Annotated in this window: 49 protein-coding genes and 1 tRNA gene (1 of these 50 running past the window's edge); 23 read left to right on the top strand and 27 right to left on the bottom strand. The window is 62.3% G+C overall.

Going from position 1 to position 57,671, the window contains the following annotated elements; genetic code table 11:
* From E5162_RS04495 to E5162_RS04480, 4 genes are all read left to right on the top strand, one after another.
* Positions 1–123, top strand: partial view of a cupin domain-containing protein gene (locus E5162_RS04495; RefSeq protein ID WP_135943737.1) — the end only. It extends 522 nt beyond the left edge of the window; 123 of the gene's 645 nt are visible here — the last part of the coding sequence; its start codon lies beyond the left edge, outside the window; the stop codon is at positions 121–123.
* Positions 124–188: 65 nt separating this feature from the next.
* Positions 189–860, top strand: a complete 672-nt coding sequence (locus E5162_RS04490) for a DUF6134 family protein (protein ID WP_135943736.1) — start codon at positions 189–191, stop codon at positions 858–860.
* Positions 861–867: 7 nt separating this feature from the next.
* A complete protein-coding gene (locus E5162_RS04485; protein ID WP_135943735.1) occupies positions 868–2,403 on the top strand; it encodes a cryptochrome/photolyase family protein in 1,536 nt (511 codons plus the stop codon).
* Between the two features lie 32 nt (positions 2,404–2,435).
* On the top strand, positions 2,436–3,239 hold the full coding sequence (locus E5162_RS04480; RefSeq protein WP_135943734.1) for an SDR family NAD(P)-dependent oxidoreductase: 804 nt from the start codon (positions 2,436–2,438) through the stop codon (positions 3,237–3,239).
* Here the strand turns inward: E5162_RS04480 and E5162_RS04475 are convergent.
* The 4 genes from E5162_RS04475 to E5162_RS04460 are packed head-to-tail and all read right to left on the bottom strand — an operon-like array spanning position 3,236 to position 8,135.
* Complete coding sequence (locus E5162_RS04475) at positions 3,236–4,480, bottom strand: SAM-dependent methyltransferase (protein ID WP_135943733.1); 1,245 nt, start codon at positions 4,478–4,480, stop codon at positions 3,236–3,238. The genes E5162_RS04480 and E5162_RS04475 overlap by 4 nt on opposite strands.
* Before the next feature lie 45 nt (positions 4,481–4,525).
* Positions 4,526–5,326 (bottom strand): DUF1365 domain-containing protein, encoded by an 801-nt coding sequence (locus E5162_RS04470; RefSeq protein ID WP_135943732.1) that lies wholly within the window; start codon positions 5,324–5,326, stop codon positions 4,526–4,528.
* On the bottom strand, positions 5,323–6,687 hold the full coding sequence (locus tag E5162_RS04465; protein WP_135943731.1) for an NAD(P)/FAD-dependent oxidoreductase: 1,365 nt from the start codon (positions 6,685–6,687) through the stop codon (positions 5,323–5,325). Before E5162_RS04465 ends, E5162_RS04470 begins: the two co-directional genes overlap by 4 nt.
* Positions 6,684–8,135 (bottom strand): cryptochrome/photolyase family protein, encoded by a 1,452-nt coding sequence (locus tag E5162_RS04460; RefSeq protein ID WP_135943730.1) that lies wholly within the window; start codon positions 8,133–8,135, stop codon positions 6,684–6,686. The genes E5162_RS04465 and E5162_RS04460 overlap by 4 nt, the downstream gene beginning before the upstream one ends.
* Before the next feature lie 155 nt (positions 8,136–8,290).
* Here E5162_RS04460 and kdsA point away from each other — a divergent pair, with 155 nt between their 5' ends.
* Together kdsA and rfaE2 are read left to right on the top strand one after the other, a co-directional pair.
* Positions 8,291–9,157 (top strand): 3-deoxy-8-phosphooctulonate synthase, encoded by an 867-nt coding sequence (gene kdsA / locus E5162_RS04455; protein WP_135943729.1) that lies wholly within the window; start codon positions 8,291–8,293, stop codon positions 9,155–9,157.
* 14 nt (positions 9,158–9,171) lie between these two features.
* On the top strand, positions 9,172–10,641 hold the full coding sequence (gene rfaE2 / locus E5162_RS04450; RefSeq protein WP_135943728.1) for a D-glycero-beta-D-manno-heptose 1-phosphate adenylyltransferase: 1,470 nt from the start codon (positions 9,172–9,174) through the stop codon (positions 10,639–10,641).
* A gap of 8 nt (positions 10,642–10,649) precedes the next feature.
* Here rfaE2 and E5162_RS04445 read toward each other — a convergent pair whose 3' ends face one another.
* Positions 10,650–11,864, bottom strand: a complete 1,215-nt coding sequence (locus E5162_RS04445) for a DUF3089 domain-containing protein (RefSeq protein WP_135943727.1) — start codon at positions 11,862–11,864, stop codon at positions 10,650–10,652.
* A gap of 158 nt (positions 11,865–12,022) precedes the next feature.
* Between E5162_RS04445 and E5162_RS04440 the strand changes: the two genes are divergently transcribed.
* Positions 12,023–12,706, top strand: coding sequence for a DUF502 domain-containing protein (locus E5162_RS04440; protein WP_135943726.1), 684 nt, complete (start codon positions 12,023–12,025; stop codon positions 12,704–12,706).
* Between the two features lie 3 nt (positions 12,707–12,709).
* Here E5162_RS04440 and recG read toward each other — a convergent pair whose 3' ends face one another.
* The gene (recG, locus tag E5162_RS04435; protein ID WP_135943725.1) at positions 12,710–14,803 is read right to left on the bottom strand and encodes an ATP-dependent DNA helicase RecG; all 2,094 of its coding nucleotides are present in this window, start codon (positions 14,801–14,803) and stop codon (positions 12,710–12,712) included.
* Between the two features lie 221 nt (positions 14,804–15,024).
* Here recG and E5162_RS04430 point away from each other — a divergent pair, with 221 nt between their 5' ends.
* On the top strand, positions 15,025–15,348 hold the full coding sequence (locus E5162_RS04430) for a hypothetical protein (RefSeq protein WP_135943724.1): 324 nt from the start codon (positions 15,025–15,027) through the stop codon (positions 15,346–15,348).
* 141 nt (positions 15,349–15,489) lie between these two features.
* Complete coding sequence (locus E5162_RS04425; RefSeq protein WP_135943723.1) at positions 15,490–15,813, top strand: FAD assembly factor SdhE; 324 nt, start codon at positions 15,490–15,492, stop codon at positions 15,811–15,813.
* Positions 15,814–15,822: 9 nt separating this feature from the next.
* Here E5162_RS04425 and E5162_RS04420 read toward each other — a convergent pair whose 3' ends face one another.
* Positions 15,823–17,526, bottom strand: a complete 1,704-nt coding sequence (locus E5162_RS04420; RefSeq protein ID WP_135943722.1) for a hypothetical protein — start codon at positions 17,524–17,526, stop codon at positions 15,823–15,825.
* Between the two features lie 388 nt (positions 17,527–17,914).
* Here E5162_RS04420 and mfd point away from each other — a divergent pair, with 388 nt between their 5' ends.
* Complete coding sequence (gene mfd / locus E5162_RS04415; protein ID WP_135943721.1) at positions 17,915–21,418, top strand: transcription-repair coupling factor; 3,504 nt, start codon at positions 17,915–17,917, stop codon at positions 21,416–21,418.
* Here the strand turns inward: mfd and E5162_RS04410 are convergent.
* Positions 21,415–22,686, bottom strand: coding sequence for a diguanylate cyclase domain-containing protein (locus E5162_RS04410; RefSeq protein ID WP_158291192.1), 1,272 nt, complete (start codon positions 22,684–22,686; stop codon positions 21,415–21,417). The two genes, mfd and E5162_RS04410, sit on opposite strands and share 4 nt — an antisense overlap.
* A gap of 114 nt (positions 22,687–22,800) precedes the next feature.
* Here E5162_RS04410 and E5162_RS04405 point away from each other — a divergent pair, with 114 nt between their 5' ends.
* The 4 genes from E5162_RS04405 (at position 22,801) to E5162_RS04390 (ending at position 26,540) form a co-directional block, all read left to right on the top strand.
* Positions 22,801–23,958 (top strand): CaiB/BaiF CoA transferase family protein, encoded by a 1,158-nt coding sequence (locus E5162_RS04405; RefSeq protein ID WP_135943719.1) that lies wholly within the window; start codon positions 22,801–22,803, stop codon positions 23,956–23,958.
* A 209-nt stretch (positions 23,959–24,167) separates the two neighbouring features.
* A complete protein-coding gene (locus E5162_RS04400; RefSeq protein WP_135943718.1) occupies positions 24,168–25,082 on the top strand; it encodes a YihY/virulence factor BrkB family protein in 915 nt (304 codons plus the stop codon).
* A 99-nt stretch (positions 25,083–25,181) separates the two neighbouring features.
* Positions 25,182–25,874, top strand: a complete 693-nt coding sequence (locus tag E5162_RS04395) for a CoA transferase subunit A (protein WP_135943717.1) — start codon at positions 25,182–25,184, stop codon at positions 25,872–25,874.
* Between the two features lie 18 nt (positions 25,875–25,892).
* The gene (locus E5162_RS04390) at positions 25,893–26,540 is read left to right on the top strand and encodes a CoA transferase subunit B (RefSeq protein ID WP_135943716.1); all 648 of its coding nucleotides are present in this window, start codon (positions 25,893–25,895) and stop codon (positions 26,538–26,540) included.
* Between the two features lie 44 nt (positions 26,541–26,584).
* On the opposite strand, the gene E5162_RS04385 is transcribed toward E5162_RS04390, so the two are convergent.
* The 6 genes from E5162_RS04385 to E5162_RS04360 form a co-directional block, all read right to left on the bottom strand.
* Positions 26,585–27,028: a PACE efflux transporter gene (locus E5162_RS04385; RefSeq protein WP_135943715.1), complete on the bottom strand. Its 444-nt coding sequence runs from the start codon at positions 27,026–27,028 to the stop codon at positions 26,585–26,587.
* A 312-nt stretch (positions 27,029–27,340) separates the two neighbouring features.
* On the bottom strand, positions 27,341–28,723 hold the full coding sequence (locus E5162_RS04380; RefSeq protein WP_135943714.1) for an L-serine ammonia-lyase: 1,383 nt from the start codon (positions 28,721–28,723) through the stop codon (positions 27,341–27,343).
* A complete protein-coding gene (locus tag E5162_RS04375; protein WP_135943713.1) occupies positions 28,724–28,990 on the bottom strand; it encodes an Lrp/AsnC ligand binding domain-containing protein in 267 nt (88 codons plus the stop codon).
* Between the two features lie 13 nt (positions 28,991–29,003).
* Positions 29,004–29,852, bottom strand: coding sequence for a tryptophan 2,3-dioxygenase (locus E5162_RS04370; protein WP_135943712.1), 849 nt, complete (start codon positions 29,850–29,852; stop codon positions 29,004–29,006).
* Positions 29,853–29,983: 131 nt separating this feature from the next.
* Positions 29,984–31,810 carry a M2 family metallopeptidase gene (locus E5162_RS04365; protein ID WP_135943711.1) on the bottom strand — a complete coding sequence of 609 codons (1,827 nt, stop codon included), beginning with the start codon at positions 31,808–31,810 and terminating at the stop codon, positions 29,984–29,986.
* A gap of 92 nt (positions 31,811–31,902) precedes the next feature.
* A complete protein-coding gene (locus tag E5162_RS04360; RefSeq protein WP_135943710.1) occupies positions 31,903–32,577 on the bottom strand; it encodes a fumarylacetoacetate hydrolase family protein in 675 nt (224 codons plus the stop codon).
* A 135-nt stretch (positions 32,578–32,712) separates the two neighbouring features.
* On the opposite strand from E5162_RS04360, the gene E5162_RS04355 reads away from it, so the two are divergent.
* The gene (locus E5162_RS04355; RefSeq protein ID WP_135943709.1) at positions 32,713–33,372 is read left to right on the top strand and encodes a hypothetical protein; all 660 of its coding nucleotides are present in this window, start codon (positions 32,713–32,715) and stop codon (positions 33,370–33,372) included.
* 87 nt (positions 33,373–33,459) lie between these two features.
* Here E5162_RS04355 and E5162_RS04350 read toward each other — a convergent pair whose 3' ends face one another.
* The 6 genes from E5162_RS04350 to E5162_RS04325 all read right to left on the bottom strand — a co-directional run bounded on the left by E5162_RS04350 (position 33,460) and on the right by E5162_RS04325 (position 40,410).
* On the bottom strand, positions 33,460–34,296 hold the full coding sequence (locus E5162_RS04350; RefSeq protein ID WP_135943708.1) for a hypothetical protein: 837 nt from the start codon (positions 34,294–34,296) through the stop codon (positions 33,460–33,462).
* Positions 34,283–35,809 carry a peptidoglycan-binding protein gene (locus E5162_RS04345; protein WP_206751032.1) on the bottom strand — a complete coding sequence of 509 codons (1,527 nt, stop codon included), beginning with the start codon at positions 35,807–35,809 and terminating at the stop codon, positions 34,283–34,285. Before E5162_RS04345 ends, E5162_RS04350 begins: the two co-directional genes overlap by 14 nt.
* A 180-nt stretch (positions 35,810–35,989) precedes the next feature.
* Complete coding sequence (locus E5162_RS04340) at positions 35,990–36,451, bottom strand: hypothetical protein (RefSeq protein WP_135943707.1); 462 nt, start codon at positions 36,449–36,451, stop codon at positions 35,990–35,992.
* Positions 36,452–36,470: 19 nt separating this feature from the next.
* Positions 36,471–37,691, bottom strand: coding sequence for a permease (locus E5162_RS04335; protein ID WP_135943706.1), 1,221 nt, complete (start codon positions 37,689–37,691; stop codon positions 36,471–36,473).
* A 14-nt stretch (positions 37,692–37,705) separates the two neighbouring features.
* On the bottom strand, positions 37,706–38,485 hold the full coding sequence (locus tag E5162_RS04330) for a copper resistance protein B (protein ID WP_135943705.1): 780 nt from the start codon (positions 38,483–38,485) through the stop codon (positions 37,706–37,708).
* On the bottom strand, positions 38,485–40,410 hold the full coding sequence (locus E5162_RS04325) for a copper resistance system multicopper oxidase (protein WP_135943704.1): 1,926 nt from the start codon (positions 40,408–40,410) through the stop codon (positions 38,485–38,487). The genes E5162_RS04330 and E5162_RS04325 overlap by 1 nt, the downstream gene beginning before the upstream one ends.
* Before the next feature lie 559 nt (positions 40,411–40,969).
* On the opposite strand from E5162_RS04325, the gene E5162_RS04320 reads away from it, so the two are divergent.
* Positions 40,970–41,245, top strand: a complete 276-nt coding sequence (locus tag E5162_RS04320; RefSeq protein WP_135943703.1) for a metal-sensitive transcriptional regulator — start codon at positions 40,970–40,972, stop codon at positions 41,243–41,245.
* A 277-nt stretch (positions 41,246–41,522) separates the two neighbouring features.
* Here E5162_RS04320 and E5162_RS04315 read toward each other — a convergent pair.
* A tRNA-Ser gene (locus E5162_RS04315) sits at positions 41,523–41,610 on the bottom strand.
* Between the two features lie 73 nt (positions 41,611–41,683).
* Between E5162_RS04315 and E5162_RS04310 the strand changes: the two genes are divergently transcribed.
* From E5162_RS04310 to E5162_RS04285, 6 genes are all read left to right on the top strand, one after another.
* On the top strand, positions 41,684–42,247 hold the full coding sequence (locus E5162_RS04310; RefSeq protein ID WP_206751031.1) for a septal ring lytic transglycosylase RlpA family protein: 564 nt from the start codon (positions 41,684–41,686) through the stop codon (positions 42,245–42,247).
* Positions 42,248–42,342: 95 nt separating this feature from the next.
* Positions 42,343–43,491, top strand: coding sequence for a D-alanyl-D-alanine carboxypeptidase family protein (locus E5162_RS04305; RefSeq protein ID WP_135943701.1), 1,149 nt, complete (start codon positions 42,343–42,345; stop codon positions 43,489–43,491).
* Positions 43,491–44,123, top strand: coding sequence for a dTMP kinase (gene tmk, locus E5162_RS04300; protein ID WP_135943700.1), 633 nt, complete (start codon positions 43,491–43,493; stop codon positions 44,121–44,123). Before E5162_RS04305 ends, tmk begins: the two co-directional genes overlap by 1 nt.
* 2 nt (positions 44,124–44,125) lie before the next feature.
* Complete coding sequence (locus tag E5162_RS04295; RefSeq protein ID WP_135943699.1) at positions 44,126–45,172, top strand: DNA polymerase III subunit delta'; 1,047 nt, start codon at positions 44,126–44,128, stop codon at positions 45,170–45,172.
* Between the two features lie 18 nt (positions 45,173–45,190).
* The gene (locus tag E5162_RS04290) at positions 45,191–45,970 is read left to right on the top strand and encodes a TatD family hydrolase (protein ID WP_135943698.1); all 780 of its coding nucleotides are present in this window, start codon (positions 45,191–45,193) and stop codon (positions 45,968–45,970) included.
* A complete protein-coding gene (locus E5162_RS04285) occupies positions 45,967–46,821 on the top strand; it encodes an MBL fold metallo-hydrolase (RefSeq protein WP_135943697.1) in 855 nt (284 codons plus the stop codon). Before E5162_RS04290 ends, E5162_RS04285 begins: the two co-directional genes overlap by 4 nt.
* A gap of 217 nt (positions 46,822–47,038) precedes the next feature.
* On the opposite strand, the gene E5162_RS04280 is transcribed toward E5162_RS04285, so the two are convergent.
* On the bottom strand, positions 47,039–49,606 hold the full coding sequence (locus E5162_RS04280) for an EAL domain-containing protein (protein ID WP_135943696.1): 2,568 nt from the start codon (positions 49,604–49,606) through the stop codon (positions 47,039–47,041).
* A gap of 148 nt (positions 49,607–49,754) precedes the next feature.
* Positions 49,755–52,625: a S8 family peptidase gene (locus E5162_RS04275; RefSeq protein ID WP_135943695.1), complete on the bottom strand. Its 2,871-nt coding sequence runs from the start codon at positions 52,623–52,625 to the stop codon at positions 49,755–49,757.
* Positions 52,626–52,888: 263 nt separating this feature from the next.
* Here E5162_RS04275 and mazG point away from each other — a divergent pair, with 263 nt between their 5' ends.
* Positions 52,889–53,731, top strand: a complete 843-nt coding sequence (gene mazG, locus E5162_RS04270) for a nucleoside triphosphate pyrophosphohydrolase (RefSeq protein ID WP_135943694.1) — start codon at positions 52,889–52,891, stop codon at positions 53,729–53,731.
* A 4-nt stretch (positions 53,732–53,735) separates the two neighbouring features.
* Here the strand turns inward: mazG and hflX are convergent, their stop codons facing one another.
* From hflX to E5162_RS04250, 4 genes are all read right to left on the bottom strand, one after another.
* Positions 53,736–55,073 (bottom strand): GTPase HflX, encoded by a 1,338-nt coding sequence (gene hflX, locus E5162_RS04265; RefSeq protein ID WP_135943693.1) that lies wholly within the window; start codon positions 55,071–55,073, stop codon positions 53,736–53,738.
* A complete protein-coding gene (gene hfq / locus E5162_RS04260) occupies positions 55,070–55,324 on the bottom strand; it encodes an RNA chaperone Hfq (RefSeq protein ID WP_135943692.1) in 255 nt (84 codons plus the stop codon). The genes hflX and hfq overlap by 4 nt, the downstream gene beginning before the upstream one ends.
* Positions 55,325–55,419: 95 nt before the next feature.
* Positions 55,420–56,283: a D-amino-acid transaminase gene (locus E5162_RS04255; protein WP_135943691.1), complete on the bottom strand. Its 864-nt coding sequence runs from the start codon at positions 56,281–56,283 to the stop codon at positions 55,420–55,422.
* Positions 56,284–56,287: 4 nt separating this feature from the next.
* The gene (locus tag E5162_RS04250; RefSeq protein WP_158291191.1) at positions 56,288–57,664 is read right to left on the bottom strand and encodes a TrkH family potassium uptake protein; all 1,377 of its coding nucleotides are present in this window, start codon (positions 57,662–57,664) and stop codon (positions 56,288–56,290) included.
* Between the last annotated feature and the right edge of the window lie 7 nt (positions 57,665–57,671).

Here is a 57,671-nt window from a genome sequence, read left to right as displayed (position 1 = left end):
GTTCACCGGCCCGTTGTCGTCGGCGATGAACCGTGCGTCTGCTTTGCCGTCAATATGGGCAGGATGCGCTTCTCCAGTCCCTTGGTCGCCGCCTATGACCGTTTCCTGTCCCGCTATTTTTGACCTCGTCGCCCCCGCGGATCGCGAACGACGGGGTCTGTTCGCCGTGTTTCTAGATGGAGTGCTCAATGTTCAAGATTGTCTCCGCCGCCATTGCCGTTTCGCTCACCGGCCTCCCGGCGCTGGCTAATGCGCCGGACTATAGCCCGCAGGATGGTGAGGTTCTCGCCTTTGACGTCTACCGGGGCGACACCGAGTTCGGAACACACGAGATCGCGTTCCAGCGCGAAGGCGACGAGCTGCTCGTGGATGTCGATATCGCGCTGCGGGCCGGCTTCGGACCGGTCACGGTCTTTCGATACGAGCACGAATCCAGCGAGCGCTGGCGTTCGGGTACGCTGGTGGCGTTCAGCTCCCAAACTCTGAAGGACGGTGAAACCTATACGGTCCAGGCCGACCTCGAGAATGACGCGCTTGTCGTGCAGGGCGAAACCGAGGAGGGGGGCGACGTCACGAATAGCTTTGCGCCCTCCATCCTCCCGTCGTCTCATTGGCACGGTTATCCCGATGGTCTGGAACGGATCCTGAATACCGAATTCGGGACTCCGATGGAGGTCACCGTCGAATATCTCGGCGAAGAACGGATCGCCGCGGATGGGACCACCATCATGGCCCATCACTATCGTCTTGAAGGAACGCTCACTGTCGACTTGTGGTATGACGCCAATGGTCGCTGGGCAGGTTGTGCCTTCGAAGCGCGCGGCCAGTCGATCCGTTACGAACGCCGTTCGGCAGCCTAGCCGCGACATGGCTACCCTGCGCCTGGTGCTGGGCGACCAGTTGACGCGTTCGCTGGCGAGTCTGCGCGACGTCGACCACGAAAACGATCTCATACTTCTGGCAGAAGTCGGTCAGGAGGCGGGCTATGTCGATCATCACAAGAAGAAGATTGCCTTCATTTTCTCGGCCATGCGCCACTTTGCCCAAGCGCTGGAAGATGAGGGTCTTCCGGTTCGATACACGCGGATCGACGACCGCTCGAATGCCAACACCCTGCTAGGCGAGGTTCAGCGCGCCAATAATGATTGCGGGCCTTTCGAACGCCTGGTTCTCGTAGAGCCCGGTGAGTTCCGCCTCATGCAAGAGTTCAGGTCCTGGCGCGAGACGCTTGGTGTTGACGTCGAGATCCGACGTGACGACCGGTTTATCGCGACGCTGGACCGCTTCAACGATTGGGCTGCAGGACGCAAGCGCCTGACGATGGAGTATTTCTATCGCGAGATGCGCAAGGACACGGGCATCCTGATGGACGGCGACACGCCGTGTGGCGGGGAGTGGAATTTCGACAAGGAAAACCGCGAGACCCTGCCTGATGACGTCGCTCTGCCCGAACGCCTATGGGTGGAGCCTGACACGATCACGCGCGATGTGCTTGAGATCGTCGCCGAGCGGTTTGACGGACATTTCGGCGAGCTGGAGCCATTCGGCTATGCCGTCACAAGCCAGGACGCTGAACGTCAGCTGGACTGGTTCATCGAGACGGCGCTGCCCGACTTCGGCAGATATCAGGACGCGATGGCGGCCGGTGAAGCCTTTCTCTTCCACTCCCTGCTATCGCTCTACATGAATGCCGGGCTGCTTGACCCGCTGAAGGTGTGCAAGCGCGCGGAGCAGGCTTATCGGGCCGGCAATGCGCCGATCAATGCTGCGGAAGGGTTTGTGCGCCAGATCCTTGGATGGCGCGAATTCGTTCGCGGTATCTACTGGCGCTTCATGCCGGACTATCTCAAATCCAATCATTTGAACGCCTCGCGGGCGCTTCCAGATTTCTACTGGAGCGCGGATAGCGGCATGGCCTGCATCGACGACTGTGTGTCGACGACGCGCAAGCATGCCTACGCCCATCACATTCAACGCCTGATGGTCACCGGCAATTTCGCGCTTCTAGCCGGGATCGATCCCGGCGCCATCAATGCCTGGTATCTGGGCGTCTACGCTGATGCCTATGAATGGGTCGAAGCGCCCAATACACAGGGGATGGCCATTTTCGCCGACGGCGGGATAATGGCCACCAAGCCCTACGCAGCCAGTGGCAGCTACATCAACAAGATGAGCAATTACTGCAAGCGCTGCGCCTACAAGGTTTCAAAGAAGACCGGCGAGGGCGCCTGTCCATTCAACTATCTCTACTGGAACTTCCTGATCGAGAACCGCGAGCGGCTTCGCGGCAATCATCGCCTCGCCATGATCTACAAGACGCTCGATCGTATGGACGAGAACAAGATCGAGACCATTCAGAGCGACAGCCGGCGCTTTCTGAAGTCCATCGGTCTTGAACCCTGACCTCCTTCTGACCCCACCGCGGAGATTTCGACATGAAAGCACGGCCGGCGCGCAAGACCGACGGAGTTTGCTGGATCACGGGCGGCAGCTCGGGGATCGGCAAGGCGCTTGCCCTTCGTCTCGCCAGTAACGGATGGCATGTCGTGATCTCGGCACGCACGCGCGAGGATCTTCAGGCCGTGGCCGGGCAAGTGGATGGGCCAGGCAGGATTGACGTTGCGCCGCTCGACACCACCGACGCGGACGCAGTCGAACGCGTCGTGGCTCAAATCGAGTCCGAGCACGGTCCGATTGCCCTCGCGGTGCTCAACGCCGGCATCTATCTGCCGGTGCGCTCAGAATCCCCTGACTTTTCCGACTACGCCAAGACCTTCGCCGTGAACCTGAACGGCACGGCGGCGTGCGTGAGCGCACTCAGCCCGCGCATGGTGCGGCGCCGGTCCGGGCACATCGTCATTGTCTCTTCTGCGACAGCTTTCGGGGGCATGCCGACAGCGTCGGCCTATGGCGCCAGCAAAGCCGCGCTATTGAACATGGCAGAAGCCCTACGCATCGAGCTCGATCGCTACCAGGTCTTCGTCCAGGCGGTGACGCCAGGTTTCGTCGAGACGCCGGCTCAGGATGACAACGCATTTCCCAAGCCGTTCATGATCAGTCCGGAGAAGGCGGCCCGGCGCATGGCGGCGGGGTTCACCTCACGCCGCTTCCAGATCACATTTCCCCGGCGCTTCACCTGGGCGTTGAAGGCGCTCTACGCGCTGCCTGCGGACTGGTACATCCCGCTGGTACGAAAGCAGACCGGTTGGGACAAGCCGGACGACGCGCCGAAGTCTTAAGGTTTCTCGACCGCGAACTGGCCGACATCGATGCGGCCCGTGCGAAACCCGGCCTCGCAATAGGCCAGGTAGAATTCCCACATCCGCTTGAAGCGAACGTCAAAACCCATGGGCTGGATCTCGCCCCACGCGTCCTTGAACCGCTCCATCCAGCGATTGAGCGTCTCGGCATAGTCCCGCCGGAACATGTCGGCGCCGACCTGTTTCAGGCCGACGTTTTCGAACTGCTCCTGGAGCAGCGAGACGCTGGGCAGGATACCGCCCGGAAAGATGTAACGCTGGATGAAGTCCGCGCGTTTCCGATACACGTCGAACAAGTCGTCGCGGATCGTGATGATCTGAAGACCGGCCTTGCCGCCCGGTTTGAGTACGTCGGACACCTTGGAAAAGAAGCTCGGCCAGTACTCCTCGCCCACCGCTTCGAACATCTCGATCGAGGCCACGGCATCATAGCGCCCGGTCTCGTCCCGGTAATCCTGCAGCTTGATATCGACCTGGCCGATCAGCTGTTTGCGTTCCAGCCGTTCGATAGCGTAGTCGCGCTGCGACGGGGACAGCGTAAGGCAGGTCACCTTCGCGCCGATCTCGCCCGCCGCGTACTCGGCAAATCCGCCCCAGCCGCAGCCGATCTCGAGCACATGGTCGTCGCGCTTCAGATTGATCGAGCGCGCGAGCGCGGCGTATTTCTCCCGCTGAGCCGATTCCAGCGATTGCTCGGGCTCGTTGAAGCGCGCCGAGGAATACGTCATCGAGGCGTCGAGCCAGAGCTCATAAAAATCGTTTCCGAGATCATAGTGCGCTTCGATATTTTTACGCGCACCCGACTTCGTGTTCGGCCGGAGCCGATGGATCATCCAGTGCACGAAGCGGGTGACTGGTCCGCCCTCGGCGACACCATCCATCCGGTCGAGATTGGCTGAAAAGACTTCCAGCACGCCGGCCAGGTCCGGACTGGTCCAGAGTCCATCCATATAGGCTTCGCCAAACCCGACATCTCCCCCGGCCAGAACCTTGCGCACGATCGCGTAGTCCTGGACTTCGAGCCGACCATGCGGACCTGCTTCCTCGCCCTTGAAATGCAGGACACGCCCATCGGGCAGGGCCACATCCATGGTGCCGGTCTTGATCTTGAGAAGCTGGCGCAACCCCGTCTTGAACAGTCTCGGGACTTCGGACAGGCGCGAAATTGTTTCTGCGTTGGCAGAAATCTCACCCTTTGAGGATGTGGCCGCGTCGGTCATGGCAATTCCTGATATTTGTCGGACACAGTGCGATCGAGTGTAGAATCAATGCCGGTACTGGCCAAGACCGGGCGTGTCGGATTTGGACGTGCGCTGTCCCAGACTGGGCTTGCCTGGCGGCGTCGGTCGGCTGTGATAGCGCGCGCCTTTCAGCCAGAGGCGCAATGCCTCGAAATGGATCGCGCCGATGGTTTTTAACGTGGAGAAGGGCTGACTTGCGAACAGTCCAAGCAGGGCAGGTGAAGTCAGGGCGCGCGCCTTCAGGGCCATTGTCGCGAGAAAATCGGGACCGGATTCGGTCTGCTTTCTGATCACAAGCTTGAAGCGGTCATTCGGTTGGCGGAGCATGAAGTCGTAGCGGCCCGACACATCGAAGAACGGGGAGACGTGGAACACCTTGTCGGCAGAATGGCTCTCCCGGCGTCCTCCGCCCGCTGGCACTATGTAGGCGTGGCTGTCGCCGAACGTATTGTGCACCTGGTAGATGACCCCGTGAAGTCGACCGTCCTGTTCGGCAAAGTAGATTGAAATCGGATTGAACACGTAGCCGGCCACGCGTGGAGAGCAGAGCAGACGAATCCGCGCCGAGTGGGCATTGATGCCGGCCTGCTCGAACTGGCTGCGCGCCCAAGAGATGAGCGAGCTGCCGTCGCGCGGACCGTGATCGCGCTCGTGAAATCCGTAGAGATTGAACCGGTTGACGGAGAAGAGGCGCGCCTGTCTATCAGCCTCCTCCAGCCGCTCCAGGTCGATCATCATCAGGGCGACGCGATAGGCGAACCGGTGACGCGGCGTCCGGCGCTCGTGCACCGTGCGCCCAATGAAGAGCTCGGCCGCCTGCGTCATCCCGTAGCCGTTGCGGCAAGCGCGATCGCACTCTGCGGACGTGTGCCCCAGCGGCCTCCATCGATGTCGCCCTCGGCAAACTCCCAGGGAATCTGCCCGCCCAGGCGCAGGGCCACCCGAAGACCGGAGCGCAGCCCGTCCTCATGAAATCCGTATCCGAGCCAGGCCCCGGCAAACCAGGTCCGACGCACCCCCTGGATCCGGTTGAAGATCCTCTGTGCCGCGAGGGCAGGCGCGGTAAATTGGGGATGGTCGTAGTCGAACCGTCCAAACACCTTGGTCGGATCGGGTTCGCGTGTGGGATTAAGCGTCACGAGAAGCCGGTGGCGCGGCTGTAAATCCTGGAGCCGGTTCATGTCGTAGGTGACTGAAGCTGGCGCGCCATCCTCCTGCCGCGAATAGCACCACGCTGCCTGAGCGTTGTTGCGCGACGGCAGGAGCGACGTATCGCGATGGAGCACAGCGCGATTGGGCGCGTATCCGATTGCGCCGAGTAGTTCGCGTTCCTCGCCATCCGCATCGCCCAGGAGTTTCAAGATCTGATCTGAATGGCAGGCCAGGATAACCTCGTCAAATTGCTCCGTGCGACCGTCTGCATTGACGATGGTGACGCCGTGTTCGTGACGCAAAACCTGGCTGGCTGCGGTTTCGAAGCGGCATCCGGCTGACTCGAGTGCGCTTTGCATCCGGCTAACATATGTCCGGCTGCCACCTTTCACGGTCTCCCACTTGGGCCGGCGGGCATTGACGAGGCGGTGATTTCGGAAGAATCGGACAAAGGACTCGGCCGGATAGCGCTCCATCTCATCTTCCGTGGACGACCAGATCGCGGCTCCCATCGGCAGCAGATAGTTGCGGCGGAAGCGGCGGTTATAGCGCTCAAGATCGAGGTATTCGCCCAGGGACAGCCCGGAAAGGCTGCCAGCTTCGAGCGCGCGAATGGCGTCCTTGTTGAACCTGAGAATATCACCAAGCATGAGCAGAAAGCTGGGGCGGACCAGGTTTCGCTTCTGGGCGAAAAGTCCCGCCAGGCCGTTCGAGCTCCACTCGATGTCCTGGTCCAGGCTGAAGCCGAAGCTCATGTCGCTCTTGTGTGTCTCCACACCCAGGTGCCCGAAGAGGGCAGTCAGGTTGGGATAGTTGAGGCGGTTGAAGACGATGAACCCGGTATCGACCGCGACTTCTTCACCCTCGTAATCGACGGTCACCGTATTGGCGTGTCCGCCTAGCCTGTCGCGCGATTCAAACACGGTGACATCGTGAACGTCGCGCAAGGCCCAAGCCGCACCGAGCCCTGAAATGCCGGCGCCGATGACGGCGATCCTGGCGCGTTGCGGCACCGGTTTTGTATAGGAGTTCATGCGGCGTCCTTGATCTTGTTCCAGGCCTCAAGCGCGCGTTCTCGCGCCTTCTTGTGGTCCACAAGCGGATGGGGATAGGTCTCGCCAAGCGTGATCGACGCCTGACGCAGGGTGGACTTGTCGGCGGTCCATGGCGCGTGGATGACCGAATTGGGCAAATCGCGCAGCTCCGGCACCCAGCGGCGGACATACTCGCCTTTGGGGTCGAATCTCTCGCCTTGCGAGACCGGGTTGAAGATACGGAAATACGGTGCCGCGTCGGCGCCGCACCCGGCCACCCACTGCCAGCCGGCCGAGTTATTTGCGAGGTCGGCATCGACCAGCGTGTGCCAGAACCAGGCCTCGCCCCGCTTCCAGTGAACCATCAGGTCCTTGATGAGAAAGGACGCGGTGATCATGCGCACCCGATTATGCATCCAGCCTGTCTCCCACAGCTGGCGCATACCCGCGTCGACGATCGGGTATCCGGTGCATCCGGCCTTCCAGGCACCGAAGGCCTCTTCATTCTCCGCCCAAGGGAAGCCGTCGAACTTGTTCTGAAAGTTCTCGTCGGGAAATTTCGGAAAATGATACAACAGGTTGTGCGAAAACTCGCGCCATCCGATCTCACTGAGAAAGGAGTCCGCTCCTTCGCGCGTAGGCCCGTTCGAGACCCGGTCCTCGACGGCCTGCCAAATCTGGCGCGGCGAGATTTCGCCGAAGTGAAGATGAGGCGAGAGGCTGGACGTTCCGTCGATTGCAGGGCAATCGCGGTTTGACGCATACCCGGTCAGCGCCTTGTCCAGAAACCTGTTCAGACGCGAAGTCGCGCCCGCTTCGCCGGGCGACCAGGCATCGCGCAATCCACCGGCCCAATCTGGCCGGGTGGGACGCAGATTCCAGTCGTCGAGCGTATCGCTGGCTGGTGCACCGCCATACCCGTCAACCGAGGTCACGCGCGGAGCCGGCTCCTTTGGGGTGACTGTGGACTTCAGCGCCCGCCAGAATGGAGTGTAGACCTTGTAGGGCGTGTCCTGTTTGGTCGAGATTTCCCACGGCTCGGCTAAAAGCGCGCCGTTGAACGAACGCACTTCTACCCCGTCCTCTTTTAAATCGGTCTTTATCTGGCTGTCGCGGCGTATCGCGGCTGGTTCGTAGACGCGGTTCCAGTAGACCGCGCTGGCGCGAACCTCCCGGACGAGCTCAGCTAGAATCTTGTCGGCTCTGCCTCTCTTGAGCCAGAGCCGCGCCCCTGCGGCTTCGAGACTTCCAGCCAATGCGCTCAAGCTGTGGTGAAGCCACCAGAGCGAGGCAGGCCCCGGCGCCCACTCACCCTCTGTTTCGGTGTCGAGGATATAGATCGGCAGAATCGGCGCGCCGGAGTCGCGCGCAGCCAGCAAGGCGGGGTTATCGCTTAATCGCAAATCCTGGCGGAACCAGACGATCACAGGCTCTTTGGCAGCGGTCATACGAGGCAGTCGTCTCCAGGCACAGCAGCGACACCGCACAGGTGACGCGAAACTCGATGTGCAGTACTACGCGGTGGCTAGGGAAGCGGATCATCCCTAGCTGTAAGGCACAGCCTTGATCCAACGCGTTAGCCGACCGAAACGGAGCCAGCCCCGTGAGCACGCCCAACTCAATCGTAGAAATTCCGCGGTCTGTCGGTCCGGCCTATAGAATCGGTAACTCGCAAAAACTGAGTTTCATCGCGGGTCCCTGTGCGATGGAAAGCCGTGAACACGCGCTGGAGACAGCGCACGCTCTGAAAGAGATCGGTGAGCGTCTCGGCGCCAACATCATCTACAAGTCCAGCTTCGACAAAGCCAATCGTACCAGCGCGGGAAGCGCGCGCGGCATCGGGCTCGACAAGGCGCTGCCGATTTTCGAGGAAGTCCGGTTGAAAACCGGCCTGCCAGTGCTGACTGATGTGCACACGGCCGAACAATGCGCCGAGGTCGGCCAGGTAATCGACGTGCTCCAGATCCCCGCCTTCCTGTGCCGGCAGACCGATCTGCTGGTCGCGGCTGCGCAGACCGGGCGAGCGGTCAATGTGAAGAAGGGGCAATTCCTTGCGCCCTGGGACATGAAGAACGTTATCGCCAAGCTGACCGAGGCCGGCAACCCGAACGTATTTGCCTGCGAGCGCGGCGTCAGCTTCGGTTACAACACGCTCGTCTCGGACATGCGGGCACTCCCGATCATGTCCGATATCGGCTGCCCGATCGTTTTCGATGCCACTCATTCCGTTCAGCAGCCGGGTGGGCAGGGCGGACGCTCGGGCGGGCAACGGGAATTCGTGCCGCACCTGGCAAGAGCCGCAGTCTCGATCGGTGTGGCCATGGTGTTCATGGAGACTCACCCCGATCCCGACAATGCGCCCTCGGACGGACCGAACATGATCCCGATGCGCTATTTTGAAGCGTTGTGCGCCGATCTTCTGGAATTCGACGCCCTGGCCAAGGCGCGCCCTCCGATGACGTTCGATTAGACCCGGAGACGGCAATGCAACGCGCGACAGCGGCACGGCTTCTGGACCAGTTCGCGGGCCGGCGGGCCCTTTGCGTCGGCGACATCCTGTATGACAGCTTTGTCTACGGAGAGGTGCGCAGGGTCAGCCGCGAAGCGCCTGTCCCCATCCTGTCGGAAATCCGGCGCAGCGCGATGTTGGGCGGGGCGGGCAATCTCGCGCGTAATGTCGAGAGCCTGGGCGGACAGGCCATTCTTGTCGGTGTCGTCGGCAATGATGCCGAAGGCGATGCCGTCCGCGCTCTACTGACATCGAGCGCTCCCGATTCCGCAGCAGGCGTGCTGACTGACGTATCGCGGTGCACGCCGAGCAAGATACGCTACGTCGCGAACGGCCAGCAGATGTTCTGCGTTGATCGAGACCCCGAAGCACCGATCGGTTCTGATACTCAGGAGCGCGTTCTCGACGCCGTCCGCAGCCGGATCGACGGCGCCGATGTTGTGATCCTTTCAGACTACGGCAGAGGGCTCGTCAGCGGCGACTTTGCCCGATCGCTCATCGATCTGGCCCGCAAGTCGGGGGTCCCGGTTTGCGTCGACCCGCGCGGGCTCGACTATACGCGCTATGACGGCGCTTATGTCATCAAGCCGAATGCCGACGAACTCTCCGCGGAAACCGGATTACCGGTGACCGACGACCAAAGCGCTGAAAACGCGCTGAAAACGCTCAAATCCCGCTTGCCGGAAACCGATGCCCTGCTGGTTACACGTGGCGGGCAGGGGATGAGCTTGCTGGCAGGCAATGCGGCCGTCGCCCACCACCGCGCTCGTCCACGTTCGGTTTTTGACGTATCAGGCGCTGGCGATACCGCGTTGGCGGCCCTCTCCCTGGGTGTCGCCGCCGGCCTCACTTTGCCGGACTGCATGGCCCTGGCTGACCTCGCCGCGGGAACCGCGGTGGGCAAAGCTGGCACAGCGAGCGTCACCCCTGAAGAAGTCTTGCAGGACGCGGCAGGCGGTGAGAAGGCGCCTGATTGGAGGGTCATCACGCGCGACACGGCCGCCACGCTGGCCGATCAATGGCGCCGCGAGGGTCTCAAGATCGGCTTCACCAACGGGTGCTTCGATATTCTGCATCCGGGCCATCTGGCCGTGCTGCGCCACGCGAAATCGACCTGCGACAGGCTCATTGTCGGGCTGAACAGCGACGGGTCGGTGCAACGGCTCAAGGGCGAGGACCGGCCGGTCAATGACCAGGCCAGCCGTGCCCTCATGCTGGCATCGCTCGAAATGGTCGATCGGGTCGTGGTGTTTGAGGAAGACACGCCGCAGGCCCTCATCGAAGCCCTAACGCCGCACGTTCTGATCAAGGGAGCAGACTACACCGCCGACGAATTGCCGGGCGCACGTCACATAAAGGCGCATGGCGGAGAAGTCGTCCTGGCGCCGCTCGTTGAGGGTCTCTCCACAACCAACCTGGTCAACAAACTCGCCGGGCGCCGCTAGCGTCGACCCTATTGCGGATCGATCGGTTCGACCGGCGAGACCTCGATCTCCTCGATGGCCTCAAGCGGCGGTGCGTATCGCGCTTCTTCGGCCAGAATGGCCGAAAGGAGCGCGCCGCGCCGCGCGGCGTCCTCGCGAATGTCGACATAGAACAGGTTGAACGGCGGGACCCGGCGGTCCTCACCCAGCCTGTGGGGCCGCCGCAGAGCGCGCGATCGGGGTGTCTCGATCATCAGCACCCCGTTCTGGCATTGCGCCCCGGTCTGGGAGGCAAGCGGAGACGGTTCGTCGCCAGGCTCGAGCCCTTCGGCCGCGGCACCGCCCTGATGCAACCGGGCTGGCGCGAAATCCTCCGAATTCGTCCCCAGCAGGGGATTGACGCACAGTGTTCCGCGATCCTCGACGTAGGACAGCGAGCCGTCAGAGGTCCAGGACATGCCGCGGTCCAGCAAGGCATCCACACGGCTCTGCTCGTCGGGTTCGACACTGGCAAAGGCGATCACGCATCGGACCTGTTCGGGCGAGGCGCAGGGCGGAAGGCTGGCCAGTGGCCCTTCGAACAGGTCAAGCGGAACGATCGATTCCTGCAGATATGCGGCCGCCATGCGATGGCGAAATGCCTCGTCCGGCGCAATGTCGCGTAGGATGACCCCCAGGGCATGAAGTCCGCCCTGCTGGCCCAGCCCTGCAATGATGAAGGGCCGGTCCTCGCCGATTTCAGCCCTGAACCGGGCGAAGGCGCGACGGACATCCTCGAACGCCTGCAGACGGGCCGCCTGCGAGTCCTCCCGGTTGTTCATGAAAGCGTAGAGCGAGGCCTGCCTGTAATGAGGCACGAAGAGGAGGCCGTCGCCAGTGAGGGGCGCTGCGTAGTTGGGCAGGATGATCCCGGATAATTCCTCGGCCTCCTGTGGCCGGTCGAACGGTGCATTCCACTCGTCTCCGCCATCATACGTGGTGGGATGAACGAAGAAGACGGCCGGTCGCAACGGCTGGGACTCCAGTAGGGCGGGATCCGGGCGCCGAGCCCAGCTTTCAGCCCGCGTGTAATCGGGCGCGGGCGGAAGCTCGTAGGTCTGATAGGGCACGCCGGGATCGAGGAAGGTCTGGAATATCTGGTCGCGCAGGACCCAGCTCGCCAGAACGGCCAGGATCAGGAGGGCCCCAAGTCCGCCGATAATGACGGTGAACCACAAGGATCGGAACGGGGTGGCGCGGACCATACACTGACCTCCATGCGTGCCGCCGCGGTTCGGGCGGAACCTCCCGGATCACGGCGAATTTGCATTGTCGCTGCGCCTTCTTGCTGCCGCAAGGCCACGTATGGTGTCGCGCACACTCGTGCTAAGCCTGCTTGAGCGGGAAATCGGAGACTGGATTCGTGCTGCGCTGGCTTCGCAACTCTTTTTTGACCGGCATCGTGGTCGTCACCCCCGTGGCGGTGACGGTCTGGCTGATCGTGACATTCGTCAATTTCGTCGACTCGACGATCAAACCGCTCGTGCCGGCGCGGTATAATCCTGAAAGCTATCTGCCCTTCGCGTTGCCCGGCATGGGACTGATCATCGCCATCCTGGCGCTCACGTTTCTCGGCGCGCTCGCAGCCAATATCTTCGGGCGCACCTTGCTCGGATTTGGCGAGCGGATCGTGAATTCGGTGCCGCTGGTCCGCAATCTCTATGGCGGGTTGAAGCAGATTGTCGAAACAGTCTTCTCTGGCCAGCAGAACTCCTTCAAGGAGGTTGTGCTGGTGGAATACCCGATGAAGGGCAGCTATGCGGTCGCCTTCGTTTCGTCCTACGCCAAGGGTGAAATCCGTGCGGTCGTGGGCCAGGGCGAAGAAGTGATTGGCGTCTTCGTGCCGACGACCCCCAACCCGACCTCCGGTTTCCTGCTCTTCGTTCCCCGATCCAAGGTGATCGAGCTGTCGCTGTCCGTCGAGGAGGCGGCCAAGCTGATCATCTCGTTCGGCCTGGTCACGCCAGAGCACCTGCCCGACGGCGCGGTGCCGGAAACGCCGGCCAAGCGCGGCGCCTCGCGCGAGAATACCGACGGAGTCCTGTAAGACTCAGCCCGACCGCATGAGCCGGACACCCTCATCGCGTTCGAACAGGTAGAGCAGCGTGCGCAGGGCCTCCCCGCGCTCGCCAGACAACGGGTCCTCGCGGCTGACGGCCAGGCGCGCCTGGTCGCTGGCCATGGCAAGCAGATCGCCGTGCACACCCAGATCGGCAAAGCGATAATCCGGCATGCCCGATTGTCGAAGTCCCAGGGGATCGCCCGACCCGCGCAGCTTCCAGTCTTCCTCGGCAATCACGAAGCCGTCATCGCTCGCGCGCATGACTTCAAGCCGCGCCCGCGCGGTCTCGCCCAGCACGCCATGGTAGAGCAGCAGGCAGGAGGAGGGCTTGTCGCCGCGGCCGACCCGGCCGCGCAGCTGATGCAATTGGGCCAGGCCGAACCGTTCGGCATGCTCGATCACCATGATGGTGGCATCCGGCGCATCCACGCCGACTTCGATCACCGTGGTGGCCACGAGCAGGTCGAGCTCTCCGGCCCGGAAGGCATTGGCAACGGCCTCCTTGTCGCGCGCCTTCATCCGTCCATGGATCAGCCCGACGCGGACGCCGAGCGCTTGGGACAGCAAGTGAAAACGCTCTTCCGCCGCCGCCAGATCGCTGGTGTCGCTTTCTTCGACGAGCGGGCAGACCCAGTAGGCGCGCTCGCCATTGGCCAGAGCGCGGCGCAGACCTTCGATCACATCGCCCAGCCGCTCTGCGCTGATCACGCGCGTCACCGGCGCGATGCGTCCGGCGGGCTTCTCGTCCAGCCGCGAGACGTCAAGATCGCCGTAGACCGCCAGCGTCAGCGTGCGAGGGATCGGCGTCGCGCTCATGACCAGCGTATCGGGGCGCTGCCCCTTCGCGCCGAGCCTGCGCCGGTCCGACACCCCGAAGCGGTGCTGCTCGTCAACCACGACAAGCCCGAGATCGTGAAATTCCACGCCCTCCTGGAAAAGCGCGTGCGTACCGCACACCACAGTGATCTCGCCGTGTGACAGCCGTCCGACAATCTCCTCTCGCACGCGCCCCTTGTCGCGCCCCGTCAGGGCCGCGACGGTAATGCCTGCGGGTTCGAGAAGCGGAGTCAGAACCGATGCGTGCTGGCGTGCGAGAATCTCGGTCGGGGCCATGACGGCCGTCTGGAAGCCCGCCTCGGCAACCCTCGCTGCGGCGAGCGCCGCCACGAACGTCTTGCCCGACCCCACATCACCATGTAGCAGTCGCATCATCCGGGCCGGTGCGGCCAGGTCGTCACGCACCGCCTCGTAAGCCCTTATCTGAGCGCCGGTCGGCGTGAACGGTGCGTGATCGAGCACGGCCTGGACCCTGGTGCCGTCCCCGGTGACCTCTCGGCCTGTCCGCGAGCGGCGATCGGCCCGGGCTAGCTTCAGGGCGAGCTGGTGGGCAAAGAGCTCGTCGAAGGCGAGGCGCCGGCGTGGGGCGTTCTGGGGATCGACATCGCCAGCGTTCTCTGGACGGTGCAGGCTGGTCAGCGCACCGGCCCAGTCTGTCCAGCCTTCCCGGTCCAGCAACGCCGGATCGAGCCATTCCGGCAGGGCAGGTGTGACATCCAGGGCGCTTCGGACGGCCTTGCGCATGACATTGACGGTCAGGCCCGCCGTCAGTGGATAGTTGGGCTGGATCAGATCGGCATCGTCCAGGTCTTCGGGCCTGGCGACGAGATCGGGATGGACGATCTGGATTTCCGAGCCAAAGCGCTCGGCCTTGCCGGACACGACACGCCGCGTGCCTTCGGGCAGAAGGCGCATCAGATAGTCCGGCTTGGCCCGGAACCAGACGAGATGGAGATAACCCGTTTCGTCTCGCAAACGCACCTTGTAGGGCTGCTTCATGGAACTTGGCGGAAGGTGGGCCTCAACCTCGCCCTCCAGCGTCACAAGGCCTTCATGACCGGGCAGGCCGGCATCGGAGATCAAAATCCGGCGCGTGCGGTCGGTGACGCCCGTCGGCGCGGTGAAGAGCACGTCCTTGACCCGGCCGCCTGCGGCGACTTTTTCCACAAGCACAGCCAGGCGCGGACCAATCCCCGGAAGGGTGGTGATATCGGCAAACAGGGGAAAGAGGGCTTCGGGGCGCATGTCACCTGGCACAAGGCGGGATTCGGAACCGCGACCTTATCCCGCCCGAGCCAGGCTGGGGAGGGGCAGAAACGGTCACGCGGCGCCACGGTTCTCGGACCGCTCCGGCGTGTAAGCAGCGCGAAAAATATTTGGCGGTTCCGATTTCGTTTCCTAGTGGGCGGCACTTTCGCGTGCTAGAGGATTGCGTGTAACTGCCTCTTTTTTCCGGGACATTCCCAATGAAACATCTGTTTGGCGCCGCGCTCGCGGCGTCCGCTCTGGCCTTCGTTGCTGCGCCGGCTCAGGCCGAAGACGTGCATTTTCTGCTGATCAACCACTCCGGCTACGATCTGTACGAATTCTACGCCTCTCCCACGGACGTGTCGTCCTGGGAAGAGGACATTCTCGGCGCCGATATCCTGGCAACCGGCGAAAGCGTCGAAGTGATCATCGCGGACGGCCGTACCCAGTGCGATTACGACCTGCGCATGGTGTTCGAGGATGGCGACGTCCTGGAAGACACGGTCAATGTCTGCGAAACCGGCAGCTACACGATCGAATAGCTTGCGGGCTTTGAAGAGCCGAACGTGAGGGGAGGCCGGTGGGCCTCCCCTTTTTTGGCTGTCGAGCCCGACGTCTCATGACTGAGACGCCTCACCCATACCCGCTTTGCCATCGGCAATCGGCGCGCTACATACTCACCCATGAGCGATAATCCCTTTGCCGATCCGAACACGCCCATCAATGACACCGACCGCAGGAAACGTCTCAGGTTTCGTGCCTGGCGCCGGGGCTTTCGCGAGGCCGACATCATCATGGGCCGATTTGCCGACGAGCATCTCGATAGCCTGAGCGTTGAAGCTGTGGACGAGTTCGAGCGCCTGCTCGATGCGCCCGACACTGAGGTCTATTCCTGGATCAATGGCAGCGCGCCAGCGCCGTCCAACTATGACGGCCCGGTGCTCAAGGCTCTGAAAGCCTTCGAGTATGACCGTGACATGGAGGCCGGCGACGGCCCTGTGCGCTAACCTCCGGCGCTAATTCGTGCCCCGGCGTTCGGGCGAGGCGAAGGCCAGCGCCGCCCATTCGCCCCATCCGCTACCGATATCTCGAACCGTCAAGCGGTGAACCCCTGTCTGGTGGGAAAAAATTTCAAGCTTGATCCAGCCGGGCACTCGGGAGGCCGGGGTCATGGTCCGAACTGACCCGTCCGGATATTCCAGCTCCAGTAGAGCTTCACGCTCACCAGGCCCCACGAGCATCAAGAAGACGGTCGGTTCCCCCGGCTCGTGGCCAAACTCGAGGACGAGATCGCCGGTCGCGGCATCGCCGCCGACGTGGGACCCGAAAGCGCGAATGTCATCCGGCAGGCTTGCGACCACGTCCATGCTGTAGAAGCCGTCGGGGCTCCAGCCGTGCGCCGCAATTACAAGGGCGCTAGAGAGCTGACCGCCCTCGTAGGGAGCCGTGCGCGCCGCAAAGAGTTCGGGGACATACGGCTCGATGAGCCGGTTGAGCGGGTTCAAACCAACCATGAAGCGGCATCCCGCCTGAGTGACCGACGTCCTCCACACTGCGTCGGCATTGCCGAAAAACTGACCGACGATCTGGACATCGCCGTGCTCCTTGCAGAGGCGGATATGGCTGGCCCAGGGCAGGGGGTCGTGGGTCCGCCACATCGTGTAGGGCGTGGCCAGAACCCAGCTGAAAGCTATGGCAGCGATGCTCCCGGCGCGTAGCCAGCCGGGCATCTCGGCGATCAGGTAAAGGACCAGCCAGCTTAGAAAGATGAAGGGCAACATGAAATAACGTCCGCCGCTCAGGAGCGGGTGGGCGACATCGGTCCCGATTCGCATCAGGTAAGCTGCGGCGGCGCCTGCCACCAGCAGAACCAGGATCCAGAAGAAGAAATCGAACCGCTTGGTTTGTGCTGCCGCCGCGGCAACCAGCGCGCTGCCGAAGAGGAACCCGATCACGGTGTAGGCGAGATCGGCGCGCGGCGAAAACGGCGCGAGAACCGGCACGAAATAGCCTAAGGTCTCTCTGATGATCCCCGTCACCGGGAAGGTTCGTCCTGGATGAGTTGCCGCCCCGTCTGTCGCGAGAATGATCGCGAGCTGGATGATCGAGGGTGCAGCGACCGCGACCATGAGCGCGAAATTGAACTGCGTGCGGTCGCGCAGCCAGCGAGCCATGAAAAGCGGGCCGTACACGATTCCCATGGGCGACGACAGAGCCCCGGTGACAGCAAGCACGATGGCCGCGATGTCCCAGGTGCGGCTTCTGCCAGCGACCCAGAACAAGGTCAGCGCGAGGCCAACGGCAGACCACCAGAAACTGTACAGAGAGACCGCGAATGGCTCAGGCTGGATAGGGATGAATAGCGGAGCAAGCGCGCACAGCAGCGGCGACCTTAACCTCGTTGGAGCGCGCCAGACAGCAAAGAGGATCAGCACGGTGTAGGCGTTCGCGAATGCCGACGCGAAAAGCGGCGCCGCATAAGGCGAGATAGCCAATGCCAGCACGTCGAATAGGCGCGAGACCGTGATCAGATAGCCGTTGACCGGATAGAGAAGCGAGGCGAATCCGTCTTCAGCGAACTGGCGGACGTGGAATGTCAGGCTCTCCGTCCCGATCGAGGGATCCAGGAACTGGCTTGGATAACGCAGGAAAAGCGCGATCAGGACGACTATCGCGAAAGCGGCAAACCTCACCACCGAGCGTGCCAAACCAGATTGCATCTGCATTGATTGCACAAAGGCCTTTGTCGATCTGGATGGGGGACCAGCGAAGAGGGACGTCTGGCGCGTGCGGCGGCGTGCGACTCTCGAGAGAGTCGGCTACAATAAATTAGCCGAATGTTGCGAAGTGGGTAAGTGCAAAGATTGCAGAAGCTAGCTGATTTTCATCAGGTTCTGACAGTTCAGCCGCTACGCGGTTTTCTGGAGATTGATCTGCTCGCCCTGGCATTGCGCACAGCCGACACCGACACCATGCCTTCACCTTGGGCGATGGCAGGGCTATATCGCGCGTTCGTTCCGGGCCGATGAACCTTCCTGCAATTGTGCTGGAAGCTTGTCGGCGTTTGTGCGTTGGGACGCTGAGCTGCTAGCTGGAGTGCGTTGAACCGTGGACGAATTTGACCGCATTGCGCGCGCCCAAGGGGCGCTGACCGTGTCCGGCGCGCCGGAGGGCTTTGACGCGCTCGTGTTTTGCGATGCGGTGCGCGCCCGGGGAGGTGTCGCGCTGTTCATCTGCTCCGATGATAGCCGGGCGAGCGCGTTTGCGAGCGCCTGCGCCTTTTTCGCACCCGATCTCGAACGCCTGCGCCTGCCTGCCTGGGACTGTCAGCCCTATGACCGGATCAGTCCAAGCCCGCGCACTGCTGCGCGCCGTGCTGGCGCATTGCACCGGCTGGCCGATCGCGAACCTGATGAAAAGAGCCCGCTCATCGTCATCGCGACCGTCAATGGCGTGATCCAGAAATGCGCCCCGCGCGAAGCGATGGCCGGAGGCGGGATCGTCGCCAAGGCAGGTGGCGCGCTCGACATTGAAGTGCTGAAAACATACCTGACCCGCAACGGCTACACCCGGGCAACAACGGTGACCGAACGCGGCGATTTCGCGATTCGGGGCGGTGTGGTTGATGTGTTCGCCGCAGATGCGGATGAACCGATCCGGCTCGATTTTTTCGGCGACAGTATCGACAGCATTCGAAGCTTCGATCCAGAAACCCAGCGCTCGACCCGGCAGCTGACCCAGGCCCGTTTCACGCCGGTCAGCGAGATCTTGATCGACGACGAGGCGATTTCGCGTTTCCGGTCCGGGTTCGTACAGCGCTTTGGCGGCGCGGTATCCGGTGACCCGGTCTACGACAGTGTCAGCGCGGGGGCTCGGCCGGTAGGCGCCGAACACTGGCTGCCGCTCTTTCATGAGCACCTTGATACCGTCTTCGATTACGTGGGCCAGGATGCGCTTCTCGGTCTCGATCCGCTGGTCAAGGATGCGCGTGAAGAGCGCATAGAACTCATCAATGACTATTTCCAGGCGCGGCGCGACGCCGCCGAAGCCGGTTCGAAGGGCCCCAAGACCCTCTCGGCTCCAATCTATCGGGCGCTCGAGCCTGACGCGCTCTACATGACGGACGAAACCTGGGAAGCCGAACTCGCCGCTCGCGCTTGCCGCCGCTTCACCCCATTCCAGGAAGCCGGCGAGGGCGTGGTCGCTTTATCCGGCAAACAGGGGCGCACCTTCGCTGCCGAGCGCCAGGCCGACCAGAATGTCTTTGAAGCCGCGATGCGGTATGCATCGGACCGGCGCAAGGCCGGCAAGCGCATCCTTCTGGCCAGCTGGAGCGAGGGTGCCAGCGAGCGCATGGGCGGCGTGCTCTCGGAACACGGCCTGTCGCCCATCCAGCCGGCCGCGAACTGGCGCGAGGCGGCCAGACTTGATTCCAGGACGATCGTGCGCATCGTCATGCCGCTGGAACGCGGCTTCGAAAGCGACGATCTGTGTATCCTCTCCGAACAGGACATTCTCGGCGACCGGCTCGCGCGGCCCAAGAAGCGCCGCAAGAACTCCGACATCATCGCCGAGGCGGGCAGCCTGACGCCCGGCGATCTGGTCGTGCACGCAGATCACGGGCTGGCGCGCTATCTCGGCTTGAAGACGCTGAGTGTCCAGGACGCGCCGCACGACTGTCTGGAGCTCGAATACGCCGGCGCGACAAAGCTCTTCCTGCCGGTGGAGAATATCGAACTCCTCTCGCGCTACGGCTCGGATGCCGAAACCGCCCAGCTCGACCGGCTGGGCGGCGCGGCCTGGCAGGCGCGCAAGGCCAAGGCCAAGAAGCGGCTTCGCGACATGGCCGGCGAGCTCATCAAGATCGCCGCCCAGCGCAACGCCAAGGAGGCCGAGGTGCTCGATCCACCCTCCGGCTTGTTCGATGAATTCTGCGCGCGTTTCCCCTATGCAGAGACAGACGACCAGCTCAGCGCCATTGAGGATGTACTGGAAGACTTCGGCAAAGGCCGTCCGATGGACCGGCTCATCGTCGGCGATGTCGGTTTCGGCAAGACCGAGGTCGCGCTGCGCGCCGCCTTCGTTGCCGCGCTGAGCGGCAAGCAGGTTGCAGTCGTCGCCCCCACCACGCTTCTGGCACGCCAGCACGTGAATAATTTCACCGAACGCTTCAAGGGCTGGCCGGTCAAGATCCGGCAGCTCTCGCGGCTCGTGACCGCCAAGCAGGCGGCGGAGACGCGGCGGGAGCTGGCCGAAGGCGAGTGCGACATCGTGATCGGCACGCATGCCCTTCTGGCCAAATCGGTCCAGTTCAAGGATCTCGGCCTTCTCGTGGTCGACGAAGAGCAGCATTTCGGTGTGCGCCACAAGGAACGCCTGAAGGAAATGCGCACCGATGTGCACGTCCTGACGCTGACCGCGACGCCGATCCCGCGCACGCTTCAGCTGGCGATGAGCGGCATTCGCGACCTGTCCATCATCGCGACCCCTCCGGTGGACCGTCTGGCCGTACGCACCTATGTCACACCGTTCGATCCTGTGACGGTGCGCGAGGCGCTCCTGCGCGAGCGCTATCGCGGCGGGCAGAGCTTCTTCGTCGTGCCGCGCATTGCCGACCTCGAAGACACCGCCGAGTTCCTGCGCGAGCAGGTGCCCGAGGTGAGTTTCGTCACGGCCCACGGCCAGCTCTCCCCGACCTCGATGGAAGACATCATGACCGCCTTCTACGAAGGCCGGTACGACGTGCTTCTGTCGACGACGATCGTGGAATCGGGCATCGACATTCCCACCGCCAATACACTGATCGTCCACCGCGCCGACCGGTTCGGCCTGGGTCAGCTCTACCAGCTGCGAGGCCGGGTCGGCCGGTCCAAGGCGCGCGCCTATGCTTACCTCACCACACCGGCGCGAGAGAAGATCACCGACAGCGCCACCAAGCGGCTTCAGGTCCTCCAGTCGCTCGACAATCTCGGCGCGGGCTTCACCCTGGCCAGCCACGATCTTGATCTGCGCGGTGGCGGGAACCTGCTGGGCGAAGAACAGTCCGGCCACATCCGCGATGTCGGGGTCGAACTCTATCAGCAGATGCTCGAGGAGGCCGTCGCCAGCCTCCAGGGCGACACGGGTGCGGAGGAGTCCCGCGACTGGTCGCCGAACATCAATGTCGGGGCCGCCGTGTTGATCCCGGACAGCTATGTGCCCGATCTCGACATGCGTCTGCAGCTCTATCGCCGCCTTTCCGACATCGACACCAAGAAAGATCGCGAGGCTTTCGCCGCGGAGCTGATCGACCGGTTCGGCAAGCTGCCCGGGGAGGTCGACAGCCTCCTGGAAGTCGTGGCCATCAAGACGTTGTGCAAACGCGCCGGCGTCGCGAAGCTCGATGCCGGGCCCAAAGGCGCGGTCGCGACGTTCCGCGACCATGCCTTTGCCGATCCGCTTGCCTTGGTCGAGCTGATGGAAAAGCGCCCAGGCGACTACAAGCTGCGCCCGGACAACACGATGGTGCTCAAGGGCGACTTCCCCGAAGTGGGCGAACGGCTGAAGGGTGTTCAGCGCCTGCTGGCGCCGCTGGCCGATGCTGCCCAGCGGGCGCGCAAGCAGGCTGCCTAGCTCGCGACGAGGCGAACCGGCCGGGCATCGACGCGGGCCAAGGCGCGCTCATACAGCCGTTCCGCGCTCTCCTCTGCGGTCCACTGATCGACGCACGAGGTCAATTCCAGCCGGAAAGGCGACAGTGGATCCACACCTTCATAGGCGGTGCATTCGGCAATCGCGCTGACCCGGGAGGCCACGTTACGCGCCTCCTCGCTGGATGTGCTGGGCAGGGCCAGGAGGAAGCGATTGGCGTCGATGCGCATCGCGAAATCTTCCGCGCGCACGCAATGGCGCAGCATTGACGCGAACTGATCGAGTGCATGGTGTGCCGCCTGTCCGTCGGCCGGGCCCGCTTCGCGCGGCGTGTTGACCGCCAGCGCGATGACGCACAGCGGCGTCTGGTAGTCGGCGGCCGCCTGGATCAAGGAGCCCAGATGGGCATGGCCAAAATCCGGCGAGAACAGATCCGATGCATCGTCGAGCAGCACCGGCTGTCGACAGGCTTCCAGCAGGGCCTTGGCCTGACGCCGGCGCTGACGCTCCGCGGTTAGCGCGATGACGCGCGATTTGAGCTCGTCGCCGCTGGCGTTGGCCGGAAGTATGTCGGAGGCGCCTCGGGCAAACGCCTCGTCGGCGCTGGCATAGACTTCGCTGCGCGTCAGAAGCAGGGCGGGGGTATGGAACAGACGCGTATTGCGCCGCATCGCCGAGCACACCGTGTGAGCGAGCTCGGGGTCGGGGTCGGTGTTCAGGACGACGGCATCGAACGTGCGTTCATGCAGATAATCGAAGGCGTTGAAGGTCGAGAACGCGGCGATCACGTCGGTTTGCGAGGCCTTGAGCGCGTGTTGCAGGCGCATGAAGGCCGGGTCGGGCGCCCCGACGTATAGGATAGCCGAGCTCTGGCCCGCTCGCGGTTTCGAATTGATCGGCGCACCGTGCGCTTCGGCATCCTGACGTCTCACGCGGGCGATGAACTCGATCATCTTCAGACGCAGCAGCGCCCGGACCCGCGAGGCAATCTGGATGGGGTGCGCCGGGGCCAGTAACAGTGCGTCCGGCCCTACGACCGAACAAGGACCGGCATGAATATGCACGCTGGCAGGATGGGCGATCGGATGGGTCAGGTCGCCAAGCGTCACCAGAGCTTCAGGCGGTGCCTCGCGCAGCACGCCCGAAATCTCGGAAAAGTCGCATGTCCGCACCCTGAATCCCAGACGGGGCAGGGCACTGGCAAGGTCGCGATGGGCTGAAGAGTCCGTCGCGACGACAAGATCGACCATGCGTCCCATGACTCCCCCGCGCGCCAAGCTGGAGTCATTGTGTCTCTGGAGTTTGAGTGTCACAACCCAGATTCCCTTGTTTATTGTTCAACCCAGTCCATCCGGGGATTTTAGATGAAAGCACACGGGCCTTTGCGGGGCGTTAAAGTCGTCGAATTTGTTGGACTTGGCCCGGCGCCCTTTTGCGCGATGCTGCTTTCCGATCTCGGCGCGGACGTCATCCGGATCGACCGGCCCGGAGCCGGCGGGGGCGGCGCCGCCGAAGTGCTGGCGCGGGGCCGCAGATCAGTCGGCGTGAACCTGAAAAGCGCCGAAGGTGTAGAGACTTGTCTGACCTTGCTCGAGCAGGCCGACATTCTTCTTGAGGGTTACCGCCCGGGCGTCATGGAGCGGTTGGGCCTCGGGCCGGACATCGTGCTGGCGCGAAACGCCCGCCTTGTCTACGGACGGATGACCGGCTGGGGCCAGTACGGCCCGCTCGCCCATGCTGCTGGCCATGATCTGAACTACATCGCGCTGACCGGAGCGCTCGACTCCATCGGGCCGAAATCGCACCCCGTTCCTCCGCTCAATGTCGTGGGCGATTTCGGCGGTGGCTCCCTCTATCTCGCGCTTGGCGTCCTGGCCGCGCTCACCCATGCGCGCCAGACCGGGGAGGGCCAGGTCGTGGATGCGGCGATCGTGGACGGAACCGTCTCCCTGCTCGGCGCGGTGCACCAGCTTTCCGCCCTCGGGCTCTGGTCCGGCGAGCGCGGCGAAAATCTGCTGGACGGCGGCGCGCCCTTTTACGGGTGCTATGAATGCAGCGACGGGAAATTTGTCTCGATCGGGCCGCTGGAACCGGAATTCTACCAGCTGCTCTTCGAAAAGCTCGGCATTGGCGATCAGCCCGTTACGGCAAACCCGTACGATCCGACCTGCTGGCCCGAGCTACGCGCCCTTCTGGAACGCACCTTCAAGACCCGCTCTCGCGCCGAGTGGACACAGACGCTGGAAGGCACCGATTGCTGTTTCGCGCCGGTGCTGAGCATCGAGGAGGCCCGGGACCATCCCCATCTCAAGGCGCGCGGCAGTTTTGAAGAGGTTGATGGCGTGCCGCAATCGGCGCCCGCGCCCCGGTTTTCTCGTACACCGGGCAAGATTCAGGGCCCGGCCCCCCGCCCCGGGGCGGACAGCCGTGACGTGCTGGCCGATTGGGGATTCGACGCGCAGAAGATCGAGGCCCTCATGTCGTCTGGTGCCGTGTCCACTCCCGGTCGCGGCCCGGCATAGTGTTGGCCGGCGGCAGGGCGGAGGCGTGTTCAGCCGGCGTTCACACGCCAGAACACAAGCTCCTTTCCGAACCCGCCGGCAAACTCTATGTCAGTCCCTCGCGCTGCCGGCGGTTTCTTTCAGGGCTTCACCTGAAGAAAGCGCCGGCCGTTCTTGCGGCCGGCGCTTCCATGTCCGGCAGGGGCGAATAATGAGACCGGACGGCTTTGATGCATAGGAAGCTGATCAAGCTTGGCCAGGAGGTGTCGGAACGCGCCATGGCCATTCCTCCGATCGCGATCGGGGTGAAAGCCATAAACCGTATGATGGCGCGCGAAGTGATGCTGTTTGCCGGCGGCGCGTCCTTCTTTGGTCTGCTCGCCCTGATTCCGGCCGTGCTGGTCGGCGCCTCGGTCTACGGTCTGATGTTTTCCGCCTCGGACGCGCTCAACCAGCTCAGTGCGCTCAGAATCGCCGAGATCATGCCGCCGACCGCCTATCAGTTCATCCAGCGCATGGTTTCCGATCTTGCCGGCACGCCGACGCTCTCGCTGACAGTTCAGAGCCTCGTTGCGATCGCGATCCTTCTGTTCGCTGCCGGACGCGGGGCCAAGGCCATCATCGCCGGCCTCAACCAGATCGCGCGCAAGGGCGATATCCGCAACATCGTCCATTTCAACTTGATCGCGATGGGCGCGGTGCTCGCAGCCGGCTTCCTGCTGATCGGCGCCAACCTGCTGATTCTGACCGTGCCTAACCTCCTGCGGCCCTTCCTGTCCGCACTCGGCTTTGCACAGGCGGACATATCGCCAATTATCAATGAGTGGACGGTTGCCGGTGGGACCATGATCCTCGCGCTCGGCCTGCTCTACCGTTACGTGATGCAGCGGGCAGGGGAGACCAGCTGGCGCGCCTCCTTTACCGGCGCGGCCATCGCGACGCTGATCTGGCTCGCTATCTCCAAGGGCTTCACACTTTATGTGTCGACGATCGTGAATCCGACCACTTACGGGCCGCTCGGCGCGCTCATTGTCTTCCTGCTGTGGATTTACTGGGCCTCCTATGCCGTGTTCTTCGGAGGCGCGCTTGCTGTGGAGATCGACCGGCAGGCCGGACGTGATATCGGCGATTCCAGCAAGGCCTGAACATTTCGCCTCTGGCTTTCGCATGCAGGCACGATATAACGGCCCGGAGTCCTCTTATTCAACGAACGTTGAAATCTAATCGGCGAGGGAGAGCCTTCCTTGAAGAAAGTCTATTCCGATGCGGCCGCTGCACTCGACGGCCTGCTGTTTGACGGCATGACCATCATGGCAGGCGGTTTTGGCCTGTGCGGCATTCCGGAGAATCTGATCACGGCCCTGCGCGACAGCGGAACCCGGGATCTCACCGTGATTTCCAATAATGCGGGCGTGGACGATTTCGGCCTCGGCCTGTTGCTTCAGACGCGCCAGATCAAGAAGATGATCTCCAGCTATGTCGGGGAGAACAAGACGTTCGAGAAGCAGTTTCTTTCCGGAGAGCTGGAGCTGGAGTTCAATCCCCAGGGCACGCTGGCTGAGCGCTGCCGGGCCGGGGGTGCGGGTATTCCGGCCTTCTATACCAAGACCGGCGTTGGCACGCTGGTCGCGGACGGCAAGGATCACAAGGAGTTCAACGGCGAGACCTACATCATGGAAACCGCGCTCATCGCCGATGTTTCCCTGGTCAAAGCCTGGAAAGCGGACACCGAGGGCAATCTCGTTTACCGGAAGACAGCCCGGAACTTCAATCCGATGATGGCCACGGCCGGCAAGGTGACCATTGCCGAGGTCGAGGAAATCGTTGAACCGGGCGAGCTTGACCCCGATCACATCCACACCCCGTCTATTTTCGTGAAGCGCCTCATCAAGGGCGATCACGAGAAGCGCATCGAACAGCGCACGACGCGCGCCTGAGCGAGAAGGAGACAGAACATGGCCTGGACCCGCGAACAACTCGCCGAACGCGCCGCGAAAGAGCTGCAGGACGGCTTCTACGTCAATCTGGGGATCGGAATTCCGACCCTGGTCGCCAACTTCATTCCCGATGATATGGACGTCACGCTCCAATCGGAGAACGGCATGCTCGGCATGGGCCCGTTTCCGCGCGAGGACGAAGTCGATCCCGACCTGATCAATGCCGGCAAGCAGACCATCACCGAGCTCAAGAAGACCAGCTATTTCAGCTCGGCCGACAGCTTTGCCATGATCCGGGGCGGACACATCAACCTGTCCATCCTCGGCGCGATGGAAGTGTCGGAAAAGGGAGATATCGCCAACTGGATGATCCCCGGCAAGATGGTCAAGGGCATGGGCGGGGCCATGGATCTCGTCGCCGGCGTGCAGCGCGTCGTCGTGATCATGGACCACACCAACAAAGCCGGCGAAAGCAAACTCCTGAAGGAGTGTTCCCTGCCGCTGACCGGCACGGGATGCGTCGACCGCATCATCACCACGCTTGGCGTTTTCGATGTGGTCGAAGGCGGGCTGAAGCTGGTCGAGCTTGCGCCGGGCGTCACCCTGGATGAAATCGCCCAGGCGACAGAAGCCAGCTACAAAGTGGCCGACAGCGTCGCTGCCTGAGCCTGCTGACAAAAAGTCGATCGATTATGCCCCGGGTGACCAGCTCATCCGGGGTTTTTCGTGTCCGCCGCAGGCGTTCCCTCTGGCGGGAAAATCGAGTCATAGGCCCAGGTGAACACGAAAGTATAGCCCATGTAGAACAGGGCGAAGGAGCTATCCATGACGAGCGCATCCAGCAAGGACAGGCTGAGCCACCAGGCAAAGACGGGTAGCAGGATGATCACCAGGCTCGCTTCGAAACCGATCGCGTGAAGGATACGCAGACGCAATGTCTTGCGCGGTGTGCCACGCCAGTGGTTGAGGACATGATCGAAGATCAGGTTGAACACATAATTCCATGCCGTGGCTATGGTGGCGCTGACCAGCGAAAGCACCCCGATCTCTGCCAGCGGGCGATCGAACAGCCAGGCAAAGAGCGGCGTGACGATGACGAGGCCGATCGCCTCGAAGCTGAGGGCCTGGCGGACCCGGTCGGGCGTGCTGCGCATGACGACAAAGGCTCCGGTGAGGTCGCGCCATCCCGCGCTCGGACCCGGGCGACAGCGATGCTGCCCCGCTTCAGGCCGGGATACGCATTCGGCTTTGAGGGGGCAAGAGAGGCGGCTGCGGTTCCAGGCCCAAAGTCGCATCCGGTCTCGGAGCGCGCGGTCTATCCACCCCGGCCACTCGCGACGCTATAGTCGCAAGGCTCTGTCTCATCGCTGAGGCCCGGCACGCCTCCACGCTCTTGTCCGCGGCCGCGTGATAGTCGTGATAGTAGTAGGAGTCGTTGTCTCGCCGGAGACCGGAATCTCAGGCGGTCAGCACATCGGCACGTTGACGGCCAGACCGCCCGTACTCGTTTCCTTGTACTTGTCGGCCATGTCGAGGCCGGTCTGGTGCATGGTCGCGATCACCTGGTCGAGGCGCACCTTGTATTCGGCCGACCCCACCATGGCGAGCCGGGCCGCGTTGATCGCCTTGATCGCACCGATGGCGTTGCGCTCGATACAGGGAATCTGGACCAGGCCGCCGACGGGGTCACAGGTCAGGCCCAGATTGTGCTCCATGCCGATCTCGGCCGCATTTTCGATCTGCCGGTTCGTTCCGCCCAGCGCGGCCGCCAGTCCGCCTGCCGCCATCGAGCAGGCGACACCGACTTCGCCCTGGCATCCGGCCTCGGCACCGGAGATCGACGCGTTCTTCTTGTAGAGCGCCCCGACGGCCGCGGCGGTCAGGAAAAAGCGCACGAGCGCATCGGGGTCCTCGCTGCGCCTGTAGTGCCGGTCAAAATACCGCGCCACAGCCGGGATAATCCCCGCTGCGCCATTCGTCGGGGCGGTGACCACCTTGCCGCCGGCCGCGTTTTCCTCGTTGACCGCCATGGCCCACAGATTGACCCATTCCATCGCGGCAAGCGGATCGCTCTCGGCCCGCGCCGCATCGGCCATCAGACGCTTGCGCATCCCCGGCGCGCGGCGTTTCACCTTCAGTCCGCCTGGCAGCTCGCCTTCGATGCGGGTCCCTCGCTCGATGCAATCTTCCATCGCGCCAAACACAGACTCGATCTGGGCGCGCACCTCCGCCTCGTCGCGGAACGCCGTTTCATTGGCCATCATGACGTCAGGGATCGACTTGTTCTCGCGGTCGCAGATCTCCAGCAGCTCTTCGCAGCTATCGAACGGGAAGGGTTCGCCCTTGAGCGCCTCGGCCGCCGAATTGCGCCCGGCCTCGGCCTCGTCAATGACAAATCCGCCGCCGATCGAATACCAGACCTCTTCGCGGACAACATCGCCTGCTTCGTCGAGTGCAATGAATTTCATGGCATTTGAGTGAAAGGGGAGGCGGGTTTCACCTTTCATCGCCAGGTCGGCCTCGGGATCGAAGGCAATCGATTTTCGGCCCAGCAGGTTGAGGGTCTTCTCCTCTCGGATCCGCTCGATCATGGCGGGCATCCGGTCAGGATTCGCCTCCTCCGGGGCGATTCCTTCCAGCCCCCACATCATGGCCTTGTCCGTGGCGTGCCCGGACCCGGTCAGAGCAAGCGATCCATACGCTTCCACCCGCAGGCGCGATATCGCGTCCAGGCGGCCTTCCTCGTCGACGCGTTCCAGAAACAGGCGCGCAGCCTTCATCGGACCGACAGTATGAGAACTCGACGGACCCACGCCGATCTTGAACAGGTCGAAAACACCAAAATGCATCTAGGCTTCGCCAAGTCCTTTGTCGGAGGTGAACGCGTTGAAGCAGATCAGCGTCTGTGTGTCCTTGATCCCGGAAATCGTTTGAACCTTCGTGTTCACGAAGCGGCCGATATCGGCCTCCTTCTCGACGGCGAACTGCGCGAGCAGATCGTATGCGCCCGAAACAGAGTGGACCTGGCGCGTCTCTGCCAGGCTATCGACGATCTCGGCCGCGACTTCATACGTACGGCCAAGCTCGCACTTGATGAAGATAAAGAACTGACGCAAGGCCCGGGCCTCCTCAAAGTTGGGTTCGAACGGTCCACAACTCGGGAAAGAGGCGGATCTCCAGAGCCTTGACCAGGTAGCTGACGCCCCCTGATCCTCCGGTCCCACGCCGGAACCCGATGATGCGTTCCACAGTCTTCATATGATTGAAGCGCCATTGCTGGAACTTTTGTTCAAGATCGACCAGCTTTTCGGCGAACTCGTAAAGCTCCCACCAGCGTGAGGTATCCAGATAAACCTCGCGCCACATTGCCTCCACGGCCTCGCTGGGTTCGTAGGGCTCGCGCCATTCGCGGTGCGTGACCGAGCGAGGCAGTGTCATGCCCTGACGCACCGCAAAGCGCAATGTCTCGTCATAGAGGCTGGGCGCGGCGAGGGCGCGTTCAACGAGTGCGGATGCGTCGCTCTCATTCTCGAACACGCGCGCGAGCGCAGGGTTCTTGTTGCCAAGCCGGTATTCGAAAGCGCGGTACTGGGCCGACTGGAAGCCGCTGCTCTGGCCAAGCTTGTCACGAAAGGAGAGGTAGTCGGATGGAGTCATCGTCGCCAGCACTGACCAGGACTGGGTCAGGTTCTCCTGAATGCGCGCGATGCGGGCGAGCATCTTCATCGCAGGCCGCGTGTCGCCGTCGGCCACACGTGCGATCGCCGCATCCAGCTCGTGCAGGCACAACTTCAGCCACAGTTCGCTGGCCTGGTGGATGACGATAAACATGAGCTCGTCATGCTCTTCGCTCAGCGGCAACTGGGCCGACAGAATCCTGTCGAGCTGGAGATAGCTTCCGTAAGAGAGCCCGTCTTCCGGGGACCAGTGAATGTCCTCGTCGCTCAGGTCGACCGATGTTTTGAACGAGTCGTTCATGAAAGCGTCCTCTGCACGACTTGCGGTCTATCCGTACGACCGGTTCAGGGCAAGATCGCTCGCCTGTGCACAAAAAGGGCGGCTCCGTTCAGCAGAGCCGCCCCTTTGTTCAACTACCGAAGACCTGTGGGCTACCAGCCGCACTCCCGGCCTTGGTTCTGTTCATCCAGATAGCTCATCAGCGGTTCAAAGTAGGAGATGATCGCGGAGCCATCCATCTCACGCGTGCCAGCGAAGGCTTCCAATGCCTCCGGCCAAGGTTGGCTCTGACCCATCTCCATCATCGCGTTGAATCGCTCTCCGACCTCCTCGTTGCCATAGACCGAGCAGCGGTGCAGCGGGCCTTCCCAGCCGATCATCTCGCAGGCCGCTTCATGAAACTGGAACTGCAGGATGTAAGACAGGAAATAGCGCAGGTACGGAGTATTGCCGGGGATGTGGTATTTCGCGCCGGGATCGAAGGCATCGTCCGGCCGAGGACCCGGCGGCACGATGCCCTGATTGGCGGTGCGCAAGTCCCACCATCCCTGATTATAGCCATCCGGTGTGATATCGCCGCGAAGGACGCTCCAGCGCCACTGGTCCACGGTCAACGCAAACGGCAGGAAAGCGATCTTGTCGAGCGCGGTATCGAGAAGGAGACCCAGATCGGCATCGGCCGAGGGAACCTGCTCGATCAGCTCGAGCTGTTGCAGGTATTCCGGCGTGATCGACAGGGCAATGAAGTCGCCGATCGCCTCATGGAATCCGTCGTGGGCCCCGTTGCGGAACAGGAAATCCTGCCCGTTATAGGCCCGCTGATAATAGTTGTGACCGAGTTCGTGGTGCACCGTTCTGAAGTCTTCCGCGTTGATTTCCGTGCACATCTTGATGCGGATATCGTCGACATTGTCCACGTTCCAGGCCGAGGCGTGGCAGACGACATCCCGGTCGTCCGGCTGGACGATCATCGAGCGCTCCCAGAATGTCTCGGGGAGCTCTTCAAAGCCGAGGGAGGAGAAGAAATTCTCACCGGTCTCCACCATCCTCTGGGCGTCATATTCACGTTCCTGCAGGATCTGGGTCAGGTCGTAGCCCGGGTCGGCATCGCCCTCAGGTGCGACGATCGGATAGATATTCGCCCAGCTCTGCGACCACATATTGCCCAGCAGGTCGGCGCGGATTGGTCCGTTGGCCGGTTGAACCTCGTCGCCATATTCCTCGTTGAGCTCAGCGCGAACATAACAGTGAAGCTCTTCGTAAAGCGGCTCGACCTGTCCCCAAAGGCGTGCGACCTCCGCTTCCATCTCGTCGGCGGGCATGTCGTAGTTCGACAGCCACATCTCGGCCAGGTTCTCGAATCCGAGGTCGCGGGCCCCCTGATTGGCGATCTCCACCATACGAGCATAGTCGGCCGCCATCGGTGTCGAGATCGTCCGCCAGCCTTCCCAGGCTTCGCGCAACGCTTCGGGATCGCGGCTGGTCTCGATGATATTCGACAGCTCGCCCAGGTCGAGCGTCTCGCCATCGATCTCATAGGTCCCGGTGGCATAGGTGGAGTCCAGGCGCGTCGTGATCTCGGCGAGTTCGTCTGCCACCTCGGAGTCGTTCGGGGAGGGGATCGTGATGCCGGCGCGCAGGATATCGATCTTGCGCTGCAGGTCGTCAGGGAGCTCGGCGCCATCGAAGCGGGCAGCCTCGGTCGCCAGCCGGACTGCGAGCTGGGTGCTCTCCGAGCCCACACGGCTGGCCAGCCAGTTCGTGTCATAGGTGATGTTGGTGTTCTGCACCCAGAAAACACGGCCCGCGTATTCTGACATTTCAGCCAGTTCAGCCTCAGCGTCGGAGAGGAAGGCGCGCGCGTCTTCGACGGTCGCACGCGCGTCTTGTGACTCTGCCTGCTGGGCCCAGGCTGCGCCGTTGATGCTCGCCAGTGAAAGGGCGGCAACGGCCGTCCCTGAAAGCCAGATCGATCTCATGAGTATTCCCCTCATATTTTGGCACGGTTCCGCGTGCAGGAAGGATGGAAAGAGAGAAGCGCTTCGACGCACCCGCGTCAATTGCACCGCCCTCAGATCAGCTCGAAGGAGAGTGGTGGCAGCCCTTCAATCTCCATATCCACGCGGTCTCCCGGTTCGATCGGTCCGACTCCGGCCGGCGTACCGGTGAAAATCAGGTCGCCCGGTGCCAGCTCGAACAGTCGCGACAGGTGTGCGATCACCTCTGCGGGAGACCAGATCATGTCGCTCAGCCTTGCGCGCTGCCGCACATCGCCGTTTACGCGGAGCTGGATGAAGCCGTCCATGTCCGGGAGGCCGGGGCTGATACGGCCGATCGGCGCAGACTGATCGAAGCCTTTGGCGGTATCCCAGGGCCGTCCCGATTTCTTGGCTTCCGCCTGCAGATCGCGCCGGGTCAGATCCACGCCGGCTGCGCAGCCATAGATATGGCCGGCCGCGCTGCTCGCGCTGATCGCATGCCCCCCCTTACCGATTGCGAGAACGAGCTCTGCTTCGAAGTGAAGATTCTTCGTGGCCGTCGGATAGCGCACTTCACGCGACGTCACGGCCGCATCTCGCGGCTTGGTAAAGAAGAAAGGCGGTTCCCGGTCGGGGTCAGCCCCCATTTCCCGCGCGTGCTCGGCATAATTGCGTCCTACGCAGTAGATCCGCCGGACCGGAAAGCTCTTGCCGTCCTCGCAGGCGATGACAACAGGTTCCGGAACGGGCACGACGAAAACAGACATGGGCGACTCCGCGCTGGTTGTCGGTCTGGTCTAGCAGACTCGCGACCTCCCGACACACCTTGGCTGAGCTTGATCGAACAAGTTTGGAACACGAAACCATCATGGCGCCTTTCCTAAAACAAAGAGGGAGGCTGCATGCAGACCGCATTTTTCGAACTGGCCGCAATTGGATCGACAGGACTCGGCGTCTTGGCATCAGGGCTCGCGATGACCGCTCCGCGTGCCGGAGCAATAGATGAGAGCCGCCTTGCGCTGGAGACCATTGAGCTCGATCAGGCCTTGAATGCGCGCCTGTCGTGGCCAGGGCATGACGGTTTTATTCACCAGATCTCAGTCGATGATTCCGGCTATGTCGAAGGCGTCGAGATCGTCGCCGGCACACGATGGCCTTGGCTGCGCGATCAGGTAAGCACCCGCTCGATCTGGGTGGACGCGCAGGCCTTGAGTTATTGTGCGGATCACCGCGTCATTCATGTCGATGCCGATAGTGAAGACCTGGACAGTGCCAGACTTGATCAGAGGCCGGTTGCCCTTGAATTTGTCGCGCCAAGCCGGCTCCTTGGGGCCCGAATGGCGTCCGATCAATACGGGCATGGCTGGGTCATGAATGTTTCGCGTGAGGACCCTGGTGAGACGCGTCTGACGGTAAAACAGGTCACGCGCTGGCCTTGGCAGGACGCTGAAATCTGGCAGATTGAGACAGGCTGCGCTCAATTCTATCCACGCGAGCGTCGCATCGACAATCAGCGTTGTGAGACGGCCCTTGAAGCGATGCCGCCTGCCGCCGACATCTAGAAACGACGCGGGATCTCAGTCGGATGCGGGTAAAAAAGGGGGCCCTTGCTCCCTTTTCTCATGTCATTTTAACGATCGGCCTGACGCCTAGTAGCGCGGATAATAGGGACGCGTGCGCGGCCGGGGGTAGTTGCAGGTGCTCGTCGTGAAAACGTCCCCTAGGATGTTGTCGCAGTCGGGCTGATGGTATGACGAATGGGTGCCACAATAGCCGTCGCGGCAATATCCGCGGTCATACGCGCCATGCCCCCCGTAGCCGGGACCGTAAGCTCCACCTCCATAGGGGCGATGGTGAGGGCCCGGGACCCGAAAGCGGCAATCCGCGCAGGTCTGGCTGATCTCCAGGCGAATTTCGGCCAGTCTCTCGGAGAGGCGATTGAAGTTCACCTGAGATTCGCGCCACTGGAGACGGGATTCGTTACACGCATACTCTTCATAGGCCTGCTGATGCATACACATCGCGTAGGCTTGGCACGATGAAGTCGCAAACCGGTACGCGGCATCCAGATCGGTCTCGAAGCTGCGTACGAGTTCGACCGCCTCGGTCTGCGGTCCATACGGGCGAGCGGTAACCGCTGACCGGCTCTCGATACGTTCGCTCGTCGTGCGCGACTGGTTCGGCTCGTCGTAGAAGAAATCGTCATCATAATCTTCGAACGCCACATTCCGGATCACCGTCCGCATCTCGTCACGAGCGGTGGTAAGCGCGTCGATGGAGCAGATGCGCTGGGCCGCCTCAACCGAGAACTCGTCCGCAGCGGGGACAACTCCGGGCTCGGCATAGTGTTCGTGTACGCGGCTTCCATCGGCGTGGTGATATCCGCTGGCACAGCCGTTCAGTACGATGCTCGATGCGGCGAGAACGGCGAGCCATGCCAGCTTCGAACCGGACAGCGCGGCCACGCGGGCTTTAGTATTGGGCATGGGTAACTCCTGTTTCCGGATCGAGGCAGGACAGCGAGGCTCTGTCGAACCGGTCGACGTCGATCTGGCTGCGCCAGTCTAGGTAAAAGTCGCTATCACTTTCCGCCGCAGCCTGCTCGAGGCGGTTAGATATAAGAATCCAACGGGCTTCAGCGCTTGGTTGTCGGCGGAACTCGGGGTGACTGCGCCACCGAAGAGCGACCGGGTGACCGAGCGAGGCCGCATCGCGCAGGTAGGCGTCAGCGCGCTCCGGGTTTTCAACTATTCCGCAGAGACGATAGCTGCCGAGCACTGCGCCGGTTCCGAACACGATGGCCAGGTTGAAGTATGCGTCCGCATCGTTTCGGCGCGCGGCCGTCTCGAACCACTCAAGGGAAAGGTCGGCGTTGCGGGCGACGCCAAGCCCGGTCGCGTACATGATGCCAAGCGCATTCTGGAGATGGGGGTCGCGTGCGGTCTGAGCCGCATGGCAGATCAGCAAGGTCGTTTGGCGCGGCGTCAGCGTTCCCGTCTCGTCATAGCCCAGTTCGCGCTGAAATCCGCGAACCGCGTCGCGTGTAGCCGGACCGTAATGCCCATCGACATCCGCAGAATAATAGCCAAGGGAGGCGAGGGCGGCCTGGCGCAATTGCAGGCTGATCACGTCGCCGGAGACACCCGGGCCCGTGCGCGAGATGCGTTGCAGGCTGAGTCCGTCGGTCGAGGATTCACACTGCACCATGTGAGCCTGCAGCCGGCGCTGAGCCATCAGAGCCGACTGGGCGCCGAAGGGGCGGCCCCAATCGATGGAGTAATTCCAGTATTCCATCGCCCGGCGTGCTGAAAGCGTGTCGTATTCGTAATAGCGGCGCGTGGGCGGCGCGTTGGGATCGCGGCGCGGAACACGAATATCGTTGCTGCGCGTCGAGCGCGTCAGATCCAGCGTGGCGAGTTCGGCATCCCCGCGCAGCAGCCAGTAACGCGCACCGTCATTGTAGAGCCGGGCTGCTTCCTCGCGTGAGAGACAACGCTCACGCCGATCCAGGCCGTAGACACACACCGGGAACAGAGAATCTTCCTCGATGTGGTAGCTCCAGGGCTCGACGGGAAAACCATCGCGGCGCCCCCACCGGCGTTCTTGCACGCCGGGAAATCCGTCGAAAACACCGCCGCCGGGTCCGCCGGGATAGTCCGCGTAGCCGCGATCGAAGCCGACTGGGCTCTCTCCGAAGTCCGCTCCTTCTACGATCACGCGTTCGGGGGCGAAGAGGTTTAGGCCGCAGCGGCGCGCTGCGCTTTCGAATATCCCATAGCGCGACCCATCAAACATCGTCTGCAAGCGCTCGCTGTCGGCATAGTATCCGCGGCTCGCCATCGCGTCGTATCGGCTCCAGTCATCCCGCGTGAGCGACTTGGACACCTCGTCCACGTAGCATTCGCAAGCCAGAGAGCTGTGGGAATATTGAGAATCGTAGAGACAAGCCTCGTAGACGGCTTCGCCGCGGCGCTCCACAAGGTCGCAGCCAGAAAGCAAAGCGACCCCGGCGATGGCCGCAAACCATCCGGTAACGCGTCCGCTGAACGCTTTTGCGTCGGAACTGCGCCGTTGAGTGCGTCCGGCCAAAACAATAACCCCCTACCGAGACTCCGGGTAAGGTTAACGCATCTTAACCAGTTTGGTTCAATCGTGACGAAAAAATATTTTCTGCCTCATTTATGAGGCGGGTCGCGGGCCAGCCTCCAGCCTGGTCAGGAAGGTCTCGGCATCCACAACCTCGAGCCCTGACAGCGAGCCGATTTCGGCTGTGTGCCGCAGCAGATGCCGGTCCTCTGTCAGAAAGCGGATGCCGCCCAGGACGGCGGCTTCAGCCAGGTTGCGCGCATCCTTTTCGTGTCGAAAGGACCGGGCTGCATCGCCACGAAGGACTGCCCCAAGCTCAGCGGTGAGCGATTCGATCGCAGGATGTGCGCCAGCGTCGACTGGGAGGGTGAGGGGCTCAGCGCGATCGCGCACAAAGCGCGGCACCCGGGGGTGGCTAATTTCCTCCCAGACGCCGGGGCCCACGTTCAGCGTGATCGCGTCGCGAAATCGTGATTCGATACGCTTTACGATCGGCCAGGCCGGCTCCTGCATCATCATCGCATCGAGGAAGATGCGCTGCCGCGACGATCGCATGGCCAGTCTCCGTCCTTCTTTACCCAGGATGCGCCATGAACAGCGGCAATGAGAGGCCGGCGCCCAGCCAGACGAAGGCGATCACCGCCAATGCGAGCAGCACGCGCTCACTCCAGTCGGCGCTGAGCGCAAAGCTGAACCCGCTCGCGCGCACCTTCCACGCGACAAAGACCGCACTCATGGCGAGGAAGGCGAGATTGAACATGAGCGTATAGTCCAGGGCGAAAAATTCGCGGTCGGTCACACTCTGCGCCGAGCTTGTGTCAGGCAGGATCCCAAGTCCGGCAAATGCGTAGTGCATGACGAGCGCTGTGGCGACGAGCACGAGAAGAAACACGCCGAGGATGTAGAAAGCCATCTTCCATCCATAGTATTTCGCCTGAATGCGAAGTACCGGGAAGACGACCAGATCAGAGAATATAAACGCCATAATCCCGGCAAAGCTGACCCCGTTCGAGTAGAGGACTGCCGCAAGCGGGATATTGCCCATGGAACCAATGAAGGTAAAAAAAGCCGCGACCGGGCCGATCAATGCCTGTAGCGCGACCTGCCAAAACGTAGGGTCTTCGCTTCCCGACCCGACAAACAGGGTTTCAAAGAAGCGCCGAGGGACGAAGGCCGCGATTGCACCTGCAACGGTGAACCCGACCGTGACGTCCTTCCAGACCATCTTCCATTCCATGAAGTAGCGCGTTGCGACACGCCGCCAGCCCTCGACACTGGCGATCAGGGACTTCCAGTCTTCAGGCTCGTCCGAATCTTCGTCGTTTTCTTCTTGCCCGGCATGCTCGCGAGCGCCGTCCACCAGCGCTTTGGGGTAGGTGAGCCGTACAACCAGCCACATCAGCAGGATGAGCAGAATTCCGCCGGCATACTCGCCAACCACGAACTGCCAGCTGAGGAAGACCGCAATCACGATGCCGAGTTCAACGACAAGATTGGTCGAGGCCAGAAGGAAGGCGAGGGCAGGCACCAGGCCTGCCCCCTTAGTGAACAGGGAGCGGGTCGTGGCCAGGGCTGCGAAAGAGCAAGAGCTGGAGATAAAGCCGAAGAGACTGCCCAGTGCAACGCTGCGCGGCCCGCTCTCACCCATGCTCTTCTGCATTCGCTCGCGGGTCACGAAGACCTGAATCATCGACGAGATGAGATAGCCCAGTCCGAAAGCCCAGAACGCCATCCAGAACAGGCCGAGACTTGTGCGGGCCGCCTCGTGCCAACTCGCCAGAAAATCGCCGCTCATATGGTCGCCTCCGATTAGAACCAGAGCCGGATGCCTGCCACCAGAGAAAGCGAATCCGGGTCTTCTCCACGAAGCCGGGCCAGATCGGCCGTTTCACCGAGCCGGCCCGACCAGCTCACACCGACATAAGGGGCAACTTCGCGTTTGAGTTCATATCTCAGCCTGGCACCAACCGAGCCTTCGGTGAGGCCCGCTCCGGTTTCGCGGGACGGATTGTCCTCCAGCGCCCACTCCAGCTCAGCACGAGGCTGCAAGACGAGACGTTGCGTAATCAGCAGTTCGTATTCAACTTCCACACGGCCTGTGAGGTCGCCGTCCTCACTTAGAAACGCGGCCGCATCCAGCTCCAGCCAGTAGGGGGCGAGGCCCTGGATACCGACCACCGCGTAGGTCGTGTTGCCCGGCTCGAGGTCCTGACGGATGCCGGCCTGGAGATCGAAGAAACTGGTCACTGCCCGGCTGTAGAGCGCTTGAATCTCGGCCTCTTCAAACTCGGAATGGTCGAGATTGTATTCGCCTTCACTCTTCAGCCAGAGGCGGTTGAGATCGCCGCCATACCAGGCCTGTGTATCCCACAAGAGGGCTTCTTCGCCGCTCCCGGACCGGTATTCCAGACGGTCGGCCTCAAGATAGAGATGACGCATTCCTCCATGGCTCTGCTGAACTACCGCACGCACCTCATCCATGCGCTCGGCGTCATAGTAGGCGTCGGCCGCGTTCCACGTGCCCTGCGCCAAAGCCGGCGAAGACACCAGAAGTCCCGAGACAAGAGACAGGCTCGCAAACACTCGCATTACATGTCCTCCCCGGTCATGGTGTGATCGCCATGCATCGAATGATGGGACGGATTGGCATCGCCCGGATCCGGACGCACAGAGACGACCTGCATCATGCCCGCATGCATGTGGTAGAGCAGGTGGCAGTGAAAGGCCCAGTCGCCGACCTCGTCTGCTGTGACATCGACTGACAGGCGTTCGCCCGGTTTGACGATGACCGTGTGCTTGCGCGGCCAGTGCCGCGCCTCGTGGCCTCCCGTTGACCCAGGCAGCACCAGATCGAAGAACATGCCATGCAGGTGGATGGGGTGGGGCATCATGGTGTCGTTGACCATTGTGAGCCGCACGCGTTCGCCTTCGTGGAACACGATGGGGTCCACGACTTCCGAAAACCGGACCCCGTCGAAGGACCACATGTAGCGTTCCATGTTGCTGGTCAGATGGAGCTCTATTTCGCGCCCTGGCTCGCGATGGTCCGCTGTGGGTGCCAGGCTTCGAAGCTGGCTGTAGCGCAACGTACGGTGGGGCACTTCCTCCAGCCCGATACCCGGCTCATCCAGACGGCTGACCGGCATCGTGGCCGTGTTTGCCACACCTGGGCCCGTGGGGTGGTCGTGCACGGTTGTCGACGACGAAGGGCTCGCGTTCGCGGCACCATGACCGGCCATGGCGTGGCCTGCTTCTGAGCCCATCGAATCCATGCCGGCATGGCCTCGATGGCCTCCGCCATGATCCATGGCTGCATGCGATCCGGCATGGCTGCTCTCCACGCTATCCGGGGCCATCTCCTCCGGTGTCTCTGAGTTATGGTTCCCATGCCCGTGCGCCATGCCCATGTCGGCCATGGTGAGGAGCGGGCGGTCGCGCAGCGCGGGCACTTCACCCTCCATGCCCGGCCGCGGCGCGAGTGTGGCGCGGGCCATCCCGGACCGGTCGATGGATTCAGCCACGAACGTGTAGGCCCGGTCCTCGGCAGGGGTGACGACCACGTCATAGGTTTCGGCAACCCCGATCTGGAACTCATCGGTTTCGATCGGCTGGACGTTCAGCCCGTCCGACTGGACCACGGTCATCGGCAGACCGGGAATGCGGACGTTGAAGATCGTCATGGCCGCGGCATTGATGATGCGCAGACGAATCCGCTCTCCGGGTCGAAACAGACCGGTCCAGTTATCGTCGGGGCCAAGCCCGTTGATCAAATAGGCGTAGGTCTCTCCGGTCACGTCCGCGATATCGGTCGCCGTCATGCGCATTGCGCCCCACATGCGTCGATCGCCCAGCGCTGCGCCCAGGCCGTCTTCCCGGGCATCGGCGAAGAAATCGCCGAGCGTGCGCTGGTTGTAATTGAGGCTGTGACCGTTCTTCTTCAGCTCTGCAAACAGGCGGTGCGGGTCCATGAACGTCCAGTCACCCAGGACCATGACGTATTCGCGGTCATAGCCGACCGGATCGGATCCGGCCGGGTCGATGATGATCGGTCCGTAGTGGCCAACCTGCTCCTGGAGGCCAGAATGGCTGTGATACCAGTAAGTGCCGCTCTGCCTTAAGGGGAAGCGGTAGGTGAAGGTCTCGCCCGGGGCGATGCCCGGGAAACTCACGCCGGGCACTCCATCCATTTCAAACGGCAGCAGTATGCCGTGCCAGTGAATGGACGTCGCCATGTCCAGCGTGTTGTGAACGCGCAGCCTAACCTCGTCCCCCTCGCGCCACCGCAGAAGCGGGGCGGGGACCGTCCCGTTTACGGTGATCGCCGAACTTGCACGACCGTCCACTGAGAAGGGTGTCCGCCCGACCGTGAGGTCGAAATCGGTCCCGGACAGAGAGGGCAGGACACCCGTGCCGAGCGCGGCAGCGCTGCGGGCCCATGCCGGGGTTAGGGCGCTTGTCGCGGCAAGGCCGGAGAGGGCGCTTGCCCGGCTTAGAAAGTGACGTCGGTTGAGCATCGGAATAGGTCCCGAACAGGTTGAAGAGCAGGGATATGCACACTCCGCTCTGCCGGATTGGAAAATCCGGAGCGCGCGAAGCCTTCAACTCAATCGAGACTTTTGACGTGCAAACCGACCGGTGAAAGCCGTCGCATCCGCGGCGGCGATGGAATCGGGTCGACGTGAGAGGGTGAACCCGCCTGAACAGGATGGTGACCACCCGAGGCGCCGACACTTGCAATCGCCACGAGAGACGGCGCGGGTGCGAGCCGCATTGAGGACGCCTCCGCGTCTACGGCCGCCAGCTCCGCGCAGCCGTCACATGCATCGTGACATCCCGTTCCTACGGCTTCGCGAGCCGGCTCATGTGCCACATGTGAGCCATGTTCCGCACTCGCAGTGGCGCTCGCCGCGTGAGCGGGCTCATGGCCCGCTTCAGCGCAGACACACGACGCCCATCCCGCGCTGAAAACCAGCGCAAGCAGAAGGAGGACAGGAAGGCGATACAGGTTCTTGCTCATCAAATCGCAATATCGTAGGGAGTATGGCCCATACCCCCACGGAGTATAAAAAGTCAATGATCGACGCTCATAAGCCGGATACTCTCCGGCGCCTGAAGCGGATCGAGGGGCAGGTCCGCGGGATTTCGCGCATGCTCGAGGAAGACCGCTACTGCATTGAGGTCTTGCAGCAAGTCCAGGCCGTGCGTGCCGCGCTGAACAAGGTCGAGGGCCTCGTGCTGAAAGATCATGCCGCTCATTGCGTCCAGAACGCGATCGAGAGCGGAGATGCCGGCGAGCAGAGCGAAAAATTCGCCGAACTGATCGACCTGTTCGACCGCATGCGGCGCTAACGGGCCTATGACCGACGCGGGCCTTTCGTGAGAGTCGAAAGCGCCAACGAAGCGAGTCCTCCTACTACTACCACGACTCTCATTCTGCTTCAGACTGCGCGAAACCATATCCAGATGAGAAAGAGCCGGACCACAGTGTGAGCGCTTCGCGAACTGGCGGGGATAAAGGTCGCTTGGAGATGCGGCCCGTGCGCGGCCTATTTGCGCACGACACCGCGCCGTCACGCGAGCACCCATGTCTCGGGCAGACTATGCCTTGGGCCGGACAGGCGGAAAATGGCGGAGGGGGAGGGATTCGAACCCCCGGAGCCTCGCGGCTCAACGGTTTTCAAGACCGCCGCAATCGACCACTCTGCCACCCCTCCGTGAAACAAGGTGTAGCCGGAGGCTCCCGCTTCGGGCAAGAATGGCGTGACAGCCAGGATACAGGATCACACCTTGCGACTTGCTCGATCGCTCTGCGCGCTTGGCGCGTTTGCCCTTTTGTCCGCTTGCGCGACGAATTCAGATACGTCCGGTGGCGAAGAATCGGCGCGCGCGCCGGCGTTGGGAGAGGGGCGTGGCCCCTGGATCATCCCGGTCGCCGATTCAGCACGCCCACGCGCCGTATATGAAGGGCTGGCCTCTTGGTACGGCGCACGCTTCCAGGGCCGTTTGACAGCCAATGGCGAGGTTTTCGACCAGCATGCGCTGACAGCGGCTCATCCGACGCTTCCTCTGCCCAGTCTTGCGCGTGTCACGCGGTTGGATACCGGTGAAAGCGTCGTCGTTCGTGTCAACGATCGCGGCCCCTTCGTCGAAGGGCGCATCATCGATCTCAGCTTCGCTGCGGCCAACGAGCTAGACTTCGTGGAGGACGGCGTTGCCGAAGTCCTCATCGAGGCGCTGGGACCGGCCGATGTGGAGGATCGGGCTGCGCCGCCGATGGCCTTTGATCCCGCCGAAGGCCCGCCCCGGTTCGACGCGGAAACGCTCGAGCCGATACAAACCGCGCAGCGGTGACTGCAAGCCGGACCCTTGCCGCCTTGTTTCCGTCAGGGTTTCATGGCCTTTCACGAGCCTTAGCGACCCATCATTGTCTTTAGGAGGCGTCTGCCGTGCTGCGCTCACTTCTCGCCATTTGCCTGCTGATACTCGCTCCGGCCGGCGCCGCTCGCGCCCAGGATAGCGCTTACACGACGGATGCCACTCACGCGGTGATTCTTGATTTCGAGACCGGCCAGATCTTGTTCTCGAAGAATGGCGACGAACCGATGCCCCCGGCATCCATGTCCAAACTGATGACTGTATATATGGCGTTTGAGGCGATCCGCGACGGTCGCCTCTCGCTGGATGACGAGCTTCCAGTCAGCGAGGAGGCCTGGCGCCGCGGCGGCGCGGCGACTGGCGGCTCGACAATGTTCCTGGAGCCTAACACGCGGGCCCGGGTCGGCGATCTGCTGCGCGGCATTATCGTTCAATCCGGCAACGACGCCTGCATCGTCATCGCTGAAGGGCTGGAAGGAACCGAATCGAATTTCGCCGACGCGATGACCGAACGCGCTCATCAGCTCGGTTTGACGAGCGCCAATTTCGAGAATGCGACCGGCTGGCCGCACCCGGATCACGAAATCTCTGCCGCGGATCTGGCGCGGCTTGCTGCGCTGATCATTGAGGAATTCCCGGAACTCTATGAAATTTATTCGGAAACCGATTTCACTTATAACGGCATTCGTCAGTTTAATCGCAATCCGCTTCTAGGTGTGGTCGAGGGTGCGGACGGGCTGAAGACCGGCCACACCGAGGAATCCGGATACGGGCTGGTAGGCTCGGCCGAACGCGATGGAACCCGGCGCGTTACGGTTTTCAATGGAATGGAGAGTGGGCGCGCCCGGGCCGACGAGGCCGAACGCATCATGCGCGCCGCCTTCACCGAGTTTGAAATTGTAGAGCTGGTGCAGGCCGGAGAAGTCCTCGGTCAGGCCGATGTCTTCATGGGGACGGCGTCAGTTGTCGATCTGCGTGCGGGCGAAGCTCTGACAGTGGGCGTCCATCGGCGCGAACGAGCGGACCTGACGGCCGAGATTGTCTTTGAAGGCCCCTTGCGCGCGCCGGTTCTCGAAGGTGACCCGGTTGGGCAGCTTGTCGTGACATTCCCCGGAGGACGCACGGAGACCGTGCCCGTCGAGGCAGCTGAATCTGTGCCCGGCAAGGGAATGGCCGGCCGCGCTGTCAGCGCTCTCGTCCACCTGATCCGCGGGAATTAATGCCGGTGGCAGGCCGGTTCATCACGCTGGAGGGCGGAGAGGGCGCGGGCAAGTCGACCCTCGCTCGAGCGCTGGCCGATGCGCTTGAAGCGCGTGGGCACGCGGTCGATGTGACGCGCGAGCCTGGCGGGACCGAGAATGCCGAACAAATACGTTCACTTCTGGTGAGCGGCGAACCGGATCGCTGGTCCTCACTGAGCGAAGCCTTGTTGCTCTATGCGGCACGGGTGGACCATGTGGATCGCCGCATCCGGCCGGCGTTGAATTCGGACACGTGGGTGATTTGCGACCGCTTCTCCGATTCCACGCGCGCCTATCAGGGGGCGGCCGGCCGGTTGGATCGCGATCGTCTGAACCGGCTGCACCAGCTTGCCCTTGATGGCTTCGAGCCCGATCTGACATTGATCCTGGATCTCGACCCGGCAATCGGCATGGAGCGCACCCGCCAACGCGGGGAGGACGCGACCCGGTTCGAAAAGCAAGATCTTTCGTTTCACGCCGCACTGCGCGAGGGCTTTCTCGATATCGCCGCCGCCGCGCCGGATCGATGCGCCGTGCTGGATGCCACTCAGCCTCCGCAAGAGCTTGCCCAGGCCGCGTTGGCCGTCATTGACTCCCGTCTAGGGAGCTGAGCATGGCGGACGACCCAATCCCGGAAGCCGACCGAGAGGGCGAACTCGCTCATCCGCGAGAAGTCTACGACCTGGTTGGCCATGACGATGCCGAACGTCAGGCCGGCGAAGCCTTTGCCGAAGGGCGCATGCATCATGCTTGGATGATTACCGGCCCCAAAGGGGTCGGGAAGGCGACCTTCGCGTGGCGTCTTGCCCGCCGCGTTCTCGGCGGTGCGCCCACGGGAAAATCGCCCCTCTCGGTGGGGCCTGAGGATACAGTTTCCAGACGGCTGGAAGCGTTGTCCCATCCTGATTTTCTGCTCATTCGTCGCCCGTTCGATGCGAAACGCGGCAAGTTGCGCGCCGAGATTACCGTCGATGAAAGCCGGCGCGCGCCGGAATTCTTCTCCAAAAGCGCGAGCGAATCCGACTGGCGGGTCTGTATCGTGGACGCAGCCGACGAGATGAATACGAATGCGGCCAATGCCCTTCTCAAAACACTTGAAGAACCGCCCGCCAAGGGGTTGTTATTGCTAGTAGTCAATGCGCCTGGCCGGTTGCCCACTACGATCCGGTCGCGATGCCGCCGGCTGTCTCTGCGCGCCTCCGCCCCTGACGCGTGCGCGACCTGGCTCGCGGAGCGGCACGGCATTGACGCAGAGATCGCGCGGCGATGCGCTGATATGGCCGGCGGAGCTCCGGGTCGCGCGCTTGCTCTCTCACAATCCGATGCGCCGCGCCTGAAAGAGACGCTCGATGGCATACTCGAGACTCTTCCGCGGCTGGACTCGCGAGCGGTCGGCGTGCTCGCCAGTGAGACCGCGAAACGCGACGGGGAGGCTGTCCGCCGTACCTTGATGGAGTTTCTTGAACGCTATGCGCACGATCGCGCCCGCGCAGCGATTCTGGGCGGAGAGGGCGCAGACCGCGCAGGCATATGGGTCGCAGCAGGCGATGCATTGGCGCGTCTGGCCCGCGAGAGCGAAACCCTCTATCTGGATCCCAAGCAGACCACGCACGCGGCATTCACGATCCTGAAGGAAGCCGCTCAAGCCGAGACTCAATAGTCGGAATTGAACGCCGAAATGCTGATCGACACTCACATCAATATTCATGGTGAAGCCTATGAAGAAGATCGTGAAATCGTCCTGGCACGCGCGCGGGAGGCGGGCGTCTCGCCGATGATCGCGATCTGCTGCCGCCTCAACGAATTCGATGACGTCCGGGCCGTTGCCGAGGCTCATGAGGACGTATTCTGCACAATCGGTGCTCACCCTCATCACGCCAAGGACCGTCCGGACATCACGCCGGATGAACTGATCACGATCGCCCGGCACCCCAAGGTGGTGGCGATCGGCGAAACAGGACTGGATTTTCATTACGGTTACAGCCCGGCCGAAGATCAGTTCGCTAGCCTGCGTACGCATATCGAGGCGGCCCGGCAGACCGGCCTGCCCATCATCCTGCACAGCCGCGATGCCGATGCGCAGATGGCCGATCTTCTGGAAGAAGAGATGGGGAAGGGCGGGTTCAAAATCTTGCTGCACTGCTACACCGGCGGGCATGAACTGGCGCGGCGCGCGGCCGCGCTCGGTGCGTGGTTTTCTGCCTCGGGTATCATTACGTTCAAGAAGGCCGAGGACGTCCGGGCCGTATTTGCTCAGGACGTGCCCGACGACAAGGTGATCATCGAAACCGATTGTCCGTATCTGGCGCCGGTCCCCAGGCGCGGTCAGCGCAATGAACCGGCTTTCTTGCCCCATGTTGCCGAAAAACTTGCAGAACTCCGCGACTGGAGCGTGGAGGAGACCGCCCGCAGGACACGACAAAACTCGCTGGCGCTCTTCCACAGACTGGCCGGTTGAGCGCCGAGGGTCTCATACGCGTCCGCATTCTGGGATGCGGCTCGTCGGGTGGCGTTCCGCGTGCGGATGGCGATTGGGGCAGCTGCAATCCTGAAAATCCAAGAAATCGGCGCCGCCGATGCTCGATCCTCCTTGAAAAAGCTTCAGACTTTAAGGCGTTAGAGCGCGGAAGTTCGACGAGAATCCTGGTCGACACCTCACCGGATCTGCGCGAGCAGCTGATCGATGCCGGCAGCCCGGTTCCCGATGCCATCGTCTACACCCATGCTCATGCCGACCAAGCACACGGTATCGATGACATCCGGGCCATTGTTTATCGCCACCAGGCGAGAATAACGGCGTACATGAACGTCTCGACCCGGACTGATCTATTCAAACGCTTCGGCTATATCTTTGAAACTCCACCAGGGTCGGGCTATCCGCCTCTGCTTGAAGCGCGCGATCTGCCTGAGCGAGGCAGAATCTCGATCGAGGGCGAGGGCGGTGCGATAGAGCTGGAAACTTTCCCGGTCCAGCATGGCAATGTCGTCTGCGCCGGTCTGCGGTTCGGACCCATCGCCTATACGCCGGACGTCAGCGCGATCAACCAGGCCGGGTTCGACGTGCTGCAGGACGTGCCGCTGTGGATACTCGATGCGCTACGAGAAAAACCGCATCCGACACATACCCATGTCGGCCAGTCGCTGGACTGGCTCGAACAGGTGCGCGCCCGATACGGCATTCTCACCAATCTTCATATCGATCTCGACTACGACGCTCTGAGCGATCGCTGCCCGGAGAATGTCGAACCCGCCTTTGACGGAATGGTCGTGACCATCGACGCCGGCACGGGCAAGAAGTTTCGGACTTAGCCGCGAGAAGCCCCAGGGAAAGCCAGAGCGCAGCATCTCAGATTTCTCATAATATTTATTATGCGGGATTTGGTGATGATCGACGCGGCTTGAGGCGTGCCGTCACCCGTGTCCTCGCCTCGCGACACGGTCAGATCACTGGTCCACCGGTGCAAGGAAGACTTCAGGGCTCACGCTCATGGCTCACGCTGACCGATCGCCGGCGGTGACCGTGCCGTCAGGATCTGCTGGCGGCCCCCTTCACGAGCGTCTGGCCGTCTTCGGCCTGACGCTGGAAGAGCGCCACGAGTTCGAGCAGTCGCATCGGTCTGGCGAGCGCGAAGCCTTGCGCCCAGTCTGCAGACATTGCCTGGAGCGCAGGCAGAATGTCGGCGTTCTCGACGCCTTCAATCGTCGTCTGCAGGCCCAGATTGTGGGCCATGTCGATCGTGGAGCGGACGACCAGCCGGTCTCGCTGAGATGTCTCGAAGTCCGTGATGAAGGCACGGTCGAGCTTCAACTCATGGGCGGGCAAGCTCTTGAGATAGGCCAAGGAAGAGTGCCCCACCCCATAGTCGTCAATCGACATCTGGACGCCCGCGCGGGCCCACTGATTCATTGTCTGAGCAGCCCTCTTGGTATCCTGGACCAGGGAGGTTTCGGTGACCTCGAAGATCAGCTGCCCCGGGGCCTGGGCGGCGATCCGGCCGGCATGGGACGCGAATTCCGCGTCGCATAGCAAGGCACCAGAAATGTTGACCGACAAGGTCACGGTGTGCCCTGCTTTTTGCAGGGCGAGTTGATCTCGGGCCACGCGCTCCAAGGCCCATTCTGTGAGTTCGCGAATGCGCCCTGTTTCTTCAGCAAGTGGAATGAATGCGGTCGGCGGGATCGGACCCTGCTCGGGATCGGTCCAGCGCGCCAGGGCTTCGGCCGCTTCGAAGCGGCCGGTCCGCAAGTTCAGCTTCGGCTGGTAGTGAAGCTCCATCCCGCCAGCTTTGATCGCCTTCATCATGCGGCTCATCAGCGCCAGATTGGTTGCGGGATCACCGAAGCGCTGACCGTCATATAACGCGAAATTACTGTGGCTGTCCTGGGCTTGCTGAATGGCCACGAAGCCCTGCTTGAAGCTGTCGGGTCCGGTGTAGAGAACAGCGCCGGCAGTGGCTGTCAGATCGATCTCGATCTCGTCCACTTTGAACGGAGCCTTGATCCGTTCGAGCAAGCGCTTGGCCACCACTTCCATCAGGTCTTCATCCAGCAGGGAGTCCTGAGGCGCGTAGTCAATCATCACCCCGAGCACGCCTGGCGACATGATGGCGAGAAATTCAACGGCAGGATCTTCCTTGAGGCGCTTGGCAAGATCCGAACTCAACTTGGTGAAATTGGCGCCGCCCAAGGCCCCTGCCAGTCGCATCGTCCGGTCGATGCTCAACATGATCAGCGCGACCTCGCGATCCTCTTCCACCGCTTTCTCGAACTGCCGTTCCAGCGCATTGCGGGACGGCAGGCCCGTAGCCGCATCGACATATAGCGCTTCGGCAAGGAAACGCTGGCGCTGGCGTGAGGCGCGGTAACGCAACGCGCCAACGATCAGGAGGAGCAGAACTGCGCTTGTTACGCTGGCCGCGATGGCCACCCGCGTGCGTGCGCGTGCCTGTGTGAGTGCAAGGTCATGTTCGAGACTTTCGCCCCGAAGCTGCTCGATCTGCAGCTCATTTTCGGCAAATTCGAACTGGGCCGCGAGCAGCGCGGTATTTACGCTGGCGGCAATGTCGCGCGCGTCGTCGTCCAGACGCTTAAAGGCTCTCAAATGATCGTTCGCGGTCTCAAACGCACCGAGCGCCTCGTAGATCTGGGCCGCAGTCTCGTGAAAATCGGTGAAGGCCGGGGTGGTCTCGTTCAGCGCAACGCCGTCGAACGTCTGCTCTATGTGCCCGCGTGCGGCGTCCAGATTGCCGCGACCGAAAGAGACCTGTGCCCTCACCCCATGCAGGAACCGCGCCCATTCGCCAAGCTCTTCACCCTCGTAGAGCGCAAATGCCTGGCCGATGGCTTCGTCAGCGGCATCCAGATAGCCAAACTCGGCATGAAGCGCTGCCAGATTATTTAGGATTCTGGCTTGGAGCATCCGGCTTTCCATGGATCGCGCGAGTTCCAGTGCACGCTCAAACGCACTCAATGCGTCATCATAGCGACCCATCTGGCGATACGCATTCGCCTGATTGTTCGAAGCGGCCAGCTCTAGCGCCGGATCCTCGAAGCGCTCGGACGCATCTGAGAAGTATCTTACCGCCGTTTCGTATTGCTTTCCGCTGCTATGGATCGAGCCAATCGATTGGAGGACGATCGACTGCGCCCTCATTTCCCCGATTTCGAGATAGATCTCATACGCTTCCTGAAAGCTGATCAAGGCAGTCTGGAAGTCTCCAAGGTCTTTTGCGATCCGCCCCTGCGCGACCAGCAGGTCAGCGTAAAGCTTGCTAGTGGCAGCTGTGCCGTGAAGGAGTTCAATTGCTGATTCTACCAGGATTCCAGCCTCACTCGAGCGCCCGAGGCGAGTAAGAGCTTCGGCCTGCAGCCAAAGAGCGGTCGCCCTCCTGGCATCTACCTCTCCAGGCGCGCCCCCTTCCTCTGCCAGCTGAACCGCAATCTGCGCAGTTTCAAGGGCTTGCCCAGGATTGCCCATCATGTCGCTGCGTGCAGATTCGATCGCGGATTCATAATCCGTCGATTGAGCTTCGCCGGCCGCAGACGTTACTAGCGCGCCGCCGAGCAGGATCGTCGCTATAAATCGTCTGGCCAACTGTGTCTCCTCCTGGACAGGCTGTTACCAAGTCACGTTTACACCGGACCCCTTAATGTTCTCAAAACTCCGATACAGAAACGGCGCCTGCGGATATTGCGCAGGCGCCGTTCTTGAGTTTGGGAACTGTTCTAAGTCAGGCTGAGCTTTAGAAATTCACTCCCAACCGGAACCCGCCGGCCCAGCTTGTATCGCCATCTGCAAACCGCGCGCCTGGCGCCTCGGTCCGGCCAAACGCATTCAGCTCGACACGGTCCTGCACCAAGTCGATGGCATAAAGGACTTCCGCCGCCAGCGGACGTTCCCCGCCCAGCGACCATTGCTGCGTGCGCAGACCCAGCGTACCGGTGTCGCGATCGGTCACGACAAGGCCGCTATATTCTAGCGAACCGTTCTCCACGTGCAGCGGCTGGATGAAGCTCGCCCGGATGCCGTCGCGTGCAGTGAACACGCCATTGTGCTGGAACGAGATCTGGAAGGCTGTCGAGGACACGGAGTCCGGCAAGGCCAGAGCCGAGGCTCCAAACTCGCTTGCCCCGGTAATCCCGGCCGTCGCGGAGACACTCACACTCGACCTGGCGCTGATCGCAACGTTCGCACCGACCGTCAGGGCATCGGTCCGTGACCCGCCATCGAAGGCAAGCGCACCCAGCCCCTGTCCGCCGAGCAGCGCCTGGTCTTCTGCAAGGTGTGTGTAAGCAGCCTGGATGCCGAAACGGGAATTGACCGCATGGGAGAGATCGAGCGAGACCGCAGACGCCGAGTACGCATCAAGCGTCTCGAATATGGCGGAGCGCTCCCCGGTCAGCGGATTGGTGAACTCGTACTCGTCACGCGTAGATGTGGCGACAATCGACAGCCGCGTGTCGGGGCTCAGCGCGAAGCCGGCCATCGCATAGACACCGCCCGACGCATAGCCGAGCATGGGATTCACACCCCCGCTATCCGGGCGATAGTCGGACGCGAGCCCGAAGCCGCTTTGATCGCTTAATGCGAGAGCGCCCTCACCCATGCCGAAGCGGATGGTGACGCCGGATTCGCTGTTGCTAACCTCCATCCCCGCCTGGAACGGCAGGTCGCCATCACCAAGGACCTGGCCCATGTCGGCCTGGGACGCGAAGGATGTGACGGTCAGTCCATTGCGGGTCTGGATCCGGCGCGTGATCGCCTGGGTGTCGTTGAAATTCGTCCCCGACGCATTGATGGCGCGGTCGATCGAATAGCTCTGAGCGGTGATCTGGGCGCTGCCCGATAGGGCGTCCTGGCCGACACCCAGCTCTTCCAACGTGAAACTGAAATCGCGGAACGTATCGCCGATGTCCTCGAACACCGTGACTTCGCCGTGGTCTTTGATGCGGCCGCGCAGGAAGCCGAGTTCGCCGGCAGGAATGCGCCGTCCGCGCCAATCGAGAGCATACAGCGCGTTCTGATCAATTGGTGACAGGGCCGCCTGGACATTCAGCAAGCCACGGCCATAGACCGGATCGACACCGGGTGCGCCAAGATCGGTCGCCGTTTCCAGGATCACATCCGCGATGCGCCCGGGCGACAACCAGAGCCACTCACTCTTCACCAGAGCCGCCGCGCCGGTCACCAGCGGTGCCGCGAACGAAGTGCCGGACATGCGCACATATCCGCCCTCCCCGTCGGGAACCAGAATCAGCTCACCAGGCGCGACCAGGAAGCGGTCCATCAGGCGCGAACCCTCGTGGCACGCACCGCGAACCGTGAAGCAGGCATCACCCGGGCGGTTGGAAAAGCTGGAGATCTCGCCGCCGGGGTTGATCGACCCCACGATCAGGAGATTCTCGACATTGCGCACCGCGCTCCAGTCGACATCCAGGTCCTGTGTGATCCCGTCATTGCCCGCGGCAAAGACGTAAAGCGTATGAGGAGCGGAATGGCGGATATACCAGTCCGACAGGACATCCGACCAGCCTTCATGGAAGGTCCAGCCCGGCATCCCAAGCGACGCATTGATGATTGCGGAGTGGTAGCTCAATCGGCGCACGCTGCTGCGAACGTCATCCCAATTGGTCGACAAGGTTTCGTCGAACGGGTTTTCCAGGCGCAGTCTCACAGACGGAGCAACGCCCATCAGACCTTCGCCATCGTGGCGCGCGCTGATCAGATCAGCCACAGCCGCACCGTGATTGAAATCGAGATAGTCATTCCCGTTCCCGCCACCAATCAGCCCGTCAATGCGCGATGGCAAAGAGAAGTCGACGATACCCACGACCACCGGGAAGCGTGTGCTCGCTTCCCGCGCCATGGCCGGCGACCAGTTGATGGCGCCCATCCAGTGATCGACGTGATCGCGACCCGAGAAATTCATCAGGCCGTCATGGAACGCCAGGAAGAAGGCCGCGCGCTGCTGGGCCGTGACAGAGGCCAGCGAGGCGGGGTCGCTCATATTGATCCCGTATTCCGCGGTGAGATCGTTCAGGAAGCCCTCCTGGAAGGACCGACCTGTTTCGCCCTCAATCGCAGGCCCGAAAACGGTCTCGGCGCGGTTGAACAATTCATTCAGATCGCCGGTGAGAGTCGAATACGCTTCGGTGTCGAACGGATCGATATCACCCCAGAAAGCGTCGATATCACCCCAGAATGGACCGATATCGCCCCAGAAGGCGCCGATATCGCCCCAGAAGGCGTCAATGTCGCCGTAAAAGGGATCGATATCGCCGTAGAAGGCATCAATATCGCCCCAGAAAGCATCGATATCACCGTAGAACGGATTGATATCGCCCCAGAACGGATCGATATCACCCCAGAACGGGCCGATATCGCCGTAGAAAGGATTGATGTCACCCCAGAACGGGTTGATGTCCCCGTAAAAGGGGTCGATGTCACCGTAACGCGGAAGGATCGGACCAGCCTCGCTGCCCGATGAAGCGCTGTGGTGGCCCTGAAGGGTGAATTCCGCTGTGTCCGCATTTGCACTGGTTGCTAGAGCAGAAGCCAGAGCGGTCGAGGCTACGGTCCCGAGCAGCGCATTCTTTATGTGGTCGCGGATCATGGAATCCTCCCTGAGTTGAGGGCAGTCTAGGCCGTCACCCCTTGCCAAAATCGTAACACTTATGGTTACCGCGAATTAACCTGGGGATATAAATGAAAGCCAAAATTGTACCCGTTTTTCTCCTTACGCGATGTTTTCGTTGTTATGCAACGATAAAATGTACGTCTCTACGAGGTAGGGCGTGGAGACGAGCCGTCATCTTCACGCCATCGCTTTGATCGATTGAGCGAGTGTGCGAGTTAAGCGCTCCAAAGGAGTCGCTCATGACCGCTACTGCCCCCTCCTCTGTTCATGCCATCGCGCTGGACGAAACGCGTCCGCCTCTTGAACGCCTTCTGGCCCTGATGGGCAGCCTGCGAGATCGCGATTTCGGCTGCCCTTGGGATGTTGAGCAGGATTTCGCATCGATCGCGCCCTACACGATCGAGGAAGCGTACGAGGTCGCCGATGCGATCGATCGCGGAGACATCGAAGATCTGCGCGATGAGCTCGGCGATCTTCTGTTTCAGGTCGTCTTTCACAGTCAGATCGCAAAAGAGGGAGGCCATTTCGTCTTCGATGACGTGGCCCGCGCGATCACCGACAAGATGATCCGGCGCCACCCGCATGTCTTTGCCGAAGACGAGTCCCGAACCGCGGCCGCTCAGACCGTTGCCTGGGAAGACCAGAAGGCGCGGGAGCGGGCCCAGAAGGGCCGTTCGCAATCCTTGCTGGATGACGTTCCTGTTGCCCTGCCTGCACTCAAGCGTGCGGGCAAGCTCACGAAGCGCGCGGCCCGGGTCGGCTTCGATTGGCCGGACGCGGAACGTGTTTTCGAGAAATTCGAGGAGGAAGCGCGCGAGTTGCGGGCCGCCATTGCGGCCGGGGACCAGGAGAACATTGCAGAGGAACTCGGTGACCTGCTCTTCGTATGTGCCAACCTCGCACGAAAGTTGGGCGTGGAGCCTGAATCTGCCCTGCGCGGAACGAACGCCAAGTTCGATCGGCGCTTCCGCTTTATCGAGGAGACGATGAAGGCAGAGGGCAATCGAATAGAAGAAGCGTCGCTCGACGCGATGGAAGCCCTCTGGATCGAAGCCAAGGCGGGAGAAAAGGCGTCAACCTAGATGATCATCCGGCTGGGGCGCGTTCCTTGCGGATCTCCGCCACGCCGAACCTGGCCCTGAAGCGCCCGGCATCTGGCTCGTTCAGCCGGGCCACGACATAAAGTTTCCCGGTTTCTGGGTCGCTGCGTTCTTCGATGACCTCGCCATGCTCGTGCAACCAGGCCATCGCCTCGGATTCCTCGGGATCCAGCCGCAATCGTAGCATCACGTCATCCGCTGCGAGCGCCAGATCCAGCAAAGCGAGAAGGGCGTCCGTTCCTTCGCCGGTCATCGCCGATGTGACCGCCACGTCTGGCGATCCGGGACGTTTGGGCAGGCGGGCACGCCATTTCAGATCGTCGCGATCCTCTTCGGCCAGCCGGTCCGCCTTGTTCCAGGCCTCGATGATGGTCTGGCCGTGCTCGGCCCCTGCCTCGAGCGCGCCCAGAACCGATTCCACATCGGCTTTGCGCCCCTCATGATCCGGATCGGACACATCGCGAACGTGAATCAGGATATCGGCTTCGCGCACCTCTTCCAGCGTGGCGCGGAACGCGGCAATGAGCTCTGTCGGCAAGTCGGTGATGAAGCCCACCGTGTCGGACAGCAGCACTTTTCGTCCGGCCGGCGTGCGGATCGCGCGCATCGTCGGATCCAGAGTCGCGAAGGGCATGTCCTTGGCCATGACCTTGGCCCGGGCGAGACGATTGAACAGTGTCGACTTCCCCGCATTGGTGTAACCGACAAGGGCGACCGTAGGCCACGGCGCAGCCCGCCGGCGCTTGCGATGCAGCTCGCGCGTGCGTTTGACCTCTTCCAGCTCGCGGCGCAGCTTGGCCATGCGTTCAGCCAGCAACCGGCGGTCAGTTTCGATCTGGGTTTCACCGGGGCCGGCAAGGAAGCCGCGTCCACCGCGCTGACGCTCCAGGTGGGTCCAGGTGCGCACCAGGCGGGAACGCTCATAGCTCAAACGCGCCAGTTCGACCTGCAGCCGGCCCTCACGCGTCTGCGCGCGGTCGGCGAAGATTTCCAGGATCAGACCGGTCCGGTCGATGACCTTCACGTTCCACGCGCGTTCAAGGTTGCGCTGCTGCACCGGCGAGAGCTCGCAATCGAGCACCGCCACCTTGGCCTCGCGCGTTTCGATCTCCGCGCGCAGCGTCTCCACTTTTCCGCGCCCGAACAGCGTCGAGGGCTCAAGCTTGCGCACAGGTTCGCTGCGAACGTCCACGACACGAAGGCCGAGCGCTTCGGCCAGGCCTGCCGCTTCTTCCAGTCGAGCCTCGATCCGCAGGATATCGCTGCCCCCGAAATCGGGATGCAGGACAAGGGCGGTATCGTCAGGCGCTTCGCGTTGGATCAAGTGGTCTCGTCTCCGTCTTGTTCACCGTCGAACAAGGAGATGGGTTGCCCGGGCATGATTGTCGAGATGGCATGCTTGTAAACCAGCTGAATCTGACCCTCGCGGCGCAGCAGGACGCAGAAATTGTCAAACCAGGTGACCACGCCCTGAAGCTTCACCCCGTTGACCAGGAAAATGGTCAGGGGCGTCTTCGATTTGCGCACGGTGTTCAGGAATACATCCTGCAGATTTTGTTTTTTATCGTTAGACATGGGTCTTTCTCTCGAGCCCTTTTACAGAGACATGTTTCATATTGAAAATTGGTAGCCGGGCTTGCTCATCGCTGCAACCGCGAACAAACGTCTGCCTACCGCGCTGCACCATCTGCTGCGGCGATGTAGAGCTCGCGTAACCGCATGGCAACAGAGCCCGGCGCACCATTCGCGACTGTGCGTCCATCGATCGATGTGACCGGCATGACGAAGCTGCTGGCCGAGGTTACGAAGGCTTCGCGCGCTTCCAGAGCTTCCTCGACGGTGAATCCGCGTTGCTCGATTCGCAGGCCTTCCTGCTCGGCCAGCGCGCGCACCGCTTTGCGGGTCACCCCCCACAGAATGCGGTTATCGGTCGCACGGGTCACGAGCGTGCCCTCTTTCGTGAGGATCCAGGCCGTCGTGGACGAGCCTTCGGTCACGCATCCGTCTTCGTCGACGAGCCACGCCTCGAACGCGCCGGCATCGCGCGCCTTCTGCTTGGCAAGAACGTTGGGAAGCAGGTTGACCGACTTGATATCGCACCGTTTCCAGCGTTCGTCGGGCAGGGTCAAGATGGCGATCCCCGCCGCGGCGCGCCGGTCGATCGTGGTGAAGTCCAGGCCGCGGGCGGTCACAACAAGCGTCGGTCGAACCGGCGTGACGGGAAACGGATGATCGCGGCGCGAAACGCCGCGCGTCACCTGCAGATACACCAGCCCGTCGGTGAATCGGTTGCGCCGCACGACCTCGCGCAGGATCACGTCGAGAGCCGGCAGGGAGACCGGCAGATCGATCTGAAGCTCGCGCAGAGATCGTTCCAGGCGGGCGCTATGCTCCTCGTGATCGAGAAAGCGGCCCCGTCGAACCGACCAGACTTCATAGAGCCCGTCACCGAACTGGAAGCCGCGGTCCTCAATGCCGATGGCTTCGTCGGTGATCGGCCGGTACCGGCCATTGACGTAGGCAATGCGTGCCACAGCCCTACTCCCGCACAAGAATGACAAAGACCGCGGCGGCCGCCGCCAGGATCTCCAGACGCCCGGTTATCATGGCAAGAATGGCGATCCCATGGCCGGCAGCCGGCAGACTCGCGTAATCGACAGCGGCGACCGGCCCGGCATTGGACAACATCGCCGCCGCGATCTGCCAGGCCGCGTGAAAGTCCACTCCGACAAGTCCCAGAAAGATCGTGAAAGCACCAATGGCGGCAGGAAAGACAAGGGCGACAACCCACACGCTGAACAGGGCGGAATCGGGAATATGCCGTCCGGCAAACCGCGTATACGTCGCTGCCGAGGGGTGGGCGAGCACGGAAAGCTCACCGGCAGCGCGGCGCAGAAGCACGATCACGCGGGTGATCTTCATGCCTCCCGATGTGGACAGGGCCGAGCCGCCGATGACGGCGAGGCTGAGCAGAAGAACGGTCGGCAGGACCGGTGCGGGGCTGAGACCGAATCCTGTCGTCGTTAGCGCAAAGACCGCGTCCAGGGTCGCCTCGTAGGCCGCCGACGGTCCAAACAGGACCGCGGCGCCCAGGCCGATCGCCGCGCATGTCGAGACCATGGCACGCAAATCGCCGGTTAGGCGCACCGCGCGCCCGCGGCTCAGCAGCTCATACTGAAGCGCGATATTCCAGGCGCCCATCAGACAGGTAACGACCAGGATGATCTGGGCCGGGACTGGAACCCATGAGCCGAGGGGCGCGCTTGTCGGCGTCATGCCGCCGGTGGAGATGGCGGAGAACGCCAGGCAGACCGCGTCAAAGGCATCGAGGCTCGTCAGACTGAGCAAGAGGATAGCCACAGCGGTCACCAGGCCGTAGACGCCGCCCAGCCGCCGCGCGGCCGGGCCGAAATTCAGGAACAGATTGTCCGGGGTTACTGTGAGGAGCGTCGACCGGCGCAGATTCGCATCCTTGGCCTCCAGGGCGGCAAATACCGTCGCCGCCAGGACAAGGGTCGCGAACCCGCCAATCCATTGAAGGCTGGCTCGCCACAGCAGGATGGCCCGGGGCTGGGTATCCGGGTCGAGAACCGTCGCCCCTGTTGTCGTCAGTGCGGAATAGGATTCAAACAGGCCGGGCATCAGGCCGTCGGCAGCTGCCACGAGCGGCGCCGCCGCAAACAGAGGCGTTGACAGCCAACCGTACAACGCCATGCGAAGCGCCACGGGCGGGCCAGCCTTCCCGGTGGCCGACCGGGTTGCAGCAAGCGCCACGCCTCCTGCAAAGACCCCCATCAGCGCGCTGACCGAAAACCCTCTTGCGGCAGCTCCCGCGCCTTCCGCAGCGGCAATCACCACGAATGGCACAGCCATCACTCCGACGATCAGCCAGCACCACCCGAGGGCCCGGAGCATGCGCGCA

This window comes from Marinicauda pacifica (genome assembly GCF_004793635.1).
Lineage (GTDB): Bacteria > Pseudomonadota > Alphaproteobacteria > Caulobacterales > Maricaulaceae > Marinicauda > Marinicauda pacifica.
The sequence above is the reverse complement of the archived record's forward strand: the minus strand, read 5'-3'. Positions and strand labels throughout refer to the sequence as shown.

What these genes read in the sequence shown, in the direction of transcription:
- E5162_RS04335 (WP_135943706.1), bottom strand. Translation starts at nt 37,691, where the DNA reads ATGAGCGGCGATTTTCTGGCGAGTTGGCACGAGGCGGCCCGCACAAGT.
- mazG (WP_135943694.1), top strand. Translation starts at nt 52,889, where the DNA reads ATGACCGCTACTGCCCCCTCCTCTGTTCATGCCATCGCGCTGGACGAA.
- E5162_RS04400 (WP_135943718.1), top strand. Translation starts at nt 24,168, where the DNA reads ATGCATAGGAAGCTGATCAAGCTTGGCCAGGAGGTGTCGGAACGCGCC.
- E5162_RS04365 (WP_135943711.1), bottom strand. Translation starts at nt 31,810, where the DNA reads ATGAGATCGATCTGGCTTTCAGGGACGGCCGTTGCCGCCCTTTCACTG.
- E5162_RS04355 (WP_135943709.1), top strand. Translation starts at nt 32,713, where the DNA reads ATGCAGACCGCATTTTTCGAACTGGCCGCAATTGGATCGACAGGACTC.
- E5162_RS04340 (WP_135943707.1), bottom strand. Translation starts at nt 36,451, where the DNA reads ATGCGATCGTCGCGGCAGCGCATCTTCCTCGATGCGATGATGATGCAG.
- E5162_RS04430 (WP_135943724.1), top strand. Translation starts at nt 15,025, where the DNA reads ATGAAACATCTGTTTGGCGCCGCGCTCGCGGCGTCCGCTCTGGCCTTC.
- E5162_RS04485 (WP_135943735.1), top strand. Translation starts at nt 868, where the DNA reads ATGGCTACCCTGCGCCTGGTGCTGGGCGACCAGTTGACGCGTTCGCTG.
- E5162_RS04360 (WP_135943710.1), bottom strand. Translation starts at nt 32,577, where the DNA reads ATGTCTGTTTTCGTCGTGCCCGTTCCGGAACCTGTTGTCATCGCCTGC.
- E5162_RS04410 (WP_158291192.1), bottom strand. Translation starts at nt 22,686, where the DNA reads ATGGTCGATCTTGTCGTCGCGACGGACTCTTCAGCCCATCGCGACCTT.
- E5162_RS04475 (WP_135943733.1), bottom strand. Translation starts at nt 4,480, where the DNA reads ATGACCGACGCGGCCACATCCTCAAAGGGTGAGATTTCTGCCAACGCA.
- E5162_RS04250 (WP_158291191.1), bottom strand. Translation starts at nt 57,664, where the DNA reads ATGCTCCGGGCCCTCGGGTGGTGCTGGCTGATCGTCGGAGTGATGGCT.
- E5162_RS04465 (WP_135943731.1), bottom strand. Translation starts at nt 6,687, where the DNA reads ATGAACTCCTATACAAAACCGGTGCCGCAACGCGCCAGGATCGCCGTC.
- E5162_RS04370 (WP_135943712.1), bottom strand. Translation starts at nt 29,852, where the DNA reads ATGAACGACTCGTTCAAAACATCGGTCGACCTGAGCGACGAGGACATT.
- E5162_RS04350 (WP_135943708.1), bottom strand. Translation starts at nt 34,296, where the DNA reads ATGCCCAATACTAAAGCCCGCGTGGCCGCGCTGTCCGGTTCGAAGCTG.
- E5162_RS04420 (WP_135943722.1), bottom strand. Translation starts at nt 17,526, where the DNA reads ATGCAATCTGGTTTGGCACGCTCGGTGGTGAGGTTTGCCGCTTTCGCG.
- E5162_RS04290 (WP_135943698.1), top strand. Translation starts at nt 45,191, where the DNA reads ATGCTGATCGACACTCACATCAATATTCATGGTGAAGCCTATGAAGAA.
- E5162_RS04325 (WP_135943704.1), bottom strand. Translation starts at nt 40,410, where the DNA reads ATGCTCAACCGACGTCACTTTCTAAGCCGGGCAAGCGCCCTCTCCGGC.
- E5162_RS04405 (WP_135943719.1), top strand. Translation starts at nt 22,801, where the DNA reads ATGAAAGCACACGGGCCTTTGCGGGGCGTTAAAGTCGTCGAATTTGTT.
- E5162_RS04295 (WP_135943699.1), top strand. Translation starts at nt 44,126, where the DNA reads ATGGCGGACGACCCAATCCCGGAAGCCGACCGAGAGGGCGAACTCGCT.
- E5162_RS04490 (WP_135943736.1), top strand. Translation starts at nt 189, where the DNA reads ATGTTCAAGATTGTCTCCGCCGCCATTGCCGTTTCGCTCACCGGCCTC.
- recG (WP_135943725.1), bottom strand. Translation starts at nt 14,803, where the DNA reads ATGCGCCCCGAAGCCCTCTTTCCCCTGTTTGCCGATATCACCACCCTT.
- E5162_RS04480 (WP_135943734.1), top strand. Translation starts at nt 2,436, where the DNA reads ATGAAAGCACGGCCGGCGCGCAAGACCGACGGAGTTTGCTGGATCACG.
- E5162_RS04380 (WP_135943714.1), bottom strand. Translation starts at nt 28,723, where the DNA reads ATGCATTTTGGTGTTTTCGACCTGTTCAAGATCGGCGTGGGTCCGTCG.
- E5162_RS04445 (WP_135943727.1), bottom strand. Translation starts at nt 11,864, where the DNA reads ATGGTCCGCGCCACCCCGTTCCGATCCTTGTGGTTCACCGTCATTATC.
- E5162_RS04320 (WP_135943703.1), top strand. Translation starts at nt 40,970, where the DNA reads ATGATCGACGCTCATAAGCCGGATACTCTCCGGCGCCTGAAGCGGATC.
- E5162_RS04385 (WP_135943715.1), bottom strand. Translation starts at nt 27,028, where the DNA reads ATGCGCAGCACGCCCGACCGGGTCCGCCAGGCCCTCAGCTTCGAGGCG.
- E5162_RS04470 (WP_135943732.1), bottom strand. Translation starts at nt 5,326, where the DNA reads ATGACGCAGGCGGCCGAGCTCTTCATTGGGCGCACGGTGCACGAGCGC.
- rfaE2 (WP_135943728.1), top strand. Translation starts at nt 9,172, where the DNA reads ATGCAACGCGCGACAGCGGCACGGCTTCTGGACCAGTTCGCGGGCCGG.
- E5162_RS04460 (WP_135943730.1), bottom strand. Translation starts at nt 8,135, where the DNA reads ATGACCGCTGCCAAAGAGCCTGTGATCGTCTGGTTCCGCCAGGATTTG.
- hfq (WP_135943692.1), bottom strand. Translation starts at nt 55,324, where the DNA reads ATGTCTAACGATAAAAAACAAAATCTGCAGGATGTATTCCTGAACACC.
- E5162_RS04425 (WP_135943723.1), top strand. Translation starts at nt 15,490, where the DNA reads ATGAGCGATAATCCCTTTGCCGATCCGAACACGCCCATCAATGACACC.
- tmk (WP_135943700.1), top strand. Translation starts at nt 43,491, where the DNA reads ATGCCGGTGGCAGGCCGGTTCATCACGCTGGAGGGCGGAGAGGGCGCG.
- E5162_RS04390 (WP_135943716.1), top strand. Translation starts at nt 25,893, where the DNA reads ATGGCCTGGACCCGCGAACAACTCGCCGAACGCGCCGCGAAAGAGCTG.
- E5162_RS04275 (WP_135943695.1), bottom strand. Translation starts at nt 52,625, where the DNA reads ATGATCCGCGACCACATAAAGAATGCGCTGCTCGGGACCGTAGCCTCG.
- E5162_RS04330 (WP_135943705.1), bottom strand. Translation starts at nt 38,485, where the DNA reads ATGCGAGTGTTTGCGAGCCTGTCTCTTGTCTCGGGACTTCTGGTGTCT.